Below are 54,823 nucleotides of genomic sequence, written 5' to 3'. Positions count from 1 at the left end.
CCCCTGTTCGGCATCGCCAACCAGATGCTGGCGGCGGTCGCCCTGATCCTGGGCACGGTCGTCCTGTTCAAGATGAAGCGGCAGAGGTTCGCCTGGGCCACGGCGGTTCCGGCGGTCTGGCTGCTGATCTGCACGGTCACGGCGGGGCTGCAGAAGCTGTTCCATCCCGACGTGAAGATCGGCTTCCTGGCTCACGCGCGGAAGTATCAGGACGCCATGGCCGCCGGAGAGATCCTGGCCCCGGCCAAGACCATCGGCGACATGCACCGGGTCATCATCAACGACTACGTCAACTCGGCGCTGACGGTGGGCTTCCTGTTCGTGGTGCTGACGGTCGTGGTCTATGGCGTCGGCGCCTGCCTCAAGGCGCTGAAGTCCGAACAGCCCACCGTGGTCGAGACGCCCGCCGAGCATGAGCTGACCCTCAGCGACGACGCCATGGATGCGGCCCGTGCTTAAGCCGTCATCCTCAACCATCGGCGGCGCGGACCTGTTCTGCGCCTGCCGGGACACGCTGGTGCGGTGGGGCAAGGACGCCCGCCGCACCGCCGGGCTGATGATCGGCCAGCCGGACTATGACGCCTATGTCGCTCATGCGAAGGTGACCCATCCCGATCAGCCGCCGCTGGACCGCACCGCCTTCTTCCGCCTGCATGAGGCCCGGCGGTTCGGCGAAGGCGGCGGTTTCCGCTGCTGTTGAGATGATTGAACCGCACCCGGACCGTTACACCCGATCATACCTTGTTACGGCGTCGGGGTTGCAACCGGGCGCGCTCCGTCCCACTAAGGCGCCCATCATAATCGCCCCTTGTTCAGGAGACTGCTCCCCATGACCGTTCGCGTCGCCATCAACGGCTTCGGCCGCATCGGCCGCCTCGTCCTTCGCTCGATCGTCGAGCACGGCCGCAAGGACATCGAGGTCGTGGCGATCAACGACCTGGGTCCGGTCGAGACCAACGCCCACCTGTTCCGCTATGACTCGGTGCACGGCCGCTTCCCCGGCACGGTCACGACGGGCGAGGACTGGATCGACGTCGGCGCCGGCAAGATCAAGGTCACGGCCGAGCGCGATCCGGCCAACCTGCCGCACGCCGAGCTGAAGGTGGACATCGCCCTGGAATGCACGGGCATCTTCACCTCCAAGGACAAGGCCTCGGCCCACCTGAAGGCGGGCGCCAAGCGCGTGCTGGTCTCGGCCCCGGCCGACAACGCCGACAAGACCATCGTCTTCGGCGTCAACCACGATACCCTGACGGCTGACGACATCGTCGTGTCGAACGCCTCGTGCACCACCAACTGCCTGGCTCCGATCGCCAAGGTTCTGAACGAACTGGTCGGCATCGAACGCGGCTACATGACCACCATCCACGCCTATACCGGCGACCAGCCGACGCTGGATACGATGCACAAGGACCTGTACCGCGCCCGCGCGGCGGCCCTGTCCATGATCCCGACCTCGACCGGCGCCGCCAAGGCCGTCGGCCTGGTCCTGCCGGAACTGAAGGGCAAGCTGGACGGCTCGTCGATCCGCGTGCCGACCCCGAACGTCTCGGTCGTCGATCTGAAGATCGTCGCCGGCCGCGCCACGACCAAGGAAGAAGTCAACGCCGCCCTGGAAGCCGCCGCCAACGGCGCCATGAAGGGCGTGCTCTACACCTCGACCGACCCGCTGGTGTCGACCGACCTGAACCACAACCCGGCGTCGTCGACCGCCGCCCTGCCGCAGACCCAGGTCATCGACGGCACCCTGGTGCGCGTTCTGAGCTGGTACGACAACGAGTGGGGCTTCGCGACCCGTATGTCGGACACCGCCCTGCAGATGGCGAAGTTCCTGTAATACCCCGCCAGAGACCCCGGCATGATCTTGTTCACAGGACTGCCGGGGTTTTTCTTTGCCGCATTTCAGTCCCTGCCGTGGTCACTGGTCGCCATCGCTTTCTGGAGCGTGCTGGCGTGGCAAGGTCTGAAGCGAACCCGCCTCGGTCCTCTGACAGAGGGCGAACTCGTCATTAGAGGTATCGGCGCCGGATTGCTGCTCATCACAGGTCTGACGCTACCGTTTCTCACCCGGTCATGGCCTGACGCCGCCTCGACCTTCCTCTGGTTCGCTCCCCCGACCCTGCTGATCGGTCTGGCGGTCACCGCCGCGAAAGACCACACGCAGCACGGACGACGGCTCATCGCCTGGCTGATCCCGATTGCGCTTCTCCAGCTTCAACTGATGCTTTTGAGCCTGCTGATGTACATCGGAGATGTCTTCACCGGCGGCAGCCCGATATGACGCCGCACAAGCTTGATCGTATTTGCGCCGCAGCCTACGCCAACTGATACCTACGCGCTCAACAGCCTCGTAAGCCGCCTTCTCTATGCATGGAGAAGGAAGAACAGAGATATCCCATGACCTTCCGCACCCTCGACGACGTTTCCGACCTTTCGGGCAAGGCCGCCCTGGTCCGCGTGGACTTCAACGTGCCGATGGAGGACGGGAACGTCGCCGACGACACCCGACTGAAGGCCGCTCTGCCGACCATCCATCGCCTGCGTGAGGCGGGCGCCAAGGTGGTGCTGCTGGCCCACTTCGATCGCCCCAAGGGCGAGCGCGTGCCGTCGATGAGCCTGAAGCCCGTCGTCCAGCCGCTGGAGCTGCTGCTGCACGGCCCCGTGCGTTTCGCCGACGACTGTGTGGGCGATGAGGCCAAGGCCGCCGTGGCCGATCTGGACGCGGGCGGCGTGCTGCTGCTGGAAAACGTCCGCTTCCACAAGGGCGAGGAAAAGAACGACCCGGCCTTCGCCCAACAGCTGGCGGAACTGGGCGACCTCTATGTCAACGACGCCTTCTCGGCCGCGCACCGCGCCCACGCCTCGACCGAGGGTCTGGCCCGCCTGCTGCCCGTCTATGCCGGTTGCGCCATGGCGCGCGAGCTTGAGGCGCTGGACGCGGCGCTCGGCAAGCCGCAGAAGCCGGTCATCGGCATCGTCGGCGGCGCCAAGGTCTCGACCAAGCTGGACCTGCTGAAGAATCTGGTCGCCAAGCTGGACTACCTGGCCATCGGCGGCGGCATGGCCAACACCTTCCTGTTCGCCCAGGGCGTCGATGTCGGCGGCTCGCTGTGCGAGAAGGATCTGGCCGACACCGCCCGCGAGATCATCGAGGAAGCCCGTCGTCAGGGCTGCGAACTGCTGCTGCCGGTCGATGTGGTGGTGGCCAAGGGCGTCAAGCCGGGCATCGAGTCGGGCGTGCGCGCTCTGGACCGCATCGTCGCCGATGACCTGATCCTGGACGCCGGGCCGGAGACGGTCGCCCGCCTGAACCGCGCCATGGACCTGTCCAAGACCCTGATCTGGAACGGCCCGCTGGGCGTGTTCGAGGTACCGCCCTTCGACAAGGCCACGGTCGAGGCCGCCAAGCACGCCGCCGAACTGGCCAAGTCCGGCAAACTGGTCGCCGTGGCCGGCGGCGGCGACACGGTCGCGGCCCTGAACCACGCGGGCACGGCCGACGACATGACCTTCGTCTCCACCGCGGGCGGCGCCTTCCTGGAGTGGATGGAAGGCAAGGTTCTGCCGGGCGTCGAGGCCCTGCGCGCCGCCTAAAAAACGTCAAGGCGAGGGCTGTTCGCGGCCCTCGCCCCTGATGCCCGAGACTTCAGTCTTCGCCGTCCATATCGACGGCCCGCGCGACCAGATCGCGCCACGTCGGATCGGTGTCGTCCACCAGATCGACGTCGTCCAGCAGGGCCACCGCCCCGCCGCCGTCGGGCAGAATCAGGCCCAGCACTTCCATCAGTTCGCCGTCAGGCCCGACGTGGGCCTCGGCCTGAACGATCACCGCCGCCTGCTCGCCGTCGTCCTCCCACCAGATGACCGGCTGGGGCAGTGATGACGCGCGCCTCTTCGGTGTCGCCCAGGGCGAAGACCGCCTTGCCCGCCTGAACGTCGTTCAGCGTCGCCACCCCGCCTGTGAAGGGCGTCAGCCGCGCCCAGTCGTCGACGTCGAAACCGCCGCCGTCTTCATCCAGCGAATCATCATTCTGGCTCATCGCCGCTCCTTGGTCAGACGCCCTGCAGGCGCCGGACCACTTAGAGACTGCCCGCCCAAAGTCCACCACGCCGAGGCCCTGTCACATCGGCGTGACTTCCCGCGCCCGAAGGGCTAAGACCTCGGCAAAATCACATCACGGTTCAGGAGACTATCCATGGCGCGCATTACGCTGCGACAACTGCTCGACCACGCGGCGGAGCACGACTACGGCCTGCCCGCCTACAACATCAACAACATGGAGCAGGGCCTGGCCATCATGGAGGCCGCCGACGCTGTCAACGCGCCGGTCATCATCCAGGCCTCGCGCGGCGCCCGCTCCTACGCCAACGATGTTGTCCTGGCCAAGCTGATCGACGCCCTGGCCGAACTGTATCCGCACATCCCGGTCTGCATGCACCAGGACCACGGCAACGGCCCGGCCACCTGCGCCACCGCCATCCAGTACGGCTTCACCTCGGTGATGATGGACGGCTCGCTGGAAGAAGACGCCAAGACCCCCGCCTCCTACGAATACAACGTCGAAGTGACGCGCCGCGTCACCGAGATGGCCCACAGCTGCGGCGTCTCGGTCGAGGGCGAACTGGGCGTGCTGGGCTCGCTGGAAACCGGCATGGGCGAGGCCGAAGACGGTCACGGCTTTGAAGGCAAGCTGGACCACTCGGCCCTGCTGACCGACCCGGATCAAGCCGTTGACTTCGTCAAGGCCACCAAGGTCGACGCCCTGGCCATCGCCATGGGCACCTCGCACGGCGCCTATAAGTTCACGCGCAAGCCGGACGGCGAAGTCCTGGCCATGAACGTGATCGAGGAGATCCACCGTCGCCTGCCCAACACCCACCTGGTGATGCACGGCTCGTCTTCGGTGCCGCAGGACCTGCAGGACATCATCAACCAGTATGGCGGCCAGATGCCCCAGACCTGGGGCGTGCCTGTCGAGGAAATCCAGCGCGGCATCAAGAACGGCGTGCGCAAGGTGAACATCGACACCGACAACCGCATGGCCATGACCGGCGCCATCCGCAAGCTGCTGACCGAGAAGCCGGGCGAGTTCGACCCCCGCGCCTATCTGAAGCCCGCCAAGGAAGCCATGCGCAAGCTGTGCCAGGAGCGCTACCTCCAGTTCGGCTGCGAAGGCATGGCCTCGAAGATCAAGCCGCTGTCCACCGCCCAGATGGCCAAGCGCTACGCGTCGGGGGAACTGGACCCGCGCATCGGCTGATCGCCGATCACAGTCTGAACGAACGAAACGCCCGCCCCTGTCGATCAGAGGCGGGCGTCTTCATGTTCACCAGATGCTGTAACGACCATCCAGCACGCGGCGCACGGCGCGCAGTTCGACCTCGGCGTAGCGCAGGTCATCCTCGGCCCGGCGCACGTCACGGCGGGCGTCCTGAAGTTCGCCTTCCACTTCGCGGATGCGATTGCGGATGCGACGGCGCTCTTCATCGCTCAGGCCTGACTGGCGCAGTTCGCGATGCTTGGCGTCCAGCTTGTCTTCGCGGCTTTCGACGCGACGAATCGCCGAGTTCAATGCGCTTTCGGCCGAAGAAACCGCCTGCTCGACCTGATACAGCTGTCGCCCATCATGATAGGCGGGCATGAAGGCGCGCTCTTCCGCCGGCGAACAGACGCCGTGGTAGCTTCCGCCCGCGCGCCCGGACCGGAAGCCGTTCTCCCAGGTGCAATAGCTGCGCAGCCCATCTTCGCGCGCCGCCATATAGGCGTTTATATTCGGACTGACGCCGTGCTTGGCGCAGGCCTTGGCGTGGTCGTCTAGACGACTGGACGGATAACCCTCGGTCCCGTCGCGATAGCCCTGTCCGCCCCAGTCTCCGACCCGGCACTGGCTCTCATTCATCGTGGCGCAGCCAGACAGAAGCGCCAGACCTGAAACTCCAAGGGCGGCAAGCGTCAGCCGTTTCATCTTTGACCTCTTCTGACGATGAAGCGAATCCAGCGACCGATAACGCCTCTGGTCACAAGCCGTGCTACTTCACCCTATGGCCCATGAACCTCTGCTGATGGAAGACAGCGAAACGCCCGCGGTGCTTACCGCCCGCGTCGATGCGTCCGGCGGACGGCTGGACAAGGTTCTGGCCGAGGCCTTCCCTTCCCTGTCGCGCGCCCGGCTTCAGACCCTGCTGGCCGAGGGCGCCGTCACGCGCGACGGACAGGTCGTCTCCGGCGGCTCGGCCAAGGCTCAGCCCGGCCTCTATGCCGTCGCCGTCCCGCCTGAACCGGCCACGACACCGCAGGCTGAGGCCCTGCCCCTGACCATCCTGTTCGAGGACGACGACCTGATCGTCATCGACAAGGCGCCCGGCATGGCGGTCCATCCGGCGCCCGGCGTCGTCAGCGGCACTCTGGTCAACGCCCTGCTGCACCATTGCGCGACCCTGTCCGCCGTCGGCGATCCCGACCGCCCCGGCATCGTCCACCGTCTGGACAAGGACACCTCTGGCGTCATGGTCGCGGCCAAGTCCGATCGCGCCCATTCGGGACTGGTCGCCCTGTTCGCCGCCCACGACATCGAGCGCACCTACATCGCCCTGACGCGCGGCGCGCCTTCGCCGGAAAAGGCCAGGATCGAGACCCTGATCGGCCGCTCGCCCCATGACCGCAAGAAGATGGCGGTGCTGAAGGAAGGCGGCCGCACCGCCGTCACCGACTATGTGGTCCAGCGCGCCTTCGGCCGCCCGGCCAAGACCTCCGGCGCCCCACTGGCCGCCCGCGTCGCCTGCACCCTCCAGACCGGCCGCACCCACCAGATCCGGGTCCACATGGCCTCAAAGGGCGCGCCCCTGCTGGGCGATCCCGTCTATGGCTCGGGCGCGCCGAACGCCGCCGTGCGCGCCGCCATCGAGGCCGTCGGCCTTCAGCGGCAGGCGCTGCACGCCGCCATTCTGGGCTTCATCCACCCGGTGACGGGCCAACCTCTGCGCTTTGAAACCGCCCCGCCGCAGGACATGCAGCAACTTGAGGAACGGCTGGCCGCCCTATAGGCCCTCGCGGCCAATGCGCCAGTATCCCATACAGGCCACGCTGCGTTTGGGCAGGCCGCGTTCGCGGGTCAGGTGCAGACGGATATCCCGCGCCGCCTTCGTCTCCGCCGCCACCCAGACATAGACCGCCGCATCCTGATCCACGTCCGTGTCCCACAGGATGTCCGCGTCGATATCGACCGCCGCAACCGCGTCCTCGCCTTCGTCCGGCGCAGCCCCCGCCATCGTCTTCAGGTCCATGTCGCGCACGGCGGCGACCAGATCCTCGCCATAGCCGGACGTGCGCGTGATCCAGCGACTTTCGACCCAGTCCGGCGTCTCCATCCGGTCTTCGTCCAGCGGCACCTCGGCCATGAAGCGCACGCGCGGACGGTTCTCCCAACCGGACATCTGCTCCAGTATGCCCATGGCCGCAGGCACCGCTGTCTCATCGGCCAGCACCAGCACCTGACGCACGTCATGCGGCGGCTTCCACTCGAACCCGCCGCGCGGTCCTTCGACCTGCGCGTGCGGCGCCGCCATGGAGATCCGATCCCCCACCCGCGCCCGCATCGCCCAGCGCGAAGCCGGGCCATGATCGCCGTGCATCACGAAGTCGATGTCGACCTCCCCCGCCTCGGGCCGCAGCGCGCGGATCGTATAGGTGCGCACCGGCGGTCGCGTTTCGTCCGGCATCCCGCGATAGTCATCGTACCAGTCGCCGCCGCTTTCCTGCATCCGCTCGCGCATCAGGGCGGGCTGGCCGTCTGCCGTGGGAAAGAACAGTTTGACCCGCTGATCCGGCGCAAAGGTCGTCACATGCTCGGCGTCCACGCCGCCGAAGGTGAAGCGCGTCAGCGACGGCGTCAGCGCATGGCGCTGCGCCAGCACCAGGTCGAAAAGACGATAGGGGTCCATGTCCTGCCTCACGCATAAAACTGCTGGTGAGGTAGCGCTAATGCGACTTGCTTGCAAATACGGGCTTTAATAGCAACAACATCTGTGCTAGATAGCAAGCAATCGCATGGATGCGGCGATCCGCCCCTTTTATTCCGGGCAACGGATTCCCATCTGACCAGTTGAGGGGTGAGGTGATGATGCACGCGTCGTGGTCGGAGCCGCAGCGCCCGCTCGAGAATCCGGAGGGACCATATGGCCAATAACACGCTGACGGTGATGTCGCCTGAACAGGGACTGTCCCGTTATCTCACGGAAATCCGCAAGTTTCCGATGCTGACCAAGGATGAGGAGTTCATGCTCGCCAAGCGGTGGAGCGAACACCAGGATCCAGAGGCCGCCCACCGTCTCGTGACCTCTCACCTGCGCCTCGTGGCCAAGATCGCCATGGGTTATCGCGGCTACGGCCTGCCGATCGGCGAGGTGATCTCCGAGGGCAACGTCGGCCTGATGCAGGCCGTCAAGAAATTCGATCCCGACAAGGGCTTCCGCCTGGCGACCTACGCCATGTGGTGGATCCGCGCGTCCATTCAGGAATACATCCTGCGCTCCTGGTCCCTCGTGAAGATGGGCACCACGGCGGCGCAGAAGAAGCTCTTCTTCAACCTGCGCAAGGCCAAGAGCCAGATCTCGGCCTTCGAGGAAGGCGACCTGCACCCGGAACACCTGGCCGCCATCGCCACCAAGCTGGGCGTGTCGGAAGAAGAAGTCACCAACATGAACCGCCGTCTCGGCGGCGACGCCTCGCTGAACGCCCCGCTGCGCGCGGACGGCGAAAGCGAGTGGCAGGACTGGCTGGCCGACGACAACGCCGTCAGCCAGGAGACTCAACTCGCCGAGAACGAGGAAAAGTCGATCCGCATGGGCCTGCTGCAGGAGGCCATGGAAGAGCTGACCGACCGTGAGAAGCACATCCTGACCGAGCGCCGCCTCAAGGACGACCCGGTCACGCTGGAAGAGCTCGCCGGTCAGTATGGCGTCAGCCGCGAGCGCGTCCGCCAGATCGAGGTTCGCGCCTTTGAAAAGCTGCAGAAGGCCATGCGGGCTGCGGCAGAGGAACGGAACCTGGTCGACGCCTGACGGCGCCCGACCCTACCCTGCCCGCGCCATGCTTTCAGGTGATGCCAGTTTCAGCACCGCCTGAATGGGCGCTGTCAGGACGGCCTTGGTCGGCGCCCCGCCGGCCAGCACCGTATCCAGACCGGCCGCGGCAATGGCCAGCGGCGCGTCGCCGGTCTTGATGGCCAGCGCCTTCAGCGTCTCGGCCTGCTGCTTGACGGCTCGGACGGCCTGCATCGGGTCATTGTCGAACTGCGCCAGAGCCGACGCCAGAATGCGCATCGCCTGATCCTTGACCGCCACGACAGCCTCGGCGCCGGAGCGCGGCTTGTCCGCCTTACGCTTATGCGGTCCGGCATAGTCGTCAGAGTTGAAACGCCGCCGGTCCGGCCCGACATAGCCCACCGCCTCGACCCAGTCGCGCGGCCGGGTCGCCAGATTCTCGATCCGCCGTTGCAGATCGCCGCTGGTGAAGGGCTTTCTCAGAAACTCGTGCACGCCGGAATCGCGCGCGCCCTTGATGGCGCTGGCCGTGGCTTCGGCCGTCACCATGATGATCGGGGCACGGCGGCACGACAGACTGGAGCGCCGGATGCGCCGCACCAGCGCCTCGCCGTCCAGCTTCGGCCCGGCCCGCTCGGTGCAGATCAGGCCCGGCTCCATCTCGCGCGCCAGATCCAGCACGCGCGCCTCATCACCCTCGACCACGATCTCGCGCGATCCGAACCCCTTCAGCAGGTCCATCAAAAGACGCGCCGCCGCAGGGTTGGAATCGACGATGACCACGCGCCGAACCACGGGCGCGATCCTCTGCATGGTTTTGGCGTCGAGGGCGAACACAGGGCAAGCTCCATTCCAGAGCCTCCCTGCCTATACTTAACCGGTTAAAGTGTTGTTGCCGCAACCTCTGGATACCAGCCCGGCTGCAGCAACGCTCCCCGGATCAGCTCTTACCCCTGAAACGGATCCCGCATCAGGATGGTGTCGTCACGCTCAGGGCTGGTCGACAGCAGCGCCACCGGCGCCCCGATCAACTCCTCGATCCGCCGCACATATTTCAGCGCATGAGCGTTCAGGTCCTTGAAAGTCCGCACGCCCGCCGTGCTTTCATCCCAGCCTTCCAGTTCCTCGAACACCGGCTCGGCCGAGGCCTGATCCTTCAGGCTCGACGGCAGATAATCCAGCACCTCGCCGTTGATGCGATAGCCGACGCAGATCTTCAGCGTCTTCAGACCGTCCAGCACGTCCAGTTTGGTCAGGGCGATGCCGTCGATGCCGTTGATGGCCACCGACTGACGCACCAGCACGGCGTCGAACCAGCCGCAGCGGCGCGCCCGGCCGGTATTCACCCCGACCTCGCGACCGACGACGGCCAGATGCTCTCCGACCTCATCGTTCAGTTCACAGGCGAACGGGCCTTCGCCCACGCGGGTCGTATAGGCCTTCACAATTCCCAGCACATAGCCGACGCCGCGCGGGCCGACGCCCGACCCAGCCGCCGCCTGTCCGGCGATGGTGTTGGAGCTGGTCACATAGGGATAGGTGCCGTGGTCCACATCCAGGAAGGCGCCCTGCGCGCCCTCGAACAGAACCCGCTTGCCCGCCTTCTGCGCCTCGTCCAGCACGCGCCACGCCGGTTTGACGTAGGGCAGGATCTTCGGCGCGATCTCCAGCAGCTGCGCCAGCAGCGCCGCCGGATCGATCGGCTCCAGCCCCAGACCTGCGCGAAGCGGATCATGGTGCGAGCGCAGGCGGTCGATCTTGATCTTCAGGTCGTCTTCATTGGCCAGATCGCAGACGCGGATGGCGCGACGCCCCACCTTGTCCTCATAGGCCGGGCCGATGCCGCGCCCGGTCGTGCCGATCCTGGCGCCCGGCGCGCTGGCGGCGGCCTCGCGCGCCACGTCCAGGGCCGGGTGGATCGGCAGGATCAGGCAGGCGTTGTCGGCGATGGTCAGGATATCCGGCGTGATCGCCACGCCCTGAGCCTGAATCTTCTCGATCTCCCCGACCAGATGCCAGGGATCGACCACCACGCCGTTGCCGATGATCGAAGGCTTGCCCTGCACAACGCCCGAAGGCAGCAGCGCCAGCTTATAGACCTTGCCGTCAACGACCAGGGTGTGGCCCGCGTTGTGGCCGCCCTGGAACCGCACCACCATATCGGCGCGATTGGACAGCCAGTCCACGATCTTGCCCTTGCCCTCGTCGCCCCACTGGGCGCCGACCACTGCGACGTTCGCCAAGACCGTTTCTCCGCAATCCAGAATGCGGTGGGAGCCTATAACCCCTGAATCGTCCGGAGTCGCCCCCACGCGCACACAATGACGTGGAGAATTATCCCGCCAGTTCGCCGACCGCCGTCTCGAACGCCCACTCCAGCCATGGCGTCGCGGCCACGACATCCGCTGTCTCGACCGTGCATCCGCACCACAGACGCAGGCCCGGCGGAGCGTTGCGGTGCGGTTCCATGTCATAGACCGCGCCTTCGCCTTCCAGCAGCGCCTTGAACCGCTTCACAAAGGCCTTCTGCCCCGCCTCATCCAGCGCCGCCACGCGCGCATCGGCGAACTTCAGGCAAACCGAAGTCGTCGAACGAATCTCCGGCCGTTCCGGCAGGAAGTCGATCCAAGCGGTCCGCTCCACCCACGCGGCCAGGGCGTCATGGTTAGCCTCGGTGCGCCGCACCAGTTCCGGCAGGCCGCCCACGCTCACGGCCCAGTCCAGGGCGTCGATCCAGTCCTCGATGCTCAGCACCGAGAAGGTGTTCATCGCCACCCCGTCCGCCAGCGTCCGGTCGAACCCCTTCTTGTCGGCGATCCGCAGCACCTTGGGCACCGCCCGATCCGGCCGATAGGTATCCAGCCGCGCCACCGCACGCGGCGACAGCGCCATCACCCCGATGCCCGCCTCGCCGCCCAGCGCCTTCTGGAAGCTGAAGGTCGTCACATCCAGCTTGTCCCACGGCAGATCCATCGCGAACGCCGCCGAGGTCGCATCACAGATCGTCAGCCCCTCACGGTCATCGGCGATCCAGTCGGCGTCCGGCACGCGCACGCCCGAAGTCGTGCCGTTCCACGGGAAGACCACGTCCTTCTTCGGATCGACCTTCGACAGGTCCGGCAGTTCGCCCCACGGCGCCGTCAGCGCCTCGGGCTCCAGCCCCAGATGCTCCTTGACGTCCGCCAGCCACGTCAGGCCGAAATTCTCATAGGCGACCACCTGCACCGGCCGCTCGCCCAACATGCACCACAGCGCCGCCTCGACCGCCCCGGTGTCCGAGCCGGGCGTATACAGCAGCACATAGTCGTCCGGCGGGCTCAACACCTCTCGCGTCAGCCGCAGCCCATGCGCGAACCGCTCGACGACCTCCGGCGCGCGGATGCCCCGCCCCATCAGATTGGTGGGCAACCCCGCCAGCGACCAGCCCGGACGCTTGGCCGTCGGCCCCGCCGAGAACCAGGGGCGAGCGGGCTTGGCGGCAGGCTTGGGCGTCATGTCAGTCTCTGAAGTCTCAAGGGGGAGAAGAAGCAAACAAGCCCTTAGGCCATCAGCGGCCCGGCTTATAGGGCCGGCGTTCACGCCATTCCGTCGCAAACCGGACCAGTTCATCGTCCGGCGTCTCCGGCAGCGTCACCACCAGCTTCGCCATCAGGTCGCCGCGCTTGCCGTTCGCATAGGCGCCGCGCCCCTTCAGACGCAGCACCTTGCCCGAGTTCGAGCCCTTGGGAATGGTCATCATCACCGCGCCCTCGGGCGTCGGCACCTGAATCTTGCCGCCCAGCACAGCGTCCGGGACCGATACCGGCAGATCCATCGTCAGATCGGCGCCGTCGCGCTTGAACACCGGATGCGGCTGGATGCGCAGTTCGATCAGGGCGTCGCCCGACTGACCGCCCCGTCCCGGCGCACCCTGCCCCTTCAGCCGGATCGTCTGGCCTTCAGACGCGCCCTTGGGGATGGCGACATCCAGCATCCGCCCATCCGAGAACTGGATGCGCCGCGTCGTTCCGGCGATGGCGTCCTCAAGGCTGATGTCCAGCGTAGCGCGCACATCCTGCCCGCGTCCGCCGCCGAAGCCACGCCCGGCGTTGCGCGCACCGCCGCCCCCGAAGGCGCCGAAAATCTCTTCCAGATCGATGTCGTCAAAGCTGGCCCGTCCGCCAGGGCCGCCCTCGCCGCGCCCGCCGAAACCAAAGCCGCCGAACCCGCCGCCCCCCGGCCGTCCGCCCTGAGCGCCCCCGCCGCCGAAGCCGCGGAACTGCTCGCGCCCATCGGCGTCGATCTCACCGCGATCATATTTCGCGCGCTTCTCGGCGTCGCCCAACAGGTCGAAGGCGGCGGTGATGCGCTTGAACCGCTCCTCGGCGGCCTTGTCGCCGGGGTTCTTGTCGGGGTGCAGTTCCTTGGCCAGCTTGCGGAAAGCCTTCTTGATCTCGTCCGCGCTCGCGCCCTTGGAAACGCCCAGTTCCTGATAGGGATCGCCAGCCAATTTTCGCTCCACTCTGGATCAACACAGACCAGAGCGTCAGTTAAGCCATGCAACCGCCCGCCGAAAGGGGTGAGGATGGTTTAGATCGACGGCATCAACACAACCACCGCCTCCGCGCTCCATCCATACCCGTCGCCCCACTGGGCCACGGCGATCTTGCCGCCGCTCACCCCGCCCGGAAAGTCCGCCGCCACCTCAGCCGCGCCATAGACAGCCTCCAGCCCCTCGACCTCCCAGACCCGGCGCTCGACATCCCCGTCCAGCACCCGCACCCGGAACCGCCTCGGATCGACCTCGACCGGCTCGCCGTCCCAACCATCGCCGCCCAGCCGCACGCGCGGCAGCCAGCTCAACCGCCATCCGCCAGCCTCCCCCACAGCCCGAAGATGCGCCGGTCGCCACGGCGCCGCGTTCCTATTGTTCCAGACAAAGCCAACCTCCGTCGTTCCCGCCCCGCCCGGCGGCGCATTGACCGGCCCCGCCCGCCATATCCGGGGCAGTCCGCGCTCAACCGTATCGACCAGAGCCCGCGCCATGCCGCGCTCCATCACGACGACCAACGCCCCCGCTTCCGCCCCGCGCCCCGCTGCCTGCTCCGTCCCCTGCTGCCCGCGCAACAGACCGCTCAACCGCCACACGTCGCCGCCGATCAGTTCGGCCCGGCGAAACTGCACCAACTCCCATCCGTCCACACCGCCCACCCCCAGCAGATTGGCGCCCGACAGAACCGCCTCGCCCGCCCGGCTCTGCGGCGCCTGGCCCTCGATCCGCACCGTCAGCACGCCCGTCTCGTCCCAGCGCCCGACCACGCCGGGCCGCAGCGCCGCCGTCAGCGTTCCCACCGTCGCGGCCGTCTCCACCACCGCCCTCTGCGTCAGGCTATCGACCGAGGCCCCGCCATGCAGGGCCATCGGCGTCCACGGCTCGGCCGCCGCCGCGACCACCGGCCGCCCGTCCGCCTCCTCTCCCAGCAGCGGCGGCAGGTCCAGCAGCATCAGGAACGGCGCCCCCGGCGTCGCCCCGCCGCCCTCCCCGCGCCAGTCCTCGGGCGCATCCACGACCGCGACCTCGACCACCGGCGCCAGCACCGCGCTCGGCGTCTCATCCCAGTCCAGTCTCTCGACGCGCCAGTCGCCTGCACGCCCTTCCACCGCCGTCACATCGCCCGGCTCTAGTCTCAGCGCCTCCAGCGGCCCCAGCTTCAGCGTCAGCCGCTCGGCCGCCTCGCCCTGCAACAGCCGCTGCGCCGCCGCCGTGGCCAGCCCGGCCCCGACCACGGCGGGCAGGGCCGCGTCCACGCCGCCGCCCTCGCCGTCGCCGCGCACCGTCACCGCGCCAAGCTGATAATCCGCCGCCTCATCGATAAACCGCAGCCGCGCCGCACCCGGCTTAGGCGTCAGCCGACGATCCGCCGCCTCGCTCCCGCCCTTGTCGGGCAGGGCCAGCGCCGCCTGATGCAGCGTCATCTCCCGCGCCGTCTCGCCCAGCACGGCCACCCGACCATCCCTCTCCGCCGTCGTCGCCCCCAGCGCCTGCACCAGCGGCGTCAGAGCCTCCTTCGTCGCCATCGGCCGGTCGATGACATAGCCGGTCACCGCGCCGTCCACCGCTCCGACCGTATAGTCCGTCTCATTCAGTCCGCCGCGCTTCAAGATCGCCTCGATCAACCCGCGCGCATCTCCGCCCATCCGCCCGTTCAACCAGTGCCCCGTGCGCCAGGCGCCCGCGTCCGCCCACACCTGATCCAGCGCCGGAAACGCCGGATAGGGCCGCGCATCCCAGCACCAGACGTCCGCCCCCTGCAGCATCGGCCCTCCGTAAACGCCCGAGATCGGGTTGTTCGCCGGCTGGGCATAATGCGTCAGCACCGCCTCGATCAGCCGCCGCTGCATCCGGTCGTCGCGCGCGCCGGTCGAGTGCGGCGGCAAGGCGTTCTCGCTGCTCTTGGGGTCCTGAAACAGGTTCGGCGCATTGCCCCCGCGATCCACCGCCGCACAACCGAACTCGGTCAGCCGGATCGGCTTCATCCCCGGAACCCAGGCCGTCGGCGCCGCCTGCCGCACGCCCCCGACGCGCTCATGATGCGCGTTCGACCACCAGCCCTTCAGGTCTTTGTAGCGCCAGATCCAGTCTTCGCCGTGAGCGCCGTCCTCAATCGTCGTGCGCCGCTGCGCCGCCCGATCCGCCGCGCTGGCGTAGAACCAGTCATAGCCTTCGCCGCCCGCGACCTGCGCCGCCAGATAAGCCGGATCCGACGGCTCCTTGAACGCTTGTCCATCCAGCCCGCCTGCCCCTGCGCGCCAGTCCCCCATCGGCGGATACCAGTCGATGCCGACGTAATCGATGTTCGGTTCCGCCCACAGCGGATCGAGGTGAAAGCGCACCTCCCCATCCCTCTGCCAGCCGAAATACTCGGACCAGTCGGCGGCGTAACTCAGCTTGATCCGCGCCCCGACCACCGCCCGGCACTCGGCTGCCAGCGCCCGAAACTGCGCCACCGCCGGAAAGCCGCCACTGGCGTCGCGCGTCCACGTCAGCCCCCGCATCTCCGAGCCGATCAGCAGGCCGTCCGCCCCTTCATCCGCCGCGATCCGGGCATAGTGCAGCGCCAGCCGCCGCAACCCCCAACCGCCCGCCGTCCCGAACAGGGCCTCAACCTCGGCCGTCGCTCCCGCGCCATCGGTCCCCGTGATCCGCCCCCGCCACGGATAGCCGGGACAATCCATGAAGACGAAGGGATACAGCGTCACCTCCAGCCCTCGCGCCTTCAGCGCCCGGATCGCCTGCCGCACGCTCTTGTCCGACGGCGTCCCGCCATAGGCCGGGCCTTCGCCGCCCTCTCCGTCGTCGACCCGGCTGATCAGATGCGCGTCCGCGCGCCCCAGCCCCGCCACGCCCCAGGTTAGCGGCTGCGTCGGCTTGTCCCGCCGCTCCACCCCCGGCCGGATGCGGCAATGGCCCATCCGCACGTCATCACCGAACCACCCGACCACCAGACTGACCCGCTTCAGCCTAGGCGCCTGGGCCATCAGCTGATCCAGCGAGGCCTCCAGATCCGTCTGCCCCGCCGTCAGATGCACATTCTCCGGCGTCGATTTCGTCAGCCCCTCGCGCCGCATCACCGGCTCGGTCGCCAGACAGAACTCCCCCGCACCGGGGATCAGGCACACGCCCTCCAGCCGATCCTCCAGCTGCGGCGCCGCCCCCTGCGGCCGACGGAACACCTCGAACGCCAGTTGCGGCGGCCGGTCGCCATAGGCGTCCAGCGGCAGATCCTCGAACACCACATAGGCCGTCCCGCGATAGGCGGGCGCCCGCCCCTCCACCGCCTCGATCAGCGGATCGGGCAGTTGGTCCTCCGTCCCGCGATGCAGCCGCATCGTCACGCCCGCCATATCCATCGGCTGACCGTCCGCCCAGACCCGCCCGATCCCGTCGATCGGCCCTTCGCACAGGGCCACGGCGAAGCTCAGCGAATAGGCGTAGTCGACCGTCTTCTGGCCGCCCTTGCCGCCCGACCGTTTCTCCTTGCGCTCCAGAAAGCGCGCGGCCCAGATCACCTGTCCGACCACCCGCGCCCGCCCGAAGACGCAGGCCATCGGCGCCCCCTCGGCCGAGGATTGCAGCTTCAGCCCCTCCAGCCTCGGCCCGACCTGCCGCGCGGGCGACAGGCTGGCGACCAGCCAGTTGTCCGCCGTCCGCCCCAGCGCCCCGCCGATAAAGCCCCCGATCGGCCCGCCCAGCGCCGATCCGATCCCGCCCAGAACGACTTGCGCCATGCCTGCTCCTTCCTAGAAATTCGGCCAACGAAACGCCGCCACCAGGCGCCTGCGCCACCACGCCCCCATCCAGCTCTCGACCACCGACCGCCCCCAATAGGCATGGATCATCCGCCGCTCCGGCCCCCCCATGCTCTCAGAAAGCTCGGCGCTCAGGATCGCGCAATGCTTGGCCGGACACCCCGCCGCCATGCGGAACAGCAGCACGTCGCCCAGCCCCGCCCGCTCCGGAGCAATCTCCACCAGCCGCCGCCGCGCCGCCGCCCACAACGTCTCCTCGCCCCCGACCTCGGCCCAGTCTGGGCGATAGGGCGGCGGCGCCTCCGGCTCCTCGCCGACCACCTCGCGCCACACTCCGCGCACCAGTCCCAGACAGTCCGCCCCCTCGCCCTTCACGCTGGCCTGATGCCGATATGGCGTCCCCAGCCAGCCGCGTGCGGCAGCCACAATCAACGCGCGCCGCGCCTCTCCCTCCCCGTCCCGGGGAGGGTGGTCGCGCAGCGACCGGGTGGGGAGGGCTTGGTGATCGGCCCTCAACGCTTGATTAACCCCACCGCCCCCACCCGGCCTCGGCTCCGCCTCAGCCGCCCTCCCCGGGACGGGAAGGGAAAAGTCGGCGCTGATCCCCCTCATCGCCTGCGACTCCGCCCGTCATTGCGTCCCGCCACAGGCCGCGCGGTCAGGAAGTCCTCACCCGGAATGTCCGGAAAACCCTGAAAATTAACCCCATTCCCAAACACCCCGGCACAGGTCGTCCACCGCTTGTCGCAACTGCGCCCCGCGATCGCCGCCGCCTCCAGCCCGCAGCGCCCATCGCCCAGCACCGCGTCGCAGCCCCGGCCATAGGTCCGGCCGACCACCCGCTCCAGCGCCGCCATCGGCCCGTCCAGATCGGCGATGAACAGTCCGTCCTCGCGCCGTATCCGCGCCAGCCTCCCCTTCCACAGCCGCACCTTCAGGTCCGGCCGCATCCAGTCCACGCGCCACAGCTCGACCTCGGCGGCGTCATACCGGCCCGCTGCTATGTCCTCTTCGGTGATCGCCGCGTCATCCAGCCCGCCAGACGCCGACAGCGCCCCCGCCGCCAGCCCGACTTCGCCCTCGCCCGCCCCGCCGGTCCAGCCGCTAGCGGCACGGCACGCCACGCCCTCGACCGCCAGATCGCGGTCATGGTCGGTAAAGCCCATCGCCCGCCCGTCCGCCCGCCTCAGCAGCCAGACATGGCACAGCGTCGCCGCCCCGCCCTCGATGCGGGCGGCCAGTTCGCTCGGAACACTCCGCATGGCTCAGACCCGCACTTCGATCAGAGGCATGGCGACCATCCGCCCGGCGCCGAAGCTCTCCAGCGTCACCTCCATCCGGTCCGCGTCGAACCGCACCGGCACGTCGAAGGCGAAGCCCGCGCTCACTGCCGCCCCCTGCGGCGGCGGCATCGCCAGCGTCACCCGCCCCGTAACCGCATCCAGATTGAAGGCCGCCGTCTCCACGCCCGCCACGGCCACGCGCACCGATCCCTCGACCGGCTTGGCGATGACCCGCCGATGATCTCCGTAAGCCTTGCTCAACTGAAAGACGCGCGCCTGCCCATCCCCCGTCCCGATCGCCTGATCCAGCGGCGTCACGGCCGCCCCCGGCGCCCCGCTCCTGAAGTCCGCGAAGTCGCGAAACCGGAACCCGTGCAGCCGCCCGCGCCGCGCCTCGAAAAACGCGGTCAGCGTCGCCATGTCGTCCAACGACCGTAGCCCCGCCCCGATCAGATACCGCCTGCGCCCGTCCGCCCAGGGCGTCGAGCGGCGCTCGAACCCCGAGGCCAGCGTCGTGATCTCCGTCCTCCGCTCGACCCCGCCGGTCGAGCCGAACGCCAGCCGCGCAGGCAGGCGCACCTCATGAAAGGCCATGCGTCCTCGCTTTATATGGATGAACCGTCCGCGCCCGGAGCACTGCAATCCGTTCGCAAAAAATGATGTCTGCGCCGACAAGCGGGTTGTTCGCGCCTGCAACGTCCGCCATGATTTCGCCATCACGGTCGCTGGCCGTATCAACCAAGGAGAGTCCGCGTGCGCGGTGAAATACTCAGCTACGATGAAGCTGCAGGCACGGGCCTGATCAGCGGCGACGACAGCCTCCGCTACGACTTCGGGTCGTCAGACGTGCAGGCCGGCGCCGTCATCGCCGCCGGCGCCCGCGTCGACTTCGTCCCTGAGGGCGAGCGCGCGACTCAGATCATGGTGCTGGCGACGGCCAACCCCGCCGCCGCCTTCGGTCAGGCCGCTGCTGCGGCCATGGGCGGCTCCACTGTCGTCAACGGCTATGACTTCGCCGCCGCCATGCTGTCCTTCAACGGCCGCCTGCGCCGCCAGCATTTCTGGATCAGCTGGCTGATCCTGCTCGGCGTCAGCGTGGTTCTGGGTTGGATCCCGATCCTCGGCGGGCTGATCTCGTTGGCCCTGATCTGGCCGAACGTGGCCATCACCGTCAAACGCCTGCACGACATGGGCAAGACCGGCTGGTTCGCCGTCATCCCCTGGGTCGGCGTCATCATCGGCACGATCATGATCTTCGGCGCCGTCGGCACCGCCATCATCGCCAACGCGCAGGCTTTCGAGAGCGAAGACCCAGCGGCAGTCCTGGCCCTGCTGGGCTCCATGATGGGCGGCATCGCCGTCATGGGGCTGGTCGGTCTGGCCTTCCTGCTCTGGATCGGCATCGTCGACAGCCAGAAGGGCGACAACAAATACGGCCCCAACCCCAAGGGCGAATAGGCTTCAAAGGGCGCTCTTCGGAGCGCCCTTTTCTTTTTCCGCTACCGCTCGGCGCGCGGCGCCTCGCTGCTTCAGCGGATTTGCCGCTACCGCCCGGCGCGCGGCGCCTCGCTGCTTCAGCGGGTTTTCCGCTACCGCTCGGCGCGAAGCGCCCTGCTTCAGCGCGCCCCCAGCGCCGTCGCCCGCGCCAGCATCCGCGCGATCTGCGTCTCTGACCGCAACAGCCCTTCGGCCCCGCCATCCACCGTGACGTTCACCGTCACTCCGGTCGCGCCGCCTATCGGCTCGACTGTCCCTGCGCCCGCCGGACGGAACACCTCCGGCCCGCGCTCTCCGACCAGATAGGCCCCGCCGCCCATCACCGGCCCGCCGTCCGCCCGCGCGCCGCCGAACCCGCCCAGCGCCGCCGCTAGGGCGCCGGTCAGCCCGCCGCCGCGCACGCCCGCCGCCGCATTGACGGCGTTCAGCACCGCTCGCGCCAGTTCGGCCAGCGTCACCTCCCCGTCTGCCGCCGCCCGGGTCAGCGACCGCGTCAGGCTGGCCCCTGCGCGCCCGAACGCATCCTCGATCGAGGCCGCCGCCCGTTCCGCAGGCTCCTTCAGCGCCTCCAGCGCCGCCGCCGCCTCCGCCGCCTTCACCGGCACGGCGTCGATGCCGTCCGGCCTGAAACTATCGGTCATCCGGCCACATCTCCTGCATCCGCTCCAGTTCGCTCCGCCCCAGCGGCGGCGCCAGCACCGGCCCTGCCGTCAGCATCCGCCACTCTTTCAGCGACAGGCGCCAGAACCCTTCCGGCCCCACGCCCATCCGCGCCGCCGCCTGCATCATCTCTCCCCACGGAGTCATCAGGCCGCTGCCGCAAAGGCCTTCGCCACCGCCTCGGCCGCCTCACGCGGATCCACCGGCGCCCTCGCCAGCCCGTCCGCCAGCGCCGCCTCTCCACCACCGCGCAGCAAAGCCGCCAGCACCACCATCAGATCCCGCGCCGACAGCGAGCGCATCCGCTCGGCCAGCGCCGCCATCCCGGCGACGCCCAACCCGGTCTCAATCTCCGCCAACGCCCCCAGCGTCAGACACAGCTTCCGCTCCGCCCCCGCCAGCCCTGCGACGACCTCGCCCCGCGCTCCGTTGATCGACATCATTACCCTCTCTCCCTCCCCGTCCCGGGGAGGGTGGCTGAGCCTGCAAAGGCGAAGCCGGGTGGGGGCGGCAAAGCTATTCAAGCGCCCGCGCCCAATCGCCCCGCCCTCCCCACCCGGTCGCTATCGCGACCACCCTCCCCGGGACGGGGAGGGAAAGGCCGCGCGCCATTCACAGCGCGCTGAACGTCACTTCGCCTGCGCTGGCCAGGCTCAGCGCGAAACTCGCCTCGCCCTCATGCTCGCCTGCATATTCCAGCGCCGCGACCAGGAACGGCCCCTCCAGCACCCCGAAGTCCGGCACGATCAGCCGCCACGTCTTCGCCGCCTGCTCAAAGAAGGCCTCGCGGATCAGGGCGTCCGACGCCGCGTCGCGGAAAATCCCCTGCCCCGACACCGCCGCCGATTTCACGCCCGCCCCCGCCAGCAGTTCGCGCCACCGCCCCGCGCTGTCGCTGTCGGTCGCGTCCACCGTCTTGGCGTTCAGCGAGATCGTCCTCGCCCTCAGCCCCGCCACCGTGATGAAGGCGCCGCCCGCGCCCTCGACCTTCAGCAGAATGTCCTTGCCCCGTTGCGCCGTCATCTTTCCTCGCTTCGTTTTCCAGAACCCGCGCGCCCCTCTCCCTCCCCGTCCCGGGGAGGGTGGCCGAGCCGCAGGCGAGGCCGGGTGGGGAGGGCTTGGTGACCCTGCCTCGACGCGCTTGAATAGCCCCGCCGCCCCCACCCGGTCGCTATCGCGACCACCCTCCCCGGGACGGGGAGGGAGAGGCGCCGCGCTAAATCTCTTCCGTCACGGCTCGCACCCGCATCACCGCCCACGCCCGCTTCAGGTCCGGGCTGCGGAACAGGTCCGTAAACGTCACCGCCACGCTGACCGCCCTCACCCCGTCCGCCTCCAGCGGCGCATCGGCCAGCCGCGCCCGCACCGCCGCCGCCACGGCCCGCGCCTCCTCCAGCCCCCTGAACCGACTGGCGCACGTCAGGGTCAGCCGCTGCTCCATCCCGCCGCCGTCGGCGTTCAGCGGTCGGCTCTCGCTCCGCCCGATCACCAGATGCGGAAACCCCGCCCCCTGCGGCGCCTCATCCCAGACCCGCACCGGATCGCCCAGCAGCGCCTTCAGCGACCCATCGCCGCCCAGATGCGCGATCAGCGCCTTCACCAGCGCCCCTTCATGATCCTTCATCGCGCCCTCTCCAGGTTCAGCCGCACCCGGCCCGCCGCCTTCGGATCGGCCTCGATTCCGACCAAGGCCCAGTCCGCCCCGCCGAAGCGCGCCACCAGCCCCTCCTCCAGCCTCGGATCGGCCCGCACCGTGGCGCTCAGCGTCTCCACGGCGCGCGTCACGCCCGCTTCCGTCCGCTCGCGCCGCCTGCGCGCGCCCAGCGCCAGCCACAGCGACCCCACCGGTTCATAGCTGACGACCTGCCCGCCATAGGGCGTCTGCGCCGCCACCGGCCGAACCAGCGACGCCACCACCTTCATCGCGCCCGCGCTCACAGCCGCACCACGCGATAGGGCGCGATCCACCCCTCGACCGGCGCCGCGCTCATCTCGCCGTCGCCGCGCTCATAGGCGCGCATCACCAGCATCATCACCGCCAGCCTCAGCGGCGCCGCAGAGGTCGAGGTCAGGCTCAACCCGACTTCGCCCTCCACCCGTGCCCTGGCCGCGTCGATCAGGGTCTGGATCAGCCCATCCTCCGCCTCATGCTCGACGCGCAGGAACAGCTTCGCCTCCGTGAGGCTCACGGGTGCGCTCATTCAAATCTCCCTATGTTCTGCTGCCTTCTCCCCTTGGGGGAGAAGGTGGCCGCCGAAGGCGGACGGATGAGGGGAAGGGTTCAACAGACGACCGGCTGACCGAGAGCGCGCCGCCCCCGTCCCCCTCATCCGTCTCGCTGCGCGAGCCACCTTCTCCCCCGCAGGGGAGAAGGAAGCCCGTCATCGCCCCTACGAGGCCGCGAACTTCATCAGCTTGATCGCGTCGAAGTTCTGCACCCCGCCGCCCACGCGCTTGGTCGTGTAGAACAGCACATAGGGCTTGGCCGAATAGGGGTCGCGCAGCACCCGCACCCCCGCCCGGTCCACGATCAGATAGCCGCGCGCAAAGTCGCCGAACGCGATCGACAGACTGTTCGCCGCCACATCCGGCATGGTCTCGATTTCCGTGACCGGATAGCCCAGCAGCGACGCCGTCTCGCCCGGCCGCGTCGCCGGCGACCAGACATAGTTCCCGTCCGCGTCCTTGAACTTGCGCACCGCCGAGACCGTGCGCCGGTTCATCACGAAACGCCCGTTCGGTCGATACTGGGCCTTGGGCGCATAGATCAGGTCGATCAGCTTATCGACCGGGCTGGCGCTGGCGAAGGCGCCCGCCGCGCCGGAGGCCACGACGCCGATCTGGCCCCAGGTCTGCGTCCCCTCGGTCGCCGTGCCATAGGCCAGAAAGCCCTTGGGCTTGTTAACCCCGTCGCCGCTGACAAAGGCCGCCGTCTCCTGCGCCGCAAAGGCGTCCTCGACCTCGGCCGCCAGCCATTCGTCCAGATCGATCAGCGCGTCGTCCAGCAGGCTCTGCGTCGCCGCCGGACAGGCGTAGAGATCGGCCGAAGAGAACTCCAGCAACGCCAGCGTCGCCGGGTCCGTCTCCGGCCGCGCCGCCGTCTCGGCGACCCAGCCCGCCTGCACCCCCGCCGTCGACACCGGCTTCCTGAATACGCCCGAGCCGACGGTGCGCACCGTGGCGATCTCGCGCATCGGCGACCCCGCCATCAGGCGACGCTCAATGGCGCGCTCCGTCTCCGGCGGCACGACATAGCCCGCCGAGTTCGACGCCGACGACAGCCCCGCCTTCAGCTCCAGACCATGCGCCTGACCCGACTTCATATAGCCGTCCCACGCCGCCTTGGCCTCCGGCGCCGCAACCACAGCAGGCGGCTCGGCGCCCAACATCGGACGGCGGCTCTCGCTCAGCACGCGATCCATACGCGCCTGCGCGCTGGCCACGGCCTGATCGATGCGCGCCACCTTCTCCTCCAGCAGCGCATCGGCCGAAGCCTTCTTCTCGATCTCGTCCAGACGGGCGTCATTAGCCCCTTTGAACGCCTCGAACGCAGCCATCATCTCATGCATGGCGGCGCGCGCCTCGGGCGTGCCCGAGACGGTCTTGATCTCTTTCATGGTCTCTCCAGAAAAAAGCGCGACCGTCCTGCGGCGCGCCGTCAACCGGGCCAGGCCCGGAATTGTCCCATCCTTCGCGCCCCGGATCGGGCGTGTTATCCTGCGCCCGATGCAGGAAGGATGGATATTCAGGATTATCGGCGCCGCCCTTCCTGCGGTCCTCTGCGCAGTCTGGCTGCCGTCCTGCTCGGCCCATGAGGCGCAGATTCAGCGCCCCGCCGCGCAGCACGCCAGAGGCGCAAACCAGCCTGCACGGCCGCGGCTGTCGTCAGACGCCTCTCTGCTGGGACGCACGTTCGAAACACTCGGCGCCTGCGAACATCTGAATCCTGACAGCCTCGGCGAACAGGCCTTTGCGGCCTACCTCAGCCGCCACGCGCCCTTCGCGGATGCGGCGACCGTGCGGTCGCTCCGCGCCGCCTATGAACGAGGCGCAAACCCCGCCGTCGCCGATCGCCAGACGCCTGAATCCTGCGCCAGGGCCATGCGCGGCCTCGCCCAGGAGGCCCCCGGTCTGCATGGACGCCCCGACGGGCGCCCCGACGACCGCCGCCTCGCCTCGCCGCGCGGCTGACGCCGCATCAGCCGCCCGCCGCCTTCCACCTGAACCGCGCGCCCGGCAGCATGGGAAACGTCACCAGCGACACCTCCCACAACTCCGCCGCGCTCAGAACCCGCAGGCGCCCGTCGCGCCGCGCCTTCTGCGCCCGAAAGCCGATCGACAGCCCGTCCAGCGCCCCCGCGCGCGTCAGGGCGGCCGTGTATCGGGCCTCGGCGGACCAGTCCTCGATCCGCCCCTCGACCCACAGGCCGCGCTCGTCCTCGACCATGCGGTCCCAGACGCCGACCACCGCGCGGCTCTCATGCTGATGCAGCATCCGCACCCCGCCCGCGCCGGTCTTCGCCAGACTGTCGGCAAACACCCCGCGCGCGGTGACGTCCCCATTCAGATCCGCCACGCCCCACAGAGAGGCATAGCCGCAAATCAGCAGCGCACCCTTCTCCCTCCCCGTCCCGGGGAGGGTGGTTGAGCCCGCAGGGCGAAGCCGGGTGGGGCCGACCAGGCTATTCACACGTCGAGCCTGCATCGCCGCGCCCTCCCCACCCGGTCGCTTCACGACCCCCCTCCCCGGGACGGGGAGGGAAAACGCCTGCCTGTGGCTCCATCACTTCCCCTCCAGCTGTCGTTCGATCCGCTCGACCGCCGCGCGCACAGCCTCGCCCTGCGCCTCCAGCCGCGCCAGCCGCTCGGCGACCAGCCTCTGCTCGTCCACCCGCTGCTCCAGCGTGGCGATCCGCGCCGCCGCTCCTCCAGCCCAGACCAGCCCCCCGACCGTCTGCACCAGCAGGGCCGCGATCAGGGCGACCGGCGCCCTCTTCCAATCCATCACGCCTCCACCCCCGCCATCCGGCGCCGCTCTTCCTCGGTCAGGAAGCTCGCCGCGTTCAGCCGCGCCCACAGCGCATCCCGCTCGACCTGTAACGCCGGAACCGCATCCAGATCCGGCTCGATCCGGCAATCGACGAAGCGGCTCCCCAACCAGCCCGTCATCGCCCCCGCCGCCTTCCTCACCAGCGGGATCACCGTCCCGCGCCAGAAGGCCGCGTTCGCCTCGCGATAGTTGGCGTAGGTCGCATCCCCCGGAATCCCCAGCAGCTGAGGCGGCACCCCGAACGCCAGCGCGATCTCCCGCGCCGCCGCGTGCTTCCCGGCGATAAAGTCCATGTCGTGCGGCGTCAGGCTCATCGGCTTCCAGTCCAGCCCGCCTTCCAGCAGCAGCGGCCGCCCGGCGTTGCGCGCCCCGGCATGGGCCTCGCCCAGTTCCGCCTTCAGCGCCTCGAACTGATCCGCCGTCAGCCGCTCCCCGTCCTTGGCCCCATAGACCAGCGCCCCCGACGGCCGCGCCGCATTGTCCAGCAGCGCCTTGTTCCAGGCCCCCGAGGCATTGTGCACGTCGATGGCGAAGGCCGCCGCCTCCAAGGGCGAAAACCCGTAATGATCGTCCGTCGGGTGGAACAGCTTCAGGTGCATGACCGGCGACCAGCCGTCGCCGTGCCGCGCGATCCTCACCGCGCGCCCGCCGACCGCATACTCATAGGCTTCCGGCCACCCCGCCCGGCCCGGCACCACCTTCACCCGGTCGGGCCTCAGCGCCCACAGTTCGTCCGGAGCCCCGTCCCCATCGGCATCCCCGGTCGCCTCGACATAGGCGTTGCCCGCCGTCTGGAGCGCGCCATACAGCCCCTCCATGAACTCCCCGCACGACTGCTCGGGATTGGGCTTGTCGATCAGCCGCGCCAGCGGGTGGTCCGCGCTCCGCACGCCCCCGACCATCACGATCAGCGGCGTCGAGGCCGCCGCCTCCGCGATCATCCGCACGCAGCGATAGGCCACGGCGTTCCTGCCGAACCCCTCGTCCGCCAGATGAGCGTAATCGCGGGGCGTCCACCGAGGGCGCCCCGCCCCCGTCAGGGCGATCAGCGGCCCGGTGCGGCTATCCTTGATCTCAGGCGCAGCAATGCGCCGCCGACCGAACGGTCGTCGCCAATCCATTGAAATCTCCATCACCGAATTCTCCCTCCCCGTCCCGGGGAGGGTGGTTGAGCCCGTCAGGGCGAAACCGGGTGGGGGCGGCAGGGCTATTCAAGCGCCCCCTCTGAAATGACCCCGTCTGACATCAGCCAGTCTGAAATCACCTGGCCCTCCCCACCCGGTCGCTATCGCGACCACCCTCCCCATGAAGGGGAGGGAGAGGCGCGGCGTCTTTTCACAATGCCCGCAACCTCGGCAGCGTCTTCCCGGCCAGCAGCAGATGCGTCAGCGCCCAGACCAGCGCATCCGCCCGATCCGGGCTCTTCATCCCCGGCGTCTCGCTCCCCAGCGCCATCATTTCTTCCTCCAGCGCCGGAAACGCGCCGCAGTGGACCACCCGCCCCTGCTCGTAGAGCGCCGCCACCGGCTCCGCCCGCGCCTTCTTGCTCCGGCTGGCGTGGACCAGTTTCACCTGCGCCGGACAGTCCGCCTGCCCCAGCAGCGTCCGCACCATCTCCCCGCCCTGATTGGCCTCGGCCAGCACCAGATCGGCGTCGAACTCCCGCGCCGTCTCGGCCACGCGCCGCGCCCATCCGGCGGGCGACAGCCCCCGCGCCGAGCGATCCGCCAGCACATAGCCCGTCCTGTCCTTACGCCCCGCCGCCACGATCCCGCAGGCGTCGCCGTGGGCGCTGGCGGCGGATCGACCGCCACCACCACCCGCTCGAACCGCGCCGGTCGGCTCCCCCGCGCCCGCGCCAGATCCTCGGCCCGGAACAGGGCGCCGTCGGCCTCGACCACCAGCCCCTCCATCTCCTGCGCCTCCAGCCGCGTCCCGGCGTAGAGCGCCTGAAGATGCCCCAGAAACCCCGGCGCCAGATTGTCCGCATTGTCCTTGGTCGCCAGCCGCGCCTTCACCACCCCCGGCTCGGCCAACAACCGTCTCAACGCCGGGATCGGGCGCGGCGTCGTCGTGATCGCCAGCTTCGGGTCCGCCCCCAACCTCAGCCCGAACCTCAGGTTCGACAGCGTCGCCTCGATGTTCCTCCAGGCGCAGAACTCATCCGCCCAGGCCGCATGAAACTGCGGCCCGCGCAGGCTGTCCGGGTCTTCGGCCGAAAACGCATAGGCCGCCGCGCCCGAGGGCCAGACCAGCCTGCGCCGCCCCGCCTCCCAGCGCGGCCGATTGTCCCCCGGCGCCTGCGCCTTCAGCCCCGACGGCCCCTCGACCATCACCTCGCGCACGTCATGCAGCGCCGGCCCGACCAGAGCAAACGTCCGATCCTTCCCCCGCGCCAGTTCGTTCATCCAGAACCCGCCCGCAAAGGTCTTGCCCGACCCGCGCCCGCCCAGCAGCACCCATGTCCGCCAGTCCGCGTCAGACGGCCAGACCTGATCCTCGTTCAGCCTCGGCGTCGCCCTCAGCAGCCGCAGCAGTTCCCCGCGCGGCGCCTGTTCCAGCCGCTGCTGCGCCAAATCCCTTGCGCTCTGCGACCCCGAGAAGATGATCGAGACGAGACTCGAGCTCTGCCCGCACGGTCCGTTCTTCGTCGTCGGTGATGTCACGATCGTCTTCGCTCATTCCGTCCTCTTCAGGGTCGCGGTGTTTGCGAGGGGACGCGGCCGCCAGCGCCGCCACCGCCCTGGCCGTGCGGGCCAGAACGCCGATGGCGCGCCCCCGCTTCTCGGCCTCGGCCACATCGGCCGGAGGCTCCGCGGCGGCCACCACGGCGATCGCTTCGTCGGTCAGTTGCATCAACCGACCCAGCGCCCCGTCCAGCCACTGCGCGACCGCCGCCGCCCGCTCCGCCTCGTCCCCTTTTCCCGCCATGACCGAACCATAGCGGACCAGCGTCCTCAGGCTGACAAACAGCCTCCAGAACCTTCCAAAGCCAGAAATTTACAGGGTTTGCCCGCCCCCGCCGCGATACCCGCGCGCCGACACCTCTCCCTCCCCGACCCGGGGAGGGTGGTCGCGCAGCGACCGGGTGGGGAGGGCCAGGTGATTAGGACCTGGCGATACCGGCCTCAGCCGCCTGACTTGTCTCGACGGGAAAACCGGCCTCGGCGCGTGAACAGCCTCGCCGCCCCCACCCGGCCTCGCCTTTCAGGCTCAGCCACCCTCCCCGGGACGGGGAGGGAGAGGCGTTGCACTCTGGCTTCCCTACCCCGCCATCGCGGGCGGTGCGTCGCACGACAGCCAGTGCGTCAAGGCGGCGGCCAGTTCGGTGATCTGGATCGGCTTGGCCAGATGGCCGTCCATCCCCGCTTCCAGACAGCGCGCCACCTGTTCCGCCTGAACATTGGCCGTCAGCGCCAGGATCGGCGTCCGGCGCCCCGTCCCCGCCTGCATCCGGCGGATTTCGCGCGTCGCCTTCAACCCGTCCATGACCGGCATATGCACGTCCATCAGCACCAGATCATAGGCGCCCGAATGCACCGCATGGACCGCCTCGGCGCCGTCGGCCACGGCCTCGACCTCCAGCCCCAGATTTCGCAGGATGGCGCTGACCAGTTCGCGGTTGGCGGCCGCGTCGTCGGCCATCAGCACCCGCCCGCACAGGCCGGTGCGCGCCGCCCGCTCGCGCTCCGCCCCGGCGTCCTCGTCCTCGGCCTCGGCCACGGCCAGCGGCGCCTCGAACCAGAAGGTCGAGCCCTGCCCCGGCGTGCTCTCGACCCCCACCTCGCCGCCCATCAGTTCGACCAGACGGCGCGAGATCGCCAGCCCCAGCCCCGTCCCGCCATAGACCCGCGTCGTCGAGGCGTCGGCCTGGGTGAAGCGGTGGAACAGCTCCTCGATCTTTTCAGGCGGAATGCCGATGCCGGTGTCGCTGACCGCCACGCGCATCCGCCAGCGGCCCTCGTCGTCATACCGGCCGCCCAGCGTCAGCGTCACCTCGCCGCGCGCCGTGAACTTCACCGCATTGGACAGGAAGTTCAGCATGACCTGCCGCAACCGACCGCGGTCGCCGGTCAGGCGCTCCGGCGTATCGGCGGCCACCACAACCCGCAGGTTCAGCCGCTTCAGCGTGCACTGGCTCTCGATGATGGCCGCCGCGCCGTCGATCAGGGCGCGCGTGTCGAACGGCTCGGGGTCCATCTCGATCGCGTCGGCTTCCAGCTTGGAATAGTCCAGAATGTCGTTGATGACGCCAAGCAGGGCCTCCGACGCCGTGGCGATCCGCTCGACATAGACCCGCTCTTCCGGCGGCAGATGCTCCGACCCCTGCAGCAAACCTGAAAAGCCGATGACGCTGGTCAGCGGCGTGCGCAGCTCATGGCTCATATTGGCCAGGAATTCGCTCTTGGCCTGCACCGCCTTCTCGGCCCGCTCCTTGGCCTCGATGACTTCGGCCTCCAGCATCTTGCGCCGGGTCATGTCGCGGATCACCACCACCACGTCGTCGACGTGGCCGTGTTCGTCCTTCAACGCCTTGAAGGTGCATTCGACCCAGACCGTATGACCCTCCCGGTGGACGGCGCGGTGTTCCAGCCGCGTAGGCGTGCCGGTCTTCACCGCCTCGCCGATGGCCTTCAGCACCAGATGCTTGTCCTCCGGGTGAACATAGTCGGTCGACTGGCCGCTCATCTCCTCCAGCGTCCAGCCCAGCAACTGCTTGATCGCGGGCGAAATATATTTGCTCGACCCGTCCATCTTCACGCGGGTGATGACGTCGCCGACGTTCTCGGCCAGCAGACGATAGCGGCCTTCGTCCCGGCGAGCGCGCTCCAGCACCTTCTCCTGATCGGTCACGTCCTGCAGCACGCCCAGCATGGCCAGCACACGGCCCTGATCGTCGCGCTCCATGCCGACATGGGTGACGACGCTGCGCTCTTCCCCGTCGGGCCGCACCAGCTTCAACTTGGCGTGGAACGGCTGGCCGTCCTCCATGCCCTGTTCGATCAGCGCCCGCATCCGCTCCCCGTCCTCGGGCGCGTGCATGTCCAGCGCTTCATCCAGCGTCATGGTCAGACCGTCGGGCGAAAACCCATAGATGCGATAGACCTCGTCCGAGGCCTCCAGCACCCTGCTGCTCCGCTCCAGCCGCCAGTGGCCGACGCCGGACATCTGTTCGACCAGATGCAGGGTCTCCAGCCGCTCGTCGCGGGCGCGGGCGGCGTCCAGGCCGGCGATGATGTCTTCGGCCATGCCCGCCAGACTGGCCAGCTGTTTCATCTGCGTCGGCGTCGGCTCAGGCCGCTCCTGGTCATCCAGAATGCAGAAGGCGCCGACCGGCCGACCGGCGGGATGGCACAGCGTCGCGCCGACGATGAACTTCAGATGCGGCGTCTTACGGACCAGGGGGTGGTTCTTCACCCGCGGATCGCCCGACGGATCGGTGATCGCCAGCGTCGCTCCCGGCCCCATCGCCGTCAGCATCGGCGCCAGACTGTCCTCCAGCGGCACCCGCTGTACGCACAGTTCGGCGTTGGAGCGGATGATGGCTTCCTGCTCCGTCAGCAGCGTCACGACCGCCGCGCGACTGTCGAACAGGGTCGCTGCGAAATCCACCAGACGCTGGAACGGGCCCCCTGAGCCTTCCAGAACCTCGATGCTCTTGGTGAATGACAAATGGCGTTCCCCCGCTCCGTCGTTCTTTAAATCGCGCCTGATCCCGAAATTTTCCGTTAGCGCGGCCGTAGCGGCGGCGGTTCGGTTCCGCGCTCGCCCATCCATTCGGGCGCCTCGAACTCCAGCGCGTCCTCCGGCTCCTTAAGCGCCGTTTCGCAAATCGTCTGGCGGCGCACCGACACCCCCGCCTGATGCACCGTCTCCCGGTCGCCCGAGATCAGCGGATGCCACCAGGCCAGCGTCCGCCCTTCATGCAGCCGCCGGTATCCGCATGACAGCGGCATCCACTTCAGCTGCTCGATATTGTCCGGCGTCAACTGCACGCAGTCCGGCACCTCGGCCTGCCGGTTGGCGTAGTCGGTGCAGGTGCAGACGTCCGGGTCGAACAGCTTGCAATGGACGTGTGTCGGTATGATCTGGCCCGTGTCCTCATCCTCGAACCGGATGACGCAGCACAGGCCGCAGCCGTCGCACAGGCTCTCCCACTCTGCCGGAGACATCTCGGCGAGCGTCTTGGTTTCCCAGAACGGCTTGGCGGGCGCGGAATTCATGGCCGCGCCCTATACGCCTCAAAACCCACGCTGTCGCCCTCTCCCTCCCCTTCATGGGAAGGGTGGTCGCGCAGCGACCGGGTGGGGAGGGCCAGGCGATCCTGGCCGCTGCGTGTGAACCGCCTCGGCGCCCCCACTGTCCTCAGTGCGTCACGCTCTTCGAGAACAGATTGATGACCACCACCCCGCTGATGATCAGCCCCAGACCGATGATCGCCGGAACATCCAGCTTCTGCTTGAACAGGAACAGGCCGATCACCGAAATCAGCACCACCCCCAGCCCGCTCCAGATCGCATAGGCCAGCCCAACAGGCATCTGCTTCAACGCCAGCGTCAACAGATAGAAGGCGACGCCGTAACAGACCGCCAGTCCCGCCGTCGGCAACGGCCGGGTGAACTGCTGCGACTGCTGCAACAGGGTCGTCCCCATCACCTCAAAGCCGATCGCCCCCAGCAGGGCCAGCCATGTCGTCGGGTTCAAACGCCCGCCTCCGCATAGGAATCCGTCAGCAATACGCCCGGCGTCAGCAGCGACAGCAAGGCCTTGCGCTGCTCCTGCGACACTTCGTGCGTGCCGAACAGGTCGCTCATCCACAACCCGTCGGCGATCAGCCGCAGCATCAGTGCGTCGTCCTTGCCCATCGGATCTTCCGGGTCGTCGACCGCCAGACTGCGCATGGCCGCGCGCCAGCGTGGAATCAGGCTCGGCTCTATGGCGCAGGCGGCCAGCGCCGCCCGGCCGATGCTGACGTCCCGCTCGGTCGCCGGTTCATTGACGATCGCCCGCAGATAGGCCCGCGCATTGCGGCCATAGGGGTTGGGGTCGCGCGCCGCCTCGGCCAGAACCTCCGAAATCATCTCTGCCGCCAGATGATCGATCACACCTTCCAGCAAGGCCTGCTTGCTCGGAAAATGGTGTAACAGGGCGCCCTTGCTGAACGGCAGGCGCGCCACCACGGCGTCCAGCGTCACCGCCATCGCTCCCTGTTCAGCGGCGACTTCGATGGCCATGTCGATGATCTGGCGACGGGTGTCTTCAGGCGTGCGGCGGGTCGGTTGAGCGTCCATGCGACGCGACATACCGTCTGGACGGTTTTATGTAAACCCTGAAAGATTGGCCCTCGCCCCCCTGTCCGCGCTATAGGCGTCGCCTCCCCTTTTGGACTGGTTACCTATGGCCGCTCGCCCCCCTCTCGTCGCCCTCAAGGACGTCCGTCTTCAGGACGGTCAACGCCCGCTGTTCGACGGTGTCGACATGGCGATGGAGCCACGCAGCCGCGCCGCCCTGGTCGGCCGCAACGGCGCGGGCAAGTCCACCCTGATGAAGGTGGTCATGGGGCTGATCGAGCCGGACTCGGGCGACCGCTCGTTCCAGGCCGGCACCCGCTTCGCCTATGTCCCGCAGGAGCCGGTCATCACCGGCGAGACGCTGGCCGACTACGCCGCCTCGGGCGAGGCCGAGCGCTGGACCGCCGAAAGCTGGCTGGAGACCTTCGGCCTCAACCCGAACAAGTCGACGCAAGGCCTGTCGGGCGGCGAAATCCGCCGCGCCGCCCTCGCCAAGGCCTTCGCCGAAGAGCCGGACCTGCTGCTGCTGGACGAGCCGACCAACCACCTCGACATCCTGGCCATCGAACTGCTGGAGAACGAGCTGATCCAGGCCCGGTTCGCCCTGCTGGTGGTCAGCCACGACCGCGCCTTCCTGAACCGCGTCACCGACACCGTTCACTGGCTGGAAGGCCGCAAGGTGCGCACCCTGAACAAGGGCTTCGTCGAGTTCGACGACTGGGCCGCCAAGGTCATGGAGGAAGAGGCCGAATCCCTGCGTCGTCTGACCAAGCGCATCGAGGCCGAGACCTACACCTTCTACCGCTCCATCACCGCCCAGCGCACCCGCAACGAGGGCCGCGCCCGCGCCCTGCAACAGATGCGTCTGGACCGGGCCGAGCGGGTCAAGGACATCCCGCGCGAGCTGAACCTAGGCGTCGATTCCGGCGCCGTCTCGGGCAAGCTGGTCGCCGACATCAAGGGTGTCAGCAAATCGTTCGGCGAGCGCACCATCTTCCGCAACCTGACCACCCGCATCATCCGCGGCGACCGGCTGGCCATCGTCGGCCCCAACGGCGCGGGCAAGACCACACTGGTCAAGGTGCTGCTAGGCGAACTGGCCCCGGACGAGGGCGCCGTCCGCATGGGCGCCAACCTCGAACCCCTCTACCTCGACCAGTCGCGCGAGGGGCTGAAGTCGGACATGACCCTGTGGGACGCCCTGACGCCGGGCGGCGGCGACTCCATTCTGGTGCGCGGCCGCTCCATGCACGTCGCCGCCTATGCCAAGGACTTCCTGTTCCAGGAGGCCCAGCTGAAGCAGCCCATCTCCACCCTGTCGGGCGGCGAGCGCAACCGCCTGCTGCTGGCGCGCGCGCTGGCCCAGCCCGCCAATCTGCTGATCCTCGACGAGCCGACCAACGACCTCGACATGGACACGCTGGAGAAGCTGGAGGAACTGCTCGAATCCTACGACGGCACCCTGATCCTGGTGTCGCACGACCGTGATTTCGTCGACCGCCTGGCCACCTCGACCATCGCCCTGAACGGTCGCGGCGACGTGGTCGAGACCCCCGGCGGCTGGCAGGATTTCCTGCGCCAGAACCCCGGCTTCCTCGCCCCGCCCCCGACCCACGCCGACGGCGCGCCCTCAGCGGCGCGTCGGGTCGAGAAGGCCGAACCTTCCGACCGCGCCCCCAAAAAAACTGTGAAGCTGTCGTATAAGGACGCCCGCCGTCTGGAAGAGGTCGAAAAGCTGATGGAGACCCTTCCCGTCGAGATCGCCCGACAGGACGCCATCCTCGCCGACCCCGACCTCTATGCGCGCGACCCCGCCGCCTTCGACCGCGCCATGAAGGCCGCCGACAAGGCCCGCGCCGACCTCGAAGCCGCCGAACTCGACTGGCTGGAGTTGGAGGAAAAAAAGGCGGCGCTGGCGGGATAGGGCAGCGCCCTTCCCCACGTTCTCAGCGCGGCAGACGCCCTGTCAGGACAGCCATCAGCGTCCCCCATGCCGTAAAAGCCGACTGACCTTGTTCCGATAACCCATAGTGGGGCGGCTTCCGATCGGCGAATATCTCTCGCGACAGGCGCCACCCCCGCTGGTCGTCGAACAGGCCCTGTCCGAATGTATGGCGCTCGGAGCCACGCGGCCTGTGCCAAACGGATGATCCGCAAGCACTACAGAATCCCCGCTCGCCCATTGCCGACGATCGCCACACCCTGACTGGCCCGCTCAAGACAACAGTCTCGCTGACCACGCCCATCCACAGTCCGCCTGACCAACGACGGCACATTTCACAGTGGCAGGCGCCGTAGGTATCTGGCGCCAGCACCTCAAAACAGACCGCACCGCAGGCGCAACGTCCAGTTTTCCGCGCGCGACCATCCATACCGCAGACACCCCGTTCACCGAACATGGCCACCAGCTCATGTAATCATGGGTTGTTCAAGCCAATCTCGCGCCGCAAGGCGCACATTCTTCGCGATTTCCATCCGTATCCGTCCAGCTTTTCCGCGATAAGGGCAAAAGCGACGGTTTACATTCGGCGCGGCTTATCGCCTCATTCGCGCAGGAACGCGTCGTTCGCGCGCCCGGCTCTCGAGGGATGAGCCGCGTAGACCAAATGGGGGTTTTCGAATGAAGAAACTGCTTGTCGCCGCTGTATCGGCGCTCGCCCTGGCCTCACCGGCCATGGCCATGGCCCAGGCCCGCAACGCGGACGCGCCGCGTCCGACCGCCGCCGCCGACCGGGCCGAAATTCCGCCGCCCGTCATGTCCGAGACGCGCCACACCGGCGTCTTCGGCGGCCAGCGCATCGCCTATCGCGCCATCGCCGGCGAAACCTATCTGAAGGACAAGGACGGCAAGCCGCTCGCGGCCATGGTCTCCTACAGCTACATCAAGGAAGGTCCGAAGGATCCGAACCGCCCCGTCACCTTCCTGTGGAACGGCGGCCCCGGCTCGGGCTCTCTGTGGCTGCACATGGGCGCCTTCGGACCCAAGCGCGTGGTCCTGCCGGACGCCAAGGACGACGGCGCGCCGCCCTATCCGATCATCGACAACGCCGAATCCCTGCTGGACGTCACCGACATCGTCTTCATCGACCCGATCGGCACCGGCTTCAGCCGCGCCCTGGGCGACAAGGACCCGGCCGACTACTGGGGGGTGACCAAGGACGCCAAGTCCATCGCCGAATTCATCCGTCTGTGGCTGAACACGCATGAGCGCTGGAACGCGCCCAAGTTCATCGGCGGCGAAAGCTACGGCACGACCCGTTCGGCGGCGGTGATCAATGAGCTGGAAGGCTCCTACACCGACGTTTCGGTCAACGGCATTCTGCTGATCTCCTCGATCCTGGACTTCAGCCTGGCCGCCGACGCCCAGGGCAATGAGATGGGCTTCGTCACCAACCTGCCGTCGATGGCTGCTACCGCCTGGTATCACGACAAGGTGCCGAACAAGCCCGCCACGGTCGAAGAGTTCGTCGAAGAAGCCCGCGCCTGGGCCATCGGCCCCTACGCCACGGCCCTGCTGAAAGGCAACGCCCTGCCGGCTCAGGAGCGTGCGACCATCCTGCAGCAGCTGTCGCGCTACACCGGCGTGTCGCAGACCTATCTGAGCAACGCCAACCTGCGCCTGTCGCCCAGCCGCTTCTATAAAGAGCTGCTGCGTGACCGCGGTCAGGTCATCGGCCGCCTGGACACCCGCTACATCGGCGTCGACTACGACAACGCCGGCGACCGTCCGGACAACGACCCCAGCTTCTACGGCATCGACGGCGCCTATACCGCCGCCATGAACGCCTGGGCGCGCGAAGGCCTGAAGTATTCGCCGGACGTGGTCTACTCCTCGATCGGCGGCACGCGCGGCTGGGACTGGAACCTGCCGACCGCCGGCCGTGGCGGCGCTGAATACCTGAACGTGGCCCCCTACATCGGCCGCGCCCTGCGTGAGAACAGCGGCCTGCGCGTCTGGGTGGGTCAGGGCTACTATGACTTCGCCACGCCGTTCATGGGCGCCGAATACTCGCTGAATCGTCCGGGCTTCCCGACCGACGGCCGCATCGAGTGGCACTACTACCACGCCGGCCACATGATGTACGTGCGCGAGGACGACCTGAAGAAGCTGTCGAACGACATCCGCAACTTCATCCGCGCCCGCTAAGACTGACAGTGCGGACCGGGTCGGCGCGCCCGGCCCGGTCCGCACCTGCTACACCGGCGACCGGATATGACGCAGGGCATGAAGACAATGGTCTTCCCGACCCCGTCCGCTATCTGGTTGCATTATGCCCGACCCCAAGATCATCACCGACCGCCGCCTGGGCCGTTCGGACATTCAGGCCCTGCTGTGCGACGGCGCGCCCGTCCACCTGATCGACTGCGATCTTGAAGACGCCGACCTGTCGCGGCTCGACCTGTCCTCCTGGACCTTTGAGCGCTGCATCCTGCGCCGCACGGACCTGACCGGGGCGAGGCTGGAAAACAGCGTCTGGAAGTCCTGCCGCGCCAGCTTCATCCGCATGGCGGGCGCCCGGCTGACGGACACCGCCTTCACCTCCATCGACTTCAGCAACGGCGTCTTTCGCGGCGCCAATCTGTCTGGCGTCTCCTTCGTCCATTCCAAGCTGACCGGCGCCGACCTGTCCGAGGTCCGAGCCATCGACCTGCATTTCGACGAGACCCTGCTGGTCGGCGCCCAGCTGTCCGCCCTGTCGTTCAGAAAGCAGACCCTGACCCGTCTGGACTTCGCTCAGGCCGACCTGCGGCGCTGCGACTTCCGTGATGTGGTGTTCGAGGAATCCAGCCTTCAGGGCGCCCTCGTCGACGAGGCCCGGTTCGAGGGCGCCGACCTCAGAGGCGCCGACCTCGGCGGCTTCCGCCTGGTCGATGCACGCGTGCTGCGCGGCGCGATCATCTCGCGCGCCCAGGCCGCCAAGCTCGTCTCCGAACTGGGCCTTCAGGTTCGATAGGTCGCGCCATGTATGACTATGTCCACGATCAGTTTTCGATCTCCATCGGCGCCGACGATCTTGCCCGCCGCCACGATGGCGAACCGCTTTTCGGCCAGATCGAAAACGTCTGCTTCGAGAACCAGACCATCGACGCCCGGAGCGCCGATCTGCATTTTCTGAACTGCACCTTCGTCAAGGTGCGCTGGTCTGCAGACAGCCTTCTCAACGCCCGGTTCGAGCGTTGCACATTCGACGGCGCCGTGTTTTCCGGCGTCCTGTTCGACGCCTGCGCCTTTGTCGCCTGTCGCAGTCTGGAAAATGGCGTGGACTTCTCGCGCGCCGTCTTTCGATACAGCGAAGTCTCCGCCTGCGCCTTTCTTCACGCCACCTTCGACGGCGCGGATGTCAGCCGCCTTGCCGTGCGGAACTCGCGTTTGGATCACGCCCGGTGGAAAGGCGCCCTCTTCGCCCGCAACGTCGCAGGCAGTCGAACCGTCAGCGAATTTTCCCTGTCGGACTCTCTTCTACGCCGATCCAGCCTGGCCGATGCGGTCCTGACCGGCGCCGACTTCTATGGCGCGCAACTGGTCGATTGCGACCTGAGCCGCGCGGACCTCGAGCGCACGACTTTCGCACGTGGCGGATTTCAGAACGTAAAGCTGGGCGGCGCCCTGCTGTCCGGCGCCGACCTGCGGGGCGTGCGCTTCCGTCAGACCGACCTTTCGGCTGCACGCGACTGGTCAGGAGCCCGGGTCGACCCCGAGGCGCTTGAGGGCCTGTTGCCTGCCTTAGGTTTCAAGATCAGCTGATCTCCGCCTCGCCGGCAAAGGCGCGCCTTTCCTGTGGACAAGGCAAGGCGCTGATCCGCCTGCGTGAATACCTTCCGTCCACAGATGTCCACAGGACTACCCACCGCGTCCGGGACAGTTCCGCACAGACGCCGCGATTTGAGCTGTTGCCCAATAACGGATTTCGCGGGAACGTCAACAGGCCGAAGGGACACGGCGGCGCGGAAATCCGGGGAGACCCGGACCTCAAGCGGGCCGGTCCGACTTCCTGACCCAGGGTTCCAAGCCTCCTCGGAGGACGCGGAAACACCGAAGCAGGGCCAAGGCTCCCGATCCTGTAGCGTTTCGGCGCAGGGATCACGGAGAACCTGGCCGGGATCGACGGACGGCGCGGGGCTCGCCCTGCGGAACGCCGAAGACCAGAAGCCGACGGAAGCTGCGCCGAACGACGCCGGGTCCGCCCGCCGACGCACAGGCCGACTTCCAACCCGATAACGGCCAAGTCCAACCCGGACTTGGCGAGGGGACGCGACCCACGATCAGACCGGCGACGGTCCGTTCAGGGTCTCGCCCCCTCGCTCCAATTTCAGGCCAATTCAGCACTGCCCCAACGCAGCGCCTCATTGTGCTCCTGCGGCTTCCCCGGCGCATTTTCGGCGCGGGTTGCGGCGTGCGGCCTTCCCAACCCCTGTTCACCCCCCTACTACCTGAAGGCGATGAACATCCTGCGTCCTTCCCGTCGCGGCCTGATGGCCGGCGCTGTCGGCCTGGCCGCCCTGCCCGTGCTGGCGAGTTGCGGTCGATCGTCGGCGCCGACGGACGAGTCCGGGCGCGTGCGGCTGCGTGTGGCGGCGGGCGGCGCTGCAGGGGCGCTGCACGGCGGTTTCTATCAGGCCGTGGCCATCGGCGCCTATGAGCGGCGCGGCCTGAACGTCGAGATGCTGGCCGGTCCCTCCGGCGCCGACATCCCGTCGCTGCTGGCCTCCAGCGCGGTCGAACTGGCCGTCGGCCGCGACAGCTTCCTGTCCCTGCGGCTGGTGGCCGAACGGGCGCCGGTCAAGGCTGTGGCCGCCTTCCTGCAAAAAGACCCCATCGTGCTGATGGCCCACCCGGACCAGCAGCTGGAAGACCTGACCGTCCTGCGCGGGCGTCGCATCCTGATGGATCCGGCCGAACATGGCGGCTTCTGGTCATGGCTGCGCGCGCGCTTCGACCTGACGCCCGATCAGGCCCAGACCGGCGCCATGGCCGACAACCTCAAGGCCTTCCAGGAGGACGAACAGGCGGTTCTGGTCGGCCGCGTGACCGACGGCGACCCCGGCCTTGTCGCCCGCCAGGCAGGGTTTGAGCCGGTCATCATCACCCCGGCCGCCGACGGCTACCCCTCCTATTCCGGCTTGGTGCTGGCGCCCAACGCCTTCGCCCGCGACAACGCCCAGGCCCTGCGCGACTTCATCGCCGCCTCGGTCGAGGGCTGGCGCGACTATGTCCACGGCGACGGGACCAAGGGCGACGCCCTCATCCGGCGCGCCAATCCCGACCTGTCGCAGCGCCTGCTGGATACGGTGCGCGCAACCCTGCGCGCCGAGGCCATGGTCGACGGCGGCGACGCCGCCCTCTACGGCCTGGGCGCCATGACCCCCGAACGCTGGCAGGCCTTCGCCGAACAGACGCAGGGCGCCTATTCCAGCACCCCCGACTGGCGCGAAGCCTTCACCAACCAGTATCTGCCCTCGCGCGGTTAAGCCCGTCCGGCGTTAGGCGAGGCTTAATCCGCACCGTCTAAGGTATCTTACTGATCGTCTTCACCCGGAACGAGGCGCCATTGCTCCGCCCCCTGACCACTGCCGCCCTTCTGCCCGTGTTCGGCGTGGCGATGGTCGCCATGGCGCAACCTGCCCCGTCTCTCGCGGCAACGGCTTCCGCGCAGGCGTCACGACAGGCGCCCGGCCCCTGGTCAGGTCAGGCGGCGCCTGCCCGCTCCTACGCCCAAACCGCGCCCTATACGGGCGGCGCCGCGACGACATGGCGCCCGCCCGTCATACCGCATGGCGGCTACCCCTGGGGTGAAGTCGCCCCTCCATCCGCGCCGCAATCTTCTCCTCCGCCTGAATTCCGGCCCGTGACCAGTCACCCGGACGCTGTCTGGCGTCCCTATGTCACGCCGGTCGCGCCGCCGCCTCAAACGCCCGGCCCCTGGAACCATCGTCCTTACGTCCCCAACGACGCCCCGCCGTCAATTCAGCCGCCGGTCCAGCAGCCCGCCCCCTATCCGGCCCCGCAACAGAACCGCGCGCCTTACCCCCAGCCCACGATTTCCCAGCCGGTCGTCACGCAGCCTGCCGCGCCGCAGCCGGTCGCCCCTGCGCCTTTGCGTCGCGAGCTGACGCCCACGCAGACGCCGCCGCCCATGCCTGAGCCGCTGCGGCCGATGCCGCAACCGGCGCCCGCGCCTTCCGCCGCTCAGACCCAAACACCGGCGCCGACGCCACGCTCTCAACCGGTCCAGCCCGCGCCTCAACCGGCCGAGGTCCGCCCTGCGCCAGAACCGGTCCAGCCTGTCCGTTCAGCGCCGCCTGTGACAGAGCCCGCGCCGCAACCGCCCGCGCAACCGGCGCCTGCGGACCCTGCGTTCGACCCCATGGCCCCGCGCCGCGACGCCCCCATCTTCCAGCTGCAGAGAAACACGCCCCAGCCGCCCGCCGTCGCCCCGGCGACGCAACCGGCCGCTCAAGGCCCTGTGCAGCCCGATCCCAAGTCCGCCCCCCAACCGGCTCCCCAGCCTGCTCCTCAGCCTGCGCCTCAGGCGGCCACGCAGCCCGCGCCAGCCGCCGTTCCGCCGCAGGGCAGCGCCCGCTACTATTCCGTCCACCGTCAGGCGGGCCGACAGCCGGACGCCACGCCCCTGCCTGCACCCAACTATCTGGACGCCCTGCCGGTCGAACTGGACCAGCCCATCAACTCCGACGACCTGGCCCAGCCGCCTGAAGCGCCCGCGGTGATGCGCGACGCCCAGGGCCGCCTGCGCGCCGCGCCGCCCCTAGACGATCCGATGCTGCCATGAGCGACGGCGCGTCTTCGCTCCCTACGGTCGAAACCGGGTCTCGCTTGCCGGACCTGATCGCCCTGGCGCAGGAGGACTCCAGCCCCAAGCGCCGGGCCCTGCTGCGTGAACTGACCGACCGCTTCTTCGGGACGCCCCACCGCACCAAGGCCGAAGACGTCCTCTATGGCGCCGTCCTGTCCGACCTGACCGACGCGATGGAAACCGCCGTGCGCGCCGAACTGGCCCAGCGTTTCGCCCACGCCTGCGACGCTCCGCACCAGTTGATCCGCCGCCTCGCCAACGACGAGGCCGAGACGGTCGCCGCCCCGGTCCTCAGCGCCTCGCCAGTGCTGACCGAGGAAGACCTGATCCAGGTCATCCGCTCGCGCGGTCAGGGCCATATGCGCGCCGTCAGCCGCCGCGCCGCCGTGTCCGAGGCCGTCTCCGACGCCATCGTCGAGCGCGGCGATGATGAGACGCTGGGCGTGCTTCTGGGCAATCAGGGCGCCGCCCTTTCGCGCGCCGCCAGCGAGACCGCCGTCGAGCGCGCCCGCGTCAACCCGGCCCTGCACGAAGTCACGGTCGAGCGCGCCAGCCTGCCCGCCGACCTGCTGAACGACCTCTATTTCGATGTCGAGGCCCGCCTGCGCCAGCGCATTCTGGAGCAGAACGCCCGGCTTGATCCGGTCCTGCTGGAGAACGCCCTGGCGGCCGGACGCACCCGCGTCGCCGCCGACGACGGCGTCCTGCCCGCCGACTACGCCGAGAGCCTGGCCTATGTCGAGGAACTGCGCGCCGCCGACCAGCTGACGCCGCAGGTGCTGGCCCGCTTCCTGCGCTCGGGCGGCCAGACGGCTTTCCTGATCGCCCTGTCGCAGCTGGCGGACGTGGACTTCCACAGCGCCCGCAAGATCATCGAGCGGCGCGAACTGGACGCCCTGGCCGTGGTCTGCAAGGCGGCCGATCTGGATCGCGCCCTGTTCCTGACCTACGCCGTCGTCCTGCTGAACACCGACGACAACGCCATGGGCAAGGCCCGCGCCTATGCCGGAATGTATAATGAGCTGACGCGCGAAGCGGCCATGCGGACCCTGCGCTTCTGGCGCGCGCGCAAGGGGATGCAGGCCGCCGCCTGACCCCCTCAGTGCTTACGCGGCGGGGCGGGCAGCCTGCGTTCCTGATCGAAATCCACCCGGTCGCGCGGCAGGGCCTCGGGGCATTCGTCGCGCATGAAGGCCAGCATCTTCTCGCGCACCTCGGCCCGCAGGTCGAACGCGACCGAGGCGTTGCGCGCGCTGGTCATGCAGCGCACCTGGGCGACCCGTTCGGTGATGTCCGTCACCTGCAGCGCCACCACATCCCCGTCCCAGTGCGGCGAGGCGTGGGCGATCTGCTCCAGCTTGATCCGCAGCCGGTCGATCGGCGCCTCATAGTCCACATAGAGGAAGGCCACCCCGATCAGGCGCGTATCATCGCGCGTCCAGTTCTGGAACGGCTTCTGGATGAAATAGGTCAGCGGCAGCACCATGCGCCGCCAGTCCCACAGCTTGACCACCACATAGGTCGAGGTGATCTCCTCGACCCGGCCCCACTCGCCCTCGACGATGACGGCGTCATCCAGCCGGATCGGCTGTGAGGTGGCGATCTGGATGCCCGCAATCAGATTGGTCAGGAAGGGTTGCAGCGCCAGACCGGCGACGATGCCGACCACGCCCGCCGAGGCCAGCAGCGACAGCCCCCACTGCTTGACCCCCGGAATGGTCAGCAGCGCCAGCCCCAGCGTCACCAGCCCGATCAGTATGGCGGCGACCCGCTGCAGGATGCGCGTCTGGGTGACGTGCTTGCGGGCGTAGAGGTTGTCCTCTGCGTCCATGTTGAACTTCTTGATATGGACGATGGCGCCCATATCCACGGCCCCGGCCAGCATCCAGCCCGACACCAGGATGAAGCAGAACAGCAGGGTCCGCCGGATGAACAGCGACGGCTCGGGCGCCAGGGGCGACACCGTGACCGCCAGCGCCAGGGCGATGATCATCACCGCCAGATGCACCTTCAGCCGGGCGCGCTTCAGCATCCCCTTCCAGAAGGCGTCGCGGTTGCGCACCGCCAGCCGCAACAGGGCGAACACGACATGGTTGGCCGCCCAGCCGATGAAGACAAAGGCGACCATGATGAGGGTGATCACCGCCCACTTCGGCAGCCAGTGAAACTGACGCCAGAGCGCAAACACGGTGTTGGTCAGGTCGAGCACGAACTGGGGCATGGAAAGAACCTAGACGCCGCCGCGCCCAACGTCACCCGCTTCCCTCCCCCGTCAGGAGAGGGTCAGGCCCTGGCGCCGTATCTCAGCCGCCCCAGCGCCTCGGTGATCGTGCGGACGGGCGCGTCGAAATCCTTGCCCGCCTTCCATTTCTCGAAGGCCATGACATTGTCGATGCGGCGGGCGACGAAGGCTTCCGCCGCCTCGCGCCCGTCGAACCAGCGCATGGTCAGGGCGGGAATCAGGATGCCGCCCAGAATCGCCCGCTTGGAATAGTGATTCTGGTCCGTCGCCGTATCCCCGGCCCAGCGCCACAGATGGTCCGCCGTCTCCCACGCCAGCTTGAAACCCAGGTCGACGTTGGTCGGCAGGCTGAGGAAGCCCGCGCAGCGTTTGGCAGCCTCGATATCCTGCGCCCCCGCCTCCATCCGCGCTGAGACGGCGGCGGCGATTCGCTCGCGAATCTTCATCGTCGACGCAGGCGTGGCCTCAAGCGCCTTCAGAGCCCGCGCGTCATGGCGGCGCGACAGCAGGACCGCCAGGTCGCGCGGACCGTTCGGCAGCAGCAGTTCCTGGTCGCCCAGCGACAGGCCGCACGCCTCGCACGCGGCGCGCGTCAGGCGCGCGTTCCAGCCCAGCGCGGGCGCGCGTTCTATGGCCGCGTCCAGAACGGCCTGTTCTGTGCGGTCGGCCCAATCGCCTTTCGGAGCGGTGTCGGCTGTCTCGGTCATGGGCGGCACGATACGCCCATCCGGCGGGCGTTTCGACCCATCACGATTAGGCGCGACGATCTGGACACGCCCCCCCCGATCATGTATCAGCGCGCCTTCACTTGAGAGGCCCTCCTCTCGAGCGTGGTTTTGTTTTGTCTGCCCGTCTCCCTTGGAAAGGACGCGGCGGGCGGCCAAAGGAGAGAGACCCCTGGTTCAGATTTTTGTCCGCGACAACAATGTCGATCAGGCGCTGAAAGCCCTGAAGAAGAAGATGCAGCGCGAAGGCAGCTTCCGCGAAATGAAGCGTCACGTGCACTTTGAAAAGCCGTCGGAAAAGCGCGCTCGCCAAAAGGCTGAGGCCGTCCGTCGCGCCCGCAAGCTGGCCCGCAAGCGCGCCCAGCGCGAGGGCCTGCTGCCGGCTCCGAAGGGTCGCGGTCGCTAAGACCCGCTGACGCCTGAAAGATCAAAGGCCGCCCCGGATCGCCGGGGCGGCCTTTTTCTTATCTTTCTTCAGGCACGTTGCGCTAGCCTGCCTCTGAGATGAAGGAAGCCGTCATGACCGATCAGCGCACGCGGGGCCTGCCGCGACGCCTCATGTATGTAGAGAATCGCGACGGCGGCCTGATCGACGGCTGCCCAGCCCGCATCGGCTGGGTGACGTTCTCCAAGACAGGGAAGACCGTCTATTATCGCGGCCTTGAACTCGCCAGCATTGGCGGCTCCGGCATAAGCGGCAACTTCATGGATGCAGTCACCCGACAGGAATACTGGATCTCAGGCGTCAAGAAGCGCGGCTCGAACAATCACCCCAAAGAAAGAAGCGTCCGCACCGAGATCGATGCGGACGCTCTGGACGCCTATCAGTCCTTGCGATCGGGCGGCTAGGGCACGCTTCTAAAGAAGATCACCGCCCCGTCACGGCGCCCATGAAGCTCTTCCAGCTCAGCTTCACGTCCGACAGGGCGCCGGCGCGGAAGGCGCGGCCGGCCGCCCAGACCATCAGGGCCGCGAACAGGAACATCCCGATCAGGCCGCCGATGATCTCGATCAGGGGCGGGCCGCTGGGCGCGCGCGCGGCCATGACGAAGGGGGTGAAGGGCGGGATCAGGCTGATGACCTTCACCACCATGGCGTCGGGGGTGCGGATGGCCATCTGCATGACCAGGATCGGCACGATCAGCACCATCATGATCGGCCCCATCAGGGTCTGGGCGTCGCGCGGCGTGTCGCAGAAGGCGCCGATGGCGGCGAACAGCACCGCATACATCAGATAGCCGCCGACCAGGAACAGCAGGAAGTAGACGAACAGGCCGTCCGTCAGCAGCACCGAGCCGATATCACGCGCCACGTCGGGCATCGTCGCGATCAGGCCGACAGCGCCGATGCCGCCCCATGCGCCCAGAACGGCCAGCGTCAGCAGGGCCACGCCCAGCACCTTGCCCGCCAGAATCTCGGTCGCCGAGGCCGAGGACAGCAGCACCTCCAGAATCTTGTTCGACTTCTCCTCCATCACGCTGTTCAGCAGGATGGAGGCGCCGGTGATGATCAGCGACCACAGGATGAAGCCGACGGCCAGGCCGACGATCACCGGCAGCTTGTCGCGGAACGACACCTCGCCGCCCGACGCCGCGCGCGGCGAGAAGACCGAGACATCAGGCCGGAATTTCTCCGTCTCCGACACCACCGCCGGATCGATGCCGCTGGCCACGAAGACCCGACTGCGGTTGGCGGACTTCAGGGCGTCGCGGATGGCGTCCTCGACGACATTATCCGTGGCGCGGCCGGTCCAGACGCGGGCGCCCGGCTTGCCCGCAACCTCGGTCAGGAATACCACGGCGTTCAGCTTCTCGCCCTCGGGCGCGTCCTTGTCGACATAGCGGCGAGCCAGGTCGTCGCGCGCCTCGCCCCGAGCGGCGGCGGTCAGCGCGGCGGGGGCATCCACCAGTTCGAACGCGCGCTTGGGCGTCTTGAAGCTTGCTCCGGCGCGCGGGGCCTCCTTCTTCAGCGCCTCCAGACCGGCGTCGAAACCGCCCTGCTCGGCGGCCGCGCGAACACGGTCGCCGCCCGCCGTTCCCGCCTCGGGCACAGCGGCCATGCGAAGGGCTGCGATGTCAGCGCGCCCACGCTCGTTCTCCAAGGCCTGACGCACGGCGGCGGCCAGACCAGACCCGGCCGGGGTCTCGTCGATGATGACGGCCTCTCGCACCGGCTCGGCGTGTTTCATCAGCGCGGGAAGGCCCCCGCCCAGCACGGCGAACAGCGGAAAGGCCAGCAGCGACAGCCAGAAGCCGACCGTCTTGGCGTAGGCCAGGAACTCGCGGCGCGCGATCAGAAGAATGCGGTTCATCGGGCGGCCTCCCCCTTGTCAGCCTTGCCGACGGTCTGATCCTCGTCCGGGTGATCTCCGGTCAGGGCGATGAAGGCGTCGTGCAGGGTCGGCTCCTTCACCTGGAAGCGCCGCACGTCCAGCCCGCCCAGGAAGGCGGCGCGCAGGGCGGATTGCGCCTCCGCCCCCGGCGTCAGGCCGACGCGCAGGGTGCTGACAAGACCTTCCTCGGCCAGCACCTCGATGCCGTCGACACCCGGCAGGGCGGCGACTGCATTGCGATCCAGCGCCCCTTCCAGCTCCAGAAAGCGCGGCGATGTCGCCCGCGCCTCGTCCACCGTGCCCTCGAACGCTTTACGCCCGCGGGCCAGAAGCACGACCTTGTCGCACAGGCGCTCGGCGTGCTGCATGACGTGGGTCGAGAACAGCACCGTCGCCCCATTGTCGGCCAAGGCGCGGATCATGGCCTCCAGCCCCTGCTGATTCATCGGATCGAGGCCCGAGAACGGCTCGTCCAGAATCACGAACTCCGGCTGATGCACCACCGAGGCGATCAGCTGAACCTTCTGCGCCATCCCCTTGGACAGCTCCTTCATCTTCTTCTTGCTGGCCTCGCCCAGACCCATCTGCTCCAGCATCTCGCGGCCGCGACGGCGGCCTTCGGGCAGGGGCAGGCCCTTCAGCCCGCCGAAGAAGGCGATGGCGTCTACCGGCGTCATCTTTTTATAGAGTCCCCGCTCCTCGGGCAGGAAGCCGATCCGGTCGCGCACCTTGCGCCCGTCGTCGGCGCCCAGAATGTCGATGCGGCCGCTGGTCGCCGGTTGCAGCCCCAGAATCATCCGCAGGGTCGAGGTCTTGCCCGCCCCGTTCGGCCCCAGAAAGCCGCAGATCGAACCCTTCTCGACCTGAAAACTCAGGTCGGAGACGGCCTGAAAGCCGCCGTATCTCTTGCTGATTCCGTCCAGCGTCAGCGCCGCGTTCATCCGCTACCCCTGCGATAATTCCAGGGTAGGAGGGTAAGGGCGCGCACCGCTCTACGTAAAGCAACTTTTACATTACTGATTGGTCATGTGGTCGCGGCGGCTTCAGCTCGTCGCCTTCACCCGAACCTCGAAGCTCTGTCCCACGATCTTGGCGGGGTCGACCTGGCCACCGTTGCGGCGCACCTCGAAATGCAGGTGGGGGCCGGTCGAATAGCCCGTCGAGCCGACCAGACCGATGCGCTCGCCCGCCTCCACAGCCCGGCCCGAGTGGACGTCGATGCGGCTGAGATGGCCATACAGGCTGGTCATGCCGTTGGGGTGCTGGATCTCGATGAAGTTGCCATAGCCGCCCGCGTCATAGCCCGAACGCAGCACCTTGCCCTCAGTCGTGGCGAAGACGCCCGTGCCTGTGGGCGCAGCGATGTCCACCCCCTTGTGCGCCCGCGCCTTGGCCTCGATCGCCAGCTTGCGCAGGCCATAGGGCGAGTTGATGCGATAGCCCTTCAGCGGCGCCTCAAAGACGATCCTGCGCATGACAGGACCGGCGGGCTCGGCCACCGCCTTCACGGGCGGGGCTATGGGGGCGGATATCTCGATATTGCGATCGGGCGCCGCCGCGATCCTGCCCGCAGGCGCGGCCGCCGCCGCCAGAACGGCGAACCCGGCCAGCACGCCTGTCTGACCGAAACGGATCACATGCGGCCGCAGGGCCGAGGGAAGCAGACGCATACTCGGACGACTCATTCTGAGCGCTTCGCCAGCGCGGAAAAGCCGTCAGAACAGGCGCGAGACACACGCACACATGGCGAAACCAAGGATCATCCCAAGGTCGCCGACGACCGGATTTGACCGTCTTTTGCAATTCCACCGCGACATGAATGGGGCGCCGAAGGGGCGAGACCGGGCCGCAAGATTACAGACGCCCTCCTCCCTCGATCAGAAGGAGGAGGGCGTCCGATATCAGAGCGGCAGGCTCAGTTTCACCGCCGCCATATGGGTGTCGGCATGGTCGCCGAAGCGGCCCTTGTAGCCGATCGACACCTTCAGCCGTTCCATGACCGTGCCCTCGATTCCGACGGCCGCCAGCATCTGTCCGCCGAACGGCAGGTCGACATCGCGGGCCAGAACCTTGGCCGGATTGCCCAGGATGCCGGTGCGCACGGCGTCGCTGTCGTCGCTGAGGCTGTCGCGATAGCCGCCCTCGACATAGAAGCGCACCCGCTCGGTTCCGCCTTCTGCGCGCAGGGCGATCTCGGCCGTCGTCGCCTGCACCGAACGGTCGCCATAGCTGTACTGCGCCGCCGGGCCCTGCTCGTGGAAGCCGTCGACATCGGCGTTGATCCACGCCAGCGCCGCGCGCGGCGACAGGGCGAAGCCGCCCATGTCGAACCACATCCCGCCCTGCAGACGCGCGCCCGTCGAGACGCCGCGCGTCGAGCCGGTGTGAACGATCGGCGCCAGACTGGTCAGGCGTTTGATGTCGTTGAAGTCGTCCTGCGCCACGCCCGCCGCCGCATTGACGAAGACGTCGCCCGAGCGCCAGCCGCCGTAGAGGTCCAGCCCGAAGCTGTCGATGTCAGCGCGCAGGGCGCCCGCATCCACATCGGCGTTGCGATAGGACCCGGCCATGCCGAAGCGCAGGGCATCCGTGCCGCTTTCCAGCGCGATCCGCACGCCATAGCCGTCGGACTTGGCCTCGCCGATGGCGCCGCGCGCGTCGGTCTTGGTGCGATCGGCCAGCGCCTCGACCGACAGGCTGGTGCCGGCCGTCCATGCGTCACGGCCCGACAGGGCGGCGGTGGAATCGCTCAGCGCGTCCTCACGGTGTCGCCAGGTCGTCTCTCCCAGCACCGCCGTCTGGCTGCCCAGATCGCCGTAATAGAGATAGTCGTTGCTCAGACGCGCGATCACGGCATGGCCATTGGCCGTCGGATGCACCCCGTCGAAGTAGAAATAGTCGTCCGGGTTGGAGCACAGGGTCGCGCCGTTGAAACAGGCCTGCGTCACGTTCGAGACGCCGAAGGCGCTGGGGTTGCCCGCGATAACATCGCCGACCTTGAACAGATCCATCAGGATGATGTTGCTGCCCGACCGCGCCGCCGCCGTCGTGTTCAGCCCAGCCAGCAGGGCGCCGTTGAAGGTGGTGACGGCATAGTCGGCCAGAGGCGCGGCCGGCGTGCCGCGGAACTCCGGCGTGATGCTCAGCTTGGGCAGGTTGGTGACGAGGATGGTTCCCGCCCCGGCCTGTGCGATCCCGTCGACGATGAAGGCGATGTCGGCCGCCGCGCTCTGGGCCACCGGGGCGATGGCGCCCGTCGGATTGGCCGAGGCGCCCGCTGCGGGCATCCCCTGGAAGATGTTGTTGGCGCCGCCCAGCACGCTGACCAGATCACCGGCGCCGAACTTGCCGCCGCGCTGCTGATAGTGTGCCAGTTGCAGGCGCATCCCCATCGGCGCGGCCTGACTGTCAGTGCGCGCCCCGCCGAAGGCGTAGTTGATGCTGCCCGTCACCGGCCCCATGAAGTTGGCGGCGTCAAAGCCCAGCCGCTCGGTGAACACCGGCCCGTTGGAGAATCGCCCCGCGCCATACGGCGGCGAGGTCGGGGTGGTTCCGCCCGTCGCCAGATACAGGTTGCCGTTGTCCGACAGGCTGTCGCCGAACACCACAAGACGGCTGTAGGTCTGGGCCGAAGCGGCGCCCGCAACAGACACGGCGGCCAGGCTCAAGGCGGCCAGCGCCGCTCCGCGAAGAAGTCGAGACATGATTTTCCCTCCATCGACCGTCCGTATGCGGTCGTTATGCCCAGTTTGCGCCGCTTTTCTCAGGACGCAAGGTCACGTGGGGGAAGGGATGACGCCCCCCCTACCCCCGCTCATCCCGGCGGACGCCGGGATGAGCGGAATCACAAGGATAGCGCTTCAATCCCTCAGGTCGCGCCCTCGCCCCTAGTGCAGGCTGCGGAAGCGGATCGTGCCGGGAAGCTGCTTCAGGGCCGTCAGCGCCTCGCGGTCATAGTCGCGGTCCACGTCGGTGATGACATAGCCGGTCCGCTCATCCGTCTTCAGGTGCTGGCCCAGAATGTTCAGGCCTGCATCCGACAGGGCGCGGTTCAGCTCGGCCAGCACGCCCGGCTGGTTGCGGTGGATGTGCAGCAGACGGTGCGCGCGCGTCACCTCGGCCAGTTGCACGTTCGGCAGGTTGACGCAGAAGGTGGTGTCGCCCCGGTTCAGATAGCCCAGCAGACGTTCGGCCGCGAACTCGGCGATGGCTTCCTGCGCCTCTTCGGTCGAGCCGCCGATGTGCGGGGTCAGGATGGTCTTGTCCAGACCGATCAGCGGACTGTCGAACGGATCGGCGTTGGTGCGCGGCTCCTCGGGGAAAACGTCGACCGCCGCCCCGCCCAGACGGCCGGACTTCAGCGCCGCGGCCATGGCATCGACGTCGACCACATGGCCCCGCGACAGGTTCAGGAACAGGGCGCCCGGCTTCATCCTGGCGAACTGATCGGCGCCGATGATGGCGGTGTTATCCTTGCGGCCGTCGACGTGCATCGTCACCACGTCGGCCTCGGCCAGCAGGGCGTCCAGCGAGCGCATCCGCCGCGCATTGCCCAGCGCCAGCCGTTCCGACAGATCGTAGAACAACACCCGCATGCCCAGGTTCTCGGCCAGCACCGACAGCTGGCTGCCGATGGCGCCGTAGCCGACGATGCCCAGCGTCTTGCCGCGCACTTCGCGCGATCCGGTGGCCGACTTGTTCCACCTGCCCTTGTGCATCTCGCGCGACTTGTCCGCCACGTCGCGCATCAGGACGATCATCATGCCGATGGCCAGTTCGACCACCGAGCGGGTGTTGGAATAGGGGGCGTTGAACACGGCCACGCCCTTGTCCGCCGCCGCGTCCAGATCGACCTGATTGGTGCCGATGCAGAAGGCCGCCACGGCCATCAGCCGGTCCGCTGCGTCCAGCACCTTGCGGCTGACATTGGTCTTGGAGCGGATGCCCAGAACGTGCACGCCCTTGATCGCCTCGATCAGGTCGTCCTCGTCCAGCGCGCCCTTCATCGTCTCGACGGAATAGCCCGCCTCTTCCAGCCGCTCGACGGCGGCGGGGTGGACGTTCTCCAGCAGCAGCATGCGGATGCGGTTGCGCGGATAGGACCAGCGCCCGGCCACGCCCTCGGCGTACAGCACTTCGTCCAAAGAAGAGGCGACGGCGTCGGCGGCTTCGACCACCTTGTCGCGGCTGACGATCTCGGTGAAGGCGTAGAAGCGGTCGGCCGCGCCCTGAATCTTGACCTCGGCGTCGGTCCAGCCGTCGCCGACCATGACCACCGGCCCTTCAAGGTTCAGCGCGCGGATCACTTCCGGCTTGCCGTTTTCGCGCGACAGGGGGTTGGCCGTGTCGGCGCCCGTCACGCGGCCTTCAGCGTCATAGATCAGGTCGTTGGCCAGCACGTGGTCCGCCGGCACGCCCAGCCGCTCGGCCAGGGGCGCGATCACTTCGCGGAAGCCGCCGGACAGGATGTAGATGCGCTCGGCGTTGCGCTGGAAGAAGTCGACGTTGCGGCGGATGGAGACGGTCGCCTCGTCCAGAATCCGGTCGGTCAGCGATTCGACGTGCTCGCGGCGCAGGGCCAGCAGTTCCAGGCGCTGTTTCAGCGCCTCGCCGAAGCCGATGCGGCCGTTCATGGCGTCGTCGGTCAGGGCCGCGATCCGGGCCTTGCGCTCGGCGGCGTCAGGCGCGTCCTTGAGCGCGAGGTCGGCCAGAGCCTCCAGCGTCTCGATGCGAACCAGGGTGGAATCGAAGTCGAAGATGAAGACAGGCGAGATCATGCGCGGGCTCTAGACCTTCTTCGCACCCGCAGCAATAAAAAGGGGCGCATCCGTGCCCCTTTCCGCATGAATTTACCGCTTGCGGCCGGAATTCAGCCTTCAGTCGCCGTTTCAGGAGCGATTGCGGCTTTCAAGCGCCACGGCGCCCAGGATGGCCGCCACAGTCGCCACGGCCAGAAGGGCGCCGCCTTCCTTGGCGTGATCGCGGGCGAAGTCGCCAGCGTCCTCGGCATAACGGCGGGCTTGTTTGGTGTAACGACGCATCGGACGGCGCGACTTCTTCTTGGCGCGGCGATACCATTCGTCGGCGCGGTCGCGGGCTTCATCGCTGAAACGGCCGACGCGCTCGCTCGCGTGGTCGCCGAACTCAGCGGCGCGGTGACCCAGTTGCTGGCCCAGATCGTCGGCACCGTCGCGCACGCCGCGCGCGATGTCGTCAAAGCGGTGGCGCAGGGCCTCGGCGTCGAACCAGCCGCGCGGGTCCATACGTTCCTTGATGCGCTCATAGCGGGTCGGGCCGCTGCGTTGATTCAACAGGATGGCCGCCAGACCCACGCCCGCCAGCACGGCCACGACGCCCGTGACGATGCCCGGGTGCTTGCGGACCTCGTCCACGACGTTGAAATCACGATCCATCATGTCAGACCTCTCGAACAGGATACGGTTGTTTTCAGTCTAGGGAGCGAGCTTCAGCGCAAAGGGTTCCCGACAACCGGTCAAGCTTGTCGAACCGCGCTCTGCCGTGGCGCTGACGACACGCCCTCCCCTTACCAAACGGCCCCCGCCTTCCTATGTTGCGCCGCTTCCGACAGTTTTCAGGATTTCACGCCGTGACCGATCACGCGCCCGACGCCCCCATCGCCGCCCCGACGGACGACTTCGCCGCCGCCTTCCAGATCGACGGCTGGCCGGTGCGCGGCCGTCTGGTCCGTCTCGGCGAAGCGATCGACAAGGTGCTGTCGGCCCACGCCTATCCCGAGCCGGTCGCCGCCCTGCTGGGCGAGGCCTGCGTGCTGGCGGCCATCGTCGGCTCGGCGCTGAAGTTCGACGGCCGCCTGATCGTTCAGGCCCAGGGCGACGGCCCGGTGCGCTACGTCGTCGCCGACTACGGCACGGACGGCCATCTGCGCGGCTTCTGCCGCTTCGACGCGGAAGAGGTGGCCAAGGCGTCCGAAGGCTTCGCCCGTCCGGGCGCCAAGACCCTGCTGGGCGGCGGCGTCTTCATCATGACGGTGGATCGCGGCGCCGACTTCGAGCGCACTCAGGGCGTGACGCCGATCGAGGGCGAAAGCCTGTCGCTGTGCGCTGAACACTACTTCTCCCAGTCCGAACAGGTGCCGACCAAGGTGCGTCTGGCCGTCGGCGAGGTCGAAACCGACGCGGGCCGCGCCTGGCGCGCGGGCGGGGCGATGATTCAGGTCATCGCAGGCGACGAGTCGCGCGGCTCGACCGAAGAGGTGTGGGAGCGCACCCGCGCCCTGTTCGCCACCCTGGGCGACGACGAGCTGATCGATCCGACCATCAGCGCCGAGACCCTTCTGTATCGCCTGTTCCACGAGGACGGCGTGCGGCTGGAAGGCGCCAAGGCGCTGGCCGCCGTCTGCCGCTGTTCGAAGGACCGCATCGCCACCGTGCTGCAATCCTTCCCGGCCGAGGAACGCGCCGAGATGGTCGAGGACGACGGCAAGATCCGCGTGACATGCGAATATTGCTCGACCGCCTATGAGATCGACCCGGCCGAATTGGAAACGGCCGAGGCCTGATCCCTCAGACCAGCATGAAGACGGCGTTGCCGTAGTTGTGCAGCAGGACCGGCAGCAG

Annotated in this window: 59 protein-coding genes and 1 pseudogene (2 of these 60 only partly in view); 20 read left to right on the top strand and 40 right to left on the bottom strand. The window is 68.2% G+C overall.

Annotated features, from left to right (window positions below; all coding sequences use genetic code 11):
- From ACORJG_RS02955 to ACORJG_RS02935, 5 genes are all read left to right on the top strand, one after another.
- On the top strand, positions 1–459 hold the final stretch of the coding sequence (locus tag ACORJG_RS02955; protein ID WP_427791485.1) for a carbon starvation CstA family protein. The gene continues 1,629 nt to the left of window position 1, outside the view; the window shows 459 of its 2,088 coding nt (coding positions 1,630–2,088); its start codon lies beyond the left edge, outside the window; it ends in the stop codon at positions 457–459.
- Positions 452–700 carry a YbdD/YjiX family protein gene (locus tag ACORJG_RS02950; protein ID WP_427791483.1) on the top strand — a complete coding sequence of 83 codons (249 nt, stop codon included), beginning with the start codon at positions 452–454 and terminating at the stop codon, positions 698–700. The genes ACORJG_RS02955 and ACORJG_RS02950 overlap by 8 nt, the downstream gene beginning before the upstream one ends.
- Positions 701–829: 129 nt before the next feature.
- A complete protein-coding gene (gap, locus tag ACORJG_RS02945) occupies positions 830–1,837 on the top strand; it encodes a type I glyceraldehyde-3-phosphate dehydrogenase (protein WP_427791481.1) in 1,008 nt (335 codons plus the stop codon).
- Between the two features lie 21 nt (positions 1,838–1,858).
- On the top strand, positions 1,859–2,281 hold the full coding sequence (locus ACORJG_RS02940; protein WP_427791479.1) for a hypothetical protein: 423 nt from the start codon (positions 1,859–1,861) through the stop codon (positions 2,279–2,281).
- Positions 2,282–2,397: 116 nt separating this feature from the next.
- Entirely contained in the window at positions 2,398–3,594 is a 1,197-nt protein-coding gene (locus ACORJG_RS02935; protein WP_427791477.1) for a phosphoglycerate kinase, read from the top strand.
- A 52-nt stretch (positions 3,595–3,646) separates the two neighbouring features.
- Here ACORJG_RS02935 and ACORJG_RS02930 read toward each other — a convergent pair whose 3' ends face one another.
- The gene (locus tag ACORJG_RS02930) at positions 3,647–3,829 is read right to left on the bottom strand and encodes a hypothetical protein (protein WP_427791475.1); all 183 of its coding nucleotides are present in this window, start codon (positions 3,827–3,829) and stop codon (positions 3,647–3,649) included.
- Positions 3,795–4,040, bottom strand: coding sequence for a hypothetical protein (locus ACORJG_RS02925; RefSeq protein WP_427791473.1), 246 nt, complete (start codon positions 4,038–4,040; stop codon positions 3,795–3,797). Before ACORJG_RS02925 ends, ACORJG_RS02930 begins: the two co-directional genes overlap by 35 nt.
- Positions 4,041–4,196: 156 nt before the next feature.
- On the opposite strand from ACORJG_RS02925, the gene fba reads away from it, so the two are divergent.
- Positions 4,197–5,261, top strand: coding sequence for a class II fructose-bisphosphate aldolase (gene fba, locus ACORJG_RS02920; RefSeq protein ID WP_427791472.1), 1,065 nt, complete (start codon positions 4,197–4,199; stop codon positions 5,259–5,261).
- Between the two features lie 66 nt (positions 5,262–5,327).
- On the opposite strand, the gene ACORJG_RS02915 is transcribed toward fba, so the two are convergent.
- A complete protein-coding gene (locus ACORJG_RS02915; protein ID WP_427791470.1) occupies positions 5,328–5,966 on the bottom strand; it encodes a DUF2799 domain-containing protein in 639 nt (212 codons plus the stop codon).
- Positions 5,967–6,063: 97 nt separating this feature from the next.
- On the opposite strand from ACORJG_RS02915, the gene ACORJG_RS02910 reads away from it, so the two are divergent.
- Entirely contained in the window at positions 6,064–7,044 is a 981-nt protein-coding gene (locus ACORJG_RS02910) for an RluA family pseudouridine synthase (protein ID WP_427792948.1), read from the top strand.
- On the opposite strand, the gene ACORJG_RS02905 is transcribed toward ACORJG_RS02910, so the two are convergent.
- The gene (locus tag ACORJG_RS02905) at positions 7,039–7,941 is read right to left on the bottom strand and encodes a siderophore-interacting protein (protein WP_427791468.1); all 903 of its coding nucleotides are present in this window, start codon (positions 7,939–7,941) and stop codon (positions 7,039–7,041) included. The genes ACORJG_RS02910 and ACORJG_RS02905 overlap by 6 nt on opposite strands.
- Before the next feature lie 234 nt (positions 7,942–8,175).
- Between ACORJG_RS02905 and rpoH the strand changes: the two genes are divergently transcribed.
- Complete coding sequence (gene rpoH, locus ACORJG_RS02900; RefSeq protein ID WP_427791466.1) at positions 8,176–9,060, top strand: RNA polymerase sigma factor RpoH; 885 nt, start codon at positions 8,176–8,178, stop codon at positions 9,058–9,060.
- A 12-nt stretch (positions 9,061–9,072) separates the two neighbouring features.
- Here the strand turns inward: rpoH and ACORJG_RS02895 are convergent, their stop codons facing one another.
- The 8 genes from ACORJG_RS02895 to ACORJG_RS02860 form a co-directional block, all read right to left on the bottom strand.
- Positions 9,073–9,879, bottom strand: a complete 807-nt coding sequence (locus ACORJG_RS02895) for a response regulator (RefSeq protein ID WP_427791465.1) — start codon at positions 9,877–9,879, stop codon at positions 9,073–9,075.
- Positions 9,880–9,989: 110 nt separating this feature from the next.
- A complete protein-coding gene (locus tag ACORJG_RS02890; protein WP_427791463.1) occupies positions 9,990–11,285 on the bottom strand; it encodes an adenylosuccinate synthase in 1,296 nt (431 codons plus the stop codon).
- Positions 11,286–11,376: 91 nt separating this feature from the next.
- Complete coding sequence (locus tag ACORJG_RS02885) at positions 11,377–12,537, bottom strand: phosphoserine transaminase (protein ID WP_427791461.1); 1,161 nt, start codon at positions 12,535–12,537, stop codon at positions 11,377–11,379.
- A 52-nt stretch (positions 12,538–12,589) separates the two neighbouring features.
- Positions 12,590–13,531 carry a DnaJ C-terminal domain-containing protein gene (locus ACORJG_RS02880; protein WP_427791460.1) on the bottom strand — a complete coding sequence of 314 codons (942 nt, stop codon included), beginning with the start codon at positions 13,529–13,531 and terminating at the stop codon, positions 12,590–12,592.
- Positions 13,532–13,611: 80 nt separating this feature from the next.
- Positions 13,612–17,310, bottom strand: coding sequence for a baseplate multidomain protein megatron (locus ACORJG_RS02875; protein ID WP_427791458.1), 3,699 nt, complete (start codon positions 17,308–17,310; stop codon positions 13,612–13,614).
- 12 nt (positions 17,311–17,322) lie between these two features.
- Complete coding sequence (locus ACORJG_RS02870) at positions 17,323–17,757, bottom strand: peptidase P60 (protein WP_427791456.1); 435 nt, start codon at positions 17,755–17,757, stop codon at positions 17,323–17,325.
- A gap of 182 nt (positions 17,758–17,939) precedes the next feature.
- A complete protein-coding gene (locus tag ACORJG_RS02865) occupies positions 17,940–18,593 on the bottom strand; it encodes a DUF2163 domain-containing protein (RefSeq protein ID WP_427791455.1) in 654 nt (217 codons plus the stop codon).
- A 3-nt stretch (positions 18,594–18,596) separates the two neighbouring features.
- Positions 18,597–19,208: a phage distal tail protein, Rcc01695 family gene (locus ACORJG_RS02860; protein WP_427791453.1), complete on the bottom strand. Its 612-nt coding sequence runs from the start codon at positions 19,206–19,208 to the stop codon at positions 18,597–18,599.
- A 159-nt stretch (positions 19,209–19,367) separates the two neighbouring features.
- Between ACORJG_RS02860 and ACORJG_RS02855 the strand changes: the two genes are divergently transcribed.
- Positions 19,368–20,072 carry a DUF805 domain-containing protein gene (locus ACORJG_RS02855; RefSeq protein WP_427791451.1) on the top strand — a complete coding sequence of 235 codons (705 nt, stop codon included), beginning with the start codon at positions 19,368–19,370 and terminating at the stop codon, positions 20,070–20,072.
- Positions 20,073–20,230: 158 nt separating this feature from the next.
- Here the strand turns inward: ACORJG_RS02855 and ACORJG_RS02850 are convergent, their stop codons facing one another.
- The 8 genes from ACORJG_RS02850 to ACORJG_RS02815 all read right to left on the bottom strand — a co-directional run bounded on the left by ACORJG_RS02850 (position 20,231) and on the right by ACORJG_RS02815 (position 24,388).
- Positions 20,231–20,752 carry a phage tail tape measure protein gene (locus ACORJG_RS02850; protein WP_427791450.1) on the bottom strand — a complete coding sequence of 174 codons (522 nt, stop codon included), beginning with the start codon at positions 20,750–20,752 and terminating at the stop codon, positions 20,231–20,233.
- Positions 20,742–20,918 carry a phage tail assembly chaperone gene (locus ACORJG_RS02845; protein ID WP_427791448.1) on the bottom strand — a complete coding sequence of 59 codons (177 nt, stop codon included), beginning with the start codon at positions 20,916–20,918 and terminating at the stop codon, positions 20,742–20,744. The genes ACORJG_RS02850 and ACORJG_RS02845 overlap by 11 nt, the downstream gene beginning before the upstream one ends.
- On the bottom strand, positions 20,918–21,214 hold the full coding sequence (locus tag ACORJG_RS02840; protein ID WP_427791446.1) for a GTA-gp10 family protein: 297 nt from the start codon (positions 21,212–21,214) through the stop codon (positions 20,918–20,920). Before ACORJG_RS02840 ends, ACORJG_RS02845 begins: the two co-directional genes overlap by 1 nt.
- A gap of 169 nt (positions 21,215–21,383) precedes the next feature.
- Positions 21,384–21,794, bottom strand: coding sequence for a phage major tail protein, TP901-1 family (locus ACORJG_RS02835; protein ID WP_427791444.1), 411 nt, complete (start codon positions 21,792–21,794; stop codon positions 21,384–21,386).
- Positions 21,795–21,987: 193 nt separating this feature from the next.
- Positions 21,988–22,395: a DUF3168 domain-containing protein gene (locus tag ACORJG_RS02830; RefSeq protein WP_427791442.1), complete on the bottom strand. Its 408-nt coding sequence runs from the start codon at positions 22,393–22,395 to the stop codon at positions 21,988–21,990.
- Positions 22,392–22,709 (bottom strand): phage head completion protein, encoded by a 318-nt coding sequence (locus ACORJG_RS02825; protein ID WP_427791441.1) that lies wholly within the window; start codon positions 22,707–22,709, stop codon positions 22,392–22,394. The genes ACORJG_RS02830 and ACORJG_RS02825 overlap by 4 nt, the downstream gene beginning before the upstream one ends.
- Positions 22,706–22,972 (bottom strand): head-tail connector protein, encoded by a 267-nt coding sequence (locus ACORJG_RS02820; RefSeq protein WP_313430030.1) that lies wholly within the window; start codon positions 22,970–22,972, stop codon positions 22,706–22,708. The genes ACORJG_RS02825 and ACORJG_RS02820 overlap by 4 nt, the downstream gene beginning before the upstream one ends.
- Positions 22,973–23,161: 189 nt before the next feature.
- Positions 23,162–24,388, bottom strand: a complete 1,227-nt coding sequence (locus ACORJG_RS02815; RefSeq protein ID WP_427791439.1) for a phage major capsid protein — start codon at positions 24,386–24,388, stop codon at positions 23,162–23,164.
- Between ACORJG_RS02815 and ACORJG_RS02810 the strand changes: the two genes are divergently transcribed.
- Complete coding sequence (locus ACORJG_RS02810; RefSeq protein ID WP_427791437.1) at positions 24,387–24,962, top strand: hypothetical protein; 576 nt, start codon at positions 24,387–24,389, stop codon at positions 24,960–24,962. The two genes, ACORJG_RS02815 and ACORJG_RS02810, sit on opposite strands and share 2 nt — an antisense overlap.
- Before the next feature lie 7 nt (positions 24,963–24,969).
- Here the strand turns inward: ACORJG_RS02810 and ACORJG_RS02805 are convergent, their stop codons facing one another.
- The 10 genes and pseudogenes from ACORJG_RS02805 to ACORJG_RS02760 all read right to left on the bottom strand — a co-directional run bounded on the left by ACORJG_RS02805 (position 24,970) and on the right by ACORJG_RS02760 (position 33,113).
- Complete coding sequence (locus ACORJG_RS02805) at positions 24,970–25,377, bottom strand: HK97 family phage prohead protease (RefSeq protein WP_427792947.1); 408 nt, start codon at positions 25,375–25,377, stop codon at positions 24,970–24,972.
- Between the two features lie 177 nt (positions 25,378–25,554).
- On the bottom strand, positions 25,555–25,776 hold the full coding sequence (locus tag ACORJG_RS02800) for a hypothetical protein (protein WP_291777926.1): 222 nt from the start codon (positions 25,774–25,776) through the stop codon (positions 25,555–25,557).
- Positions 25,776–26,954: a phage portal protein gene (locus tag ACORJG_RS02795; protein WP_427792946.1), complete on the bottom strand. Its 1,179-nt coding sequence runs from the start codon at positions 26,952–26,954 to the stop codon at positions 25,776–25,778. Before ACORJG_RS02795 ends, ACORJG_RS02800 begins: the two co-directional genes overlap by 1 nt.
- A gap of 202 nt (positions 26,955–27,156) precedes the next feature.
- A complete protein-coding gene (locus ACORJG_RS02790; RefSeq protein ID WP_427791435.1) occupies positions 27,157–27,588 on the bottom strand; it encodes a hypothetical protein in 432 nt (143 codons plus the stop codon).
- Positions 27,589–27,737: 149 nt separating this feature from the next.
- Positions 27,738–28,229, bottom strand: a pseudogene (locus ACORJG_RS02785) (terminase large subunit domain-containing protein); the annotation flags it as partial.
- A gap of 70 nt (positions 28,230–28,299) precedes the next feature.
- Positions 28,300–28,752, bottom strand: a complete 453-nt coding sequence (locus tag ACORJG_RS02780; RefSeq protein WP_427791433.1) for a hypothetical protein — start codon at positions 28,750–28,752, stop codon at positions 28,300–28,302.
- Positions 28,753–29,085: 333 nt separating this feature from the next.
- Entirely contained in the window at positions 29,086–31,494 is a 2,409-nt protein-coding gene (locus ACORJG_RS02775; protein WP_427791431.1) for a PAS domain-containing protein, read from the bottom strand.
- 56 nt (positions 31,495–31,550) lie between these two features.
- Entirely contained in the window at positions 31,551–32,045 is a 495-nt protein-coding gene (locus tag ACORJG_RS02770; RefSeq protein ID WP_427791429.1) for a YcgN family cysteine cluster protein, read from the bottom strand.
- A 142-nt stretch (positions 32,046–32,187) separates the two neighbouring features.
- The gene (locus tag ACORJG_RS02765; protein WP_427791427.1) at positions 32,188–32,526 is read right to left on the bottom strand and encodes a DMT family transporter; all 339 of its coding nucleotides are present in this window, start codon (positions 32,524–32,526) and stop codon (positions 32,188–32,190) included.
- Positions 32,523–33,113 carry a TetR/AcrR family transcriptional regulator gene (locus ACORJG_RS02760; protein WP_427791425.1) on the bottom strand — a complete coding sequence of 197 codons (591 nt, stop codon included), beginning with the start codon at positions 33,111–33,113 and terminating at the stop codon, positions 32,523–32,525. The genes ACORJG_RS02765 and ACORJG_RS02760 overlap by 4 nt, the downstream gene beginning before the upstream one ends.
- Before the next feature lie 106 nt (positions 33,114–33,219).
- On the opposite strand from ACORJG_RS02760, the gene ACORJG_RS02755 reads away from it, so the two are divergent.
- Complete coding sequence (locus ACORJG_RS02755) at positions 33,220–35,037, top strand: ABC-F family ATP-binding cassette domain-containing protein (RefSeq protein WP_427791424.1); 1,818 nt, start codon at positions 33,220–33,222, stop codon at positions 35,035–35,037.
- A 22-nt stretch (positions 35,038–35,059) separates the two neighbouring features.
- Here the strand turns inward: ACORJG_RS02755 and ACORJG_RS02750 are convergent, their stop codons facing one another.
- Entirely contained in the window at positions 35,060–35,485 is a 426-nt protein-coding gene (locus ACORJG_RS02750; RefSeq protein ID WP_427792944.1) for a GFA family protein, read from the bottom strand.
- Between the two features lie 248 nt (positions 35,486–35,733).
- Here ACORJG_RS02750 and ACORJG_RS02745 point away from each other — a divergent pair, with 248 nt between their 5' ends.
- The 6 genes from ACORJG_RS02745 (at position 35,734) to ACORJG_RS02720 (ending at position 43,020) form a co-directional block, all read left to right on the top strand.
- Positions 35,734–37,260: a S10 family peptidase gene (locus ACORJG_RS02745; protein ID WP_427791422.1), complete on the top strand. Its 1,527-nt coding sequence runs from the start codon at positions 35,734–35,736 to the stop codon at positions 37,258–37,260.
- Between the two features lie 124 nt (positions 37,261–37,384).
- On the top strand, positions 37,385–38,068 hold the full coding sequence (locus ACORJG_RS02740; protein WP_427791420.1) for a pentapeptide repeat-containing protein: 684 nt from the start codon (positions 37,385–37,387) through the stop codon (positions 38,066–38,068).
- 8 nt (positions 38,069–38,076) lie between these two features.
- Positions 38,077–38,859 carry a pentapeptide repeat-containing protein gene (locus ACORJG_RS02735; RefSeq protein ID WP_427791418.1) on the top strand — a complete coding sequence of 261 codons (783 nt, stop codon included), beginning with the start codon at positions 38,077–38,079 and terminating at the stop codon, positions 38,857–38,859.
- Between the two features lie 695 nt (positions 38,860–39,554).
- The gene (locus ACORJG_RS02730; protein WP_427791416.1) at positions 39,555–40,583 is read left to right on the top strand and encodes an ABC transporter substrate-binding protein; all 1,029 of its coding nucleotides are present in this window, start codon (positions 39,555–39,557) and stop codon (positions 40,581–40,583) included.
- Positions 40,584–40,663: 80 nt separating this feature from the next.
- Entirely contained in the window at positions 40,664–41,902 is a 1,239-nt protein-coding gene (locus tag ACORJG_RS02725; RefSeq protein ID WP_427791414.1) for a hypothetical protein, read from the top strand.
- Entirely contained in the window at positions 41,899–43,020 is a 1,122-nt protein-coding gene (locus ACORJG_RS02720; RefSeq protein ID WP_427791412.1) for a DUF2336 domain-containing protein, read from the top strand. Before ACORJG_RS02725 ends, ACORJG_RS02720 begins: the two co-directional genes overlap by 4 nt.
- 5 nt (positions 43,021–43,025) lie before the next feature.
- On the opposite strand, the gene ACORJG_RS02715 is transcribed toward ACORJG_RS02720, so the two are convergent.
- Both ACORJG_RS02715 and ACORJG_RS02710 read right to left on the bottom strand, forming a co-directional pair.
- Positions 43,026–44,147 carry a mechanosensitive ion channel family protein gene (locus tag ACORJG_RS02715; protein WP_427791410.1) on the bottom strand — a complete coding sequence of 374 codons (1,122 nt, stop codon included), beginning with the start codon at positions 44,145–44,147 and terminating at the stop codon, positions 43,026–43,028.
- A gap of 62 nt (positions 44,148–44,209) precedes the next feature.
- Complete coding sequence (locus tag ACORJG_RS02710) at positions 44,210–44,875, bottom strand: COQ9 family protein (protein WP_427791408.1); 666 nt, start codon at positions 44,873–44,875, stop codon at positions 44,210–44,212.
- A 190-nt stretch (positions 44,876–45,065) separates the two neighbouring features.
- On the opposite strand from ACORJG_RS02710, the gene rpsU reads away from it, so the two are divergent.
- Together rpsU and ACORJG_RS02700 are read left to right on the top strand one after the other, a co-directional pair.
- Positions 45,066–45,299 (top strand): 30S ribosomal protein S21, encoded by a 234-nt coding sequence (rpsU, locus tag ACORJG_RS02705; RefSeq protein WP_087139870.1) that lies wholly within the window; start codon positions 45,066–45,068, stop codon positions 45,297–45,299.
- Between the two features lie 113 nt (positions 45,300–45,412).
- Positions 45,413–45,742 carry a hypothetical protein gene (locus ACORJG_RS02700; protein WP_427791407.1) on the top strand — a complete coding sequence of 110 codons (330 nt, stop codon included), beginning with the start codon at positions 45,413–45,415 and terminating at the stop codon, positions 45,740–45,742.
- A gap of 19 nt (positions 45,743–45,761) precedes the next feature.
- On the opposite strand, the gene ACORJG_RS02695 is transcribed toward ACORJG_RS02700, so the two are convergent.
- The 6 genes from ACORJG_RS02695 to ACORJG_RS02670 form a co-directional block, all read right to left on the bottom strand.
- Positions 45,762–47,204: an ABC transporter permease gene (locus ACORJG_RS02695; RefSeq protein ID WP_427791405.1), complete on the bottom strand. Its 1,443-nt coding sequence runs from the start codon at positions 47,202–47,204 to the stop codon at positions 45,762–45,764.
- Positions 47,201–48,166 carry an ABC transporter ATP-binding protein gene (locus ACORJG_RS02690; protein WP_427791403.1) on the bottom strand — a complete coding sequence of 322 codons (966 nt, stop codon included), beginning with the start codon at positions 48,164–48,166 and terminating at the stop codon, positions 47,201–47,203. Before ACORJG_RS02690 ends, ACORJG_RS02695 begins: the two co-directional genes overlap by 4 nt.
- 102 nt (positions 48,167–48,268) lie before the next feature.
- Positions 48,269–48,895, bottom strand: a complete 627-nt coding sequence (locus ACORJG_RS02685) for a M23 family metallopeptidase (RefSeq protein WP_427791401.1) — start codon at positions 48,893–48,895, stop codon at positions 48,269–48,271.
- Between the two features lie 231 nt (positions 48,896–49,126).
- A complete protein-coding gene (locus ACORJG_RS02680; protein ID WP_427791399.1) occupies positions 49,127–50,929 on the bottom strand; it encodes an autotransporter domain-containing protein in 1,803 nt (600 codons plus the stop codon).
- Between the two features lie 183 nt (positions 50,930–51,112).
- Positions 51,113–53,002: a phosphoglycerate dehydrogenase gene (gene serA, locus ACORJG_RS02675; RefSeq protein WP_427791397.1), complete on the bottom strand. Its 1,890-nt coding sequence runs from the start codon at positions 53,000–53,002 to the stop codon at positions 51,113–51,115.
- A gap of 111 nt (positions 53,003–53,113) precedes the next feature.
- Positions 53,114–53,641, bottom strand: coding sequence for a hypothetical protein (locus ACORJG_RS02670; protein ID WP_427791396.1), 528 nt, complete (start codon positions 53,639–53,641; stop codon positions 53,114–53,116).
- A 191-nt stretch (positions 53,642–53,832) separates the two neighbouring features.
- Here ACORJG_RS02670 and ACORJG_RS02665 point away from each other — a divergent pair, with 191 nt between their 5' ends.
- Positions 53,833–54,765: an Hsp33 family molecular chaperone gene (locus ACORJG_RS02665; RefSeq protein WP_427791394.1), complete on the top strand. Its 933-nt coding sequence runs from the start codon at positions 53,833–53,835 to the stop codon at positions 54,763–54,765.
- Positions 54,766–54,769: 4 nt separating this feature from the next.
- Here the strand turns inward: ACORJG_RS02665 and ACORJG_RS02660 are convergent, their stop codons facing one another.
- Positions 54,770–54,823: the 3' portion of a CPBP family intramembrane glutamic endopeptidase, BDIM_20840 family gene (locus ACORJG_RS02660; protein WP_427791393.1), read on the bottom strand. Its footprint extends 666 nt past the window's final position; 54 of the gene's 720 nt are visible here — the last part of the coding sequence; the start codon falls outside the window, past its right edge; its stop codon occupies positions 54,770–54,772.

Origin of the sequence: Brevundimonas diminuta, assembly GCF_050310045.1 — a bacterium.
Lineage (GTDB): Bacteria > Pseudomonadota > Alphaproteobacteria > Caulobacterales > Caulobacteraceae > Brevundimonas > Brevundimonas diminuta_F.
Note: the sequence above shows the minus strand (reverse complement) of the source record. Positions and strands in the feature narration are given on the sequence as shown.

What these genes read in the sequence shown, in the direction of transcription:
- gap (WP_427791481.1), top strand. Translation starts at nt 830, where the DNA reads ATGACCGTTCGCGTCGCCATCAACGGCTTCGGCCGCATCGGCCGCCTC.
- ACORJG_RS02940 (WP_427791479.1), top strand. Translation starts at nt 1,859, where the DNA reads ATGATCTTGTTCACAGGACTGCCGGGGTTTTTCTTTGCCGCATTTCAG.
- ACORJG_RS02935 (WP_427791477.1), top strand. Translation starts at nt 2,398, where the DNA reads ATGACCTTCCGCACCCTCGACGACGTTTCCGACCTTTCGGGCAAGGCC.
- ACORJG_RS02925 (WP_427791473.1), bottom strand. Translation starts at nt 4,040, where the DNA reads ATGAGCCAGAATGATGATTCGCTGGATGAAGACGGCGGCGGTTTCGAC.
- fba (WP_427791472.1), top strand. Translation starts at nt 4,197, where the DNA reads ATGGCGCGCATTACGCTGCGACAACTGCTCGACCACGCGGCGGAGCAC.
- ACORJG_RS02915 (WP_427791470.1), bottom strand. Translation starts at nt 5,966, where the DNA reads ATGAAACGGCTGACGCTTGCCGCCCTTGGAGTTTCAGGTCTGGCGCTT.
- ACORJG_RS02910 (WP_427792948.1), top strand. Translation starts at nt 6,064, where the DNA reads ATGGAAGACAGCGAAACGCCCGCGGTGCTTACCGCCCGCGTCGATGCG.
- ACORJG_RS02905 (WP_427791468.1), bottom strand. Translation starts at nt 7,941, where the DNA reads ATGGACCCCTATCGTCTTTTCGACCTGGTGCTGGCGCAGCGCCATGCG.
- rpoH (WP_427791466.1), top strand. Translation starts at nt 8,176, where the DNA reads ATGGCCAATAACACGCTGACGGTGATGTCGCCTGAACAGGGACTGTCC.
- ACORJG_RS02885 (WP_427791461.1), bottom strand. Translation starts at nt 12,537, where the DNA reads ATGACGCCCAAGCCTGCCGCCAAGCCCGCTCGCCCCTGGTTCTCGGCG.
- ACORJG_RS02875 (WP_427791458.1), bottom strand. Translation starts at nt 17,310, where the DNA reads ATGGCGCAAGTCGTTCTGGGCGGGATCGGATCGGCGCTGGGCGGGCCG.
- ACORJG_RS02865 (WP_427791455.1), bottom strand. Translation starts at nt 18,593, where the DNA reads ATGCGGAGTGTTCCGAGCGAACTGGCCGCCCGCATCGAGGGCGGGGCG.
- ACORJG_RS02860 (WP_427791453.1), bottom strand. Translation starts at nt 19,208, where the DNA reads ATGGCCTTTCATGAGGTGCGCCTGCCTGCGCGGCTGGCGTTCGGCTCG.
- ACORJG_RS02850 (WP_427791450.1), bottom strand. Translation starts at nt 20,752, where the DNA reads ATGACCGATAGTTTCAGGCCGGACGGCATCGACGCCGTGCCGGTGAAG.
- ACORJG_RS02845 (WP_427791448.1), bottom strand. Translation starts at nt 20,918, where the DNA reads ATGACTCCGTGGGGAGAGATGATGCAGGCGGCGGCGCGGATGGGCGTG.
- ACORJG_RS02840 (WP_427791446.1), bottom strand. Translation starts at nt 21,214, where the DNA reads ATGATGTCGATCAACGGAGCGCGGGGCGAGGTCGTCGCAGGGCTGGCG.
- ACORJG_RS02835 (WP_427791444.1), bottom strand. Translation starts at nt 21,794, where the DNA reads ATGACGGCGCAACGGGGCAAGGACATTCTGCTGAAGGTCGAGGGCGCG.
- ACORJG_RS02830 (WP_427791442.1), bottom strand. Translation starts at nt 22,395, where the DNA reads ATGAAGGATCATGAAGGGGCGCTGGTGAAGGCGCTGATCGCGCATCTG.
- ACORJG_RS02820 (WP_313430030.1), bottom strand. Translation starts at nt 22,972, where the DNA reads ATGAGCGCACCCGTGAGCCTCACGGAGGCGAAGCTGTTCCTGCGCGTC.
- ACORJG_RS02810 (WP_427791437.1), top strand. Translation starts at nt 24,387, where the DNA reads ATGGTCTCTCCAGAAAAAAGCGCGACCGTCCTGCGGCGCGCCGTCAAC.
- ACORJG_RS02815 (WP_427791439.1), bottom strand. Translation starts at nt 24,388, where the DNA reads ATGAAAGAGATCAAGACCGTCTCGGGCACGCCCGAGGCGCGCGCCGCC.
- ACORJG_RS02800 (WP_291777926.1), bottom strand. Translation starts at nt 25,776, where the DNA reads ATGGATTGGAAGAGGGCGCCGGTCGCCCTGATCGCGGCCCTGCTGGTG.
- ACORJG_RS02795 (WP_427792946.1), bottom strand. Translation starts at nt 26,954, where the DNA reads ATGGAGATTTCAATGGATTGGCGACGACCGTTCGGTCGGCGGCGCATT.
- ACORJG_RS02780 (WP_427791433.1), bottom strand. Translation starts at nt 28,752, where the DNA reads ATGGCGGGAAAAGGGGACGAGGCGGAGCGGGCGGCGGCGGTCGCGCAG.
- ACORJG_RS02770 (WP_427791429.1), bottom strand. Translation starts at nt 32,045, where the DNA reads ATGAATTCCGCGCCCGCCAAGCCGTTCTGGGAAACCAAGACGCTCGCC.
- ACORJG_RS02760 (WP_427791425.1), bottom strand. Translation starts at nt 33,113, where the DNA reads ATGGACGCTCAACCGACCCGCCGCACGCCTGAAGACACCCGTCGCCAG.
- ACORJG_RS02755 (WP_427791424.1), top strand. Translation starts at nt 33,220, where the DNA reads ATGGCCGCTCGCCCCCCTCTCGTCGCCCTCAAGGACGTCCGTCTTCAG.
- ACORJG_RS02750 (WP_427792944.1), bottom strand. Translation starts at nt 35,485, where the DNA reads ATGGATGGTCGCGCGCGGAAAACTGGACGTTGCGCCTGCGGTGCGGTC.
- ACORJG_RS02745 (WP_427791422.1), top strand. Translation starts at nt 35,734, where the DNA reads ATGAAGAAACTGCTTGTCGCCGCTGTATCGGCGCTCGCCCTGGCCTCA.
- ACORJG_RS02740 (WP_427791420.1), top strand. Translation starts at nt 37,385, where the DNA reads ATGCCCGACCCCAAGATCATCACCGACCGCCGCCTGGGCCGTTCGGAC.
- ACORJG_RS02735 (WP_427791418.1), top strand. Translation starts at nt 38,077, where the DNA reads ATGTATGACTATGTCCACGATCAGTTTTCGATCTCCATCGGCGCCGAC.
- ACORJG_RS02730 (WP_427791416.1), top strand. Translation starts at nt 39,555, where the DNA reads ATGAACATCCTGCGTCCTTCCCGTCGCGGCCTGATGGCCGGCGCTGTC.
- ACORJG_RS02720 (WP_427791412.1), top strand. Translation starts at nt 41,899, where the DNA reads ATGAGCGACGGCGCGTCTTCGCTCCCTACGGTCGAAACCGGGTCTCGC.
- ACORJG_RS02715 (WP_427791410.1), bottom strand. Translation starts at nt 44,147, where the DNA reads ATGCCCCAGTTCGTGCTCGACCTGACCAACACCGTGTTTGCGCTCTGG.
- ACORJG_RS02710 (WP_427791408.1), bottom strand. Translation starts at nt 44,875, where the DNA reads ATGACCGAGACAGCCGACACCGCTCCGAAAGGCGATTGGGCCGACCGC.
- ACORJG_RS02700 (WP_427791407.1), top strand. Translation starts at nt 45,413, where the DNA reads ATGACCGATCAGCGCACGCGGGGCCTGCCGCGACGCCTCATGTATGTA.
- ACORJG_RS02695 (WP_427791405.1), bottom strand. Translation starts at nt 47,204, where the DNA reads ATGAACCGCATTCTTCTGATCGCGCGCCGCGAGTTCCTGGCCTACGCC.
- ACORJG_RS02690 (WP_427791403.1), bottom strand. Translation starts at nt 48,166, where the DNA reads ATGAACGCGGCGCTGACGCTGGACGGAATCAGCAAGAGATACGGCGGC.
- ACORJG_RS02685 (WP_427791401.1), bottom strand. Translation starts at nt 48,895, where the DNA reads ATGCGTCTGCTTCCCTCGGCCCTGCGGCCGCATGTGATCCGTTTCGGT.
- ACORJG_RS02680 (WP_427791399.1), bottom strand. Translation starts at nt 50,929, where the DNA reads ATGTCTCGACTTCTTCGCGGAGCGGCGCTGGCCGCCTTGAGCCTGGCC.
- serA (WP_427791397.1), bottom strand. Translation starts at nt 53,002, where the DNA reads ATGATCTCGCCTGTCTTCATCTTCGACTTCGATTCCACCCTGGTTCGC.
- ACORJG_RS02670 (WP_427791396.1), bottom strand. Translation starts at nt 53,641, where the DNA reads ATGATGGATCGTGATTTCAACGTCGTGGACGAGGTCCGCAAGCACCCG.